This window comes from Daejeonella lutea (assembly GCF_900168015.1).
GTDB classification, from domain to species: domain Bacteria; phylum Bacteroidota; class Bacteroidia; order Sphingobacteriales; family Sphingobacteriaceae; genus Daejeonella; species Daejeonella lutea.
Genome location: NZ_FUYR01000002.1, coordinates 403,700 through 454,556, shown reverse-complemented (window position 1 = coordinate 454,556; position 50,857 = coordinate 403,700). Strand labels below are relative to the sequence as shown.

General features: G+C 40.6%; 52 protein-coding genes (1 of these 52 only partly in view). 44 read left to right on the top strand and 8 right to left on the bottom strand.

Annotated features, from left to right (window positions below):
* The first annotated feature begins 181 nt into the window (after positions 1-181).
* From B5X60_RS11045 to B5X60_RS10985, 13 genes are all read left to right on the top strand, one after another.
* On the top strand, positions 182-559 hold the full coding sequence (locus B5X60_RS11045; RefSeq protein WP_079702749.1) for a response regulator: 378 nt from the start codon (positions 182-184) through the stop codon (positions 557-559).
* Positions 560-608: 49 nt separating this feature from the next.
* Positions 609-1,619, top strand: coding sequence for an NHL repeat-containing protein (locus tag B5X60_RS11040; protein ID WP_079702748.1), 1,011 nt, complete (start codon positions 609-611; stop codon positions 1,617-1,619).
* A gap of 58 nt (positions 1,620-1,677) precedes the next feature.
* Positions 1,678-2,133, top strand: coding sequence for a cytochrome B (locus tag B5X60_RS11035; protein ID WP_079702747.1), 456 nt, complete (start codon positions 1,678-1,680; stop codon positions 2,131-2,133).
* 259 nt (positions 2,134-2,392) lie between these two features.
* Complete coding sequence (locus B5X60_RS11030) at positions 2,393-3,802, top strand: anthranilate synthase component I family protein (RefSeq protein ID WP_079702746.1); 1,410 nt, start codon at positions 2,393-2,395, stop codon at positions 3,800-3,802.
* A gap of 75 nt (positions 3,803-3,877) precedes the next feature.
* Positions 3,878-4,441 (top strand): anthranilate synthase component II, encoded by a 564-nt coding sequence (locus B5X60_RS11025; RefSeq protein ID WP_079702745.1) that lies wholly within the window; start codon positions 3,878-3,880, stop codon positions 4,439-4,441.
* 13 nt (positions 4,442-4,454) lie between these two features.
* Complete coding sequence (gene trpC / locus B5X60_RS11020; protein ID WP_079702744.1) at positions 4,455-5,273, top strand: indole-3-glycerol phosphate synthase TrpC; 819 nt, start codon at positions 4,455-4,457, stop codon at positions 5,271-5,273.
* A 101-nt stretch (positions 5,274-5,374) separates the two neighbouring features.
* Positions 5,375-6,562, top strand: a complete 1,188-nt coding sequence (gene hflX, locus B5X60_RS11015) for a GTPase HflX (protein ID WP_079702743.1) — start codon at positions 5,375-5,377, stop codon at positions 6,560-6,562.
* 18 nt (positions 6,563-6,580) lie between these two features.
* Complete coding sequence (rbfA, locus tag B5X60_RS11010) at positions 6,581-6,955, top strand: 30S ribosome-binding factor RbfA (RefSeq protein WP_079702742.1); 375 nt, start codon at positions 6,581-6,583, stop codon at positions 6,953-6,955.
* A gap of 2 nt (positions 6,956-6,957) precedes the next feature.
* On the top strand, positions 6,958-7,587 hold the full coding sequence (gene trhA / locus B5X60_RS11005) for a PAQR family membrane homeostasis protein TrhA (protein ID WP_079702741.1): 630 nt from the start codon (positions 6,958-6,960) through the stop codon (positions 7,585-7,587).
* Positions 7,584-8,288 carry a peptidoglycan DD-metalloendopeptidase family protein gene (locus B5X60_RS11000; RefSeq protein WP_079702740.1) on the top strand — a complete coding sequence of 235 codons (705 nt, stop codon included), beginning with the start codon at positions 7,584-7,586 and terminating at the stop codon, positions 8,286-8,288. Before trhA ends, B5X60_RS11000 begins: the two co-directional genes overlap by 4 nt.
* A 28-nt stretch (positions 8,289-8,316) precedes the next feature.
* Positions 8,317-9,006 carry an energy transducer TonB family protein gene (locus B5X60_RS10995; protein ID WP_079702739.1) on the top strand — a complete coding sequence of 230 codons (690 nt, stop codon included), beginning with the start codon at positions 8,317-8,319 and terminating at the stop codon, positions 9,004-9,006.
* 304 nt (positions 9,007-9,310) lie between these two features.
* On the top strand, positions 9,311-9,958 hold the full coding sequence (gene aat, locus B5X60_RS10990; protein ID WP_079702738.1) for a leucyl/phenylalanyl-tRNA--protein transferase: 648 nt from the start codon (positions 9,311-9,313) through the stop codon (positions 9,956-9,958).
* An 11-nt stretch (positions 9,959-9,969) separates the two neighbouring features.
* Positions 9,970-10,575 carry a trimeric intracellular cation channel family protein gene (locus B5X60_RS10985; protein ID WP_079702737.1) on the top strand — a complete coding sequence of 202 codons (606 nt, stop codon included), beginning with the start codon at positions 9,970-9,972 and terminating at the stop codon, positions 10,573-10,575.
* A gap of 80 nt (positions 10,576-10,655) precedes the next feature.
* On the opposite strand, the gene B5X60_RS10980 is transcribed toward B5X60_RS10985, so the two are convergent.
* Positions 10,656-13,553 (bottom strand): DEAD/DEAH box helicase, encoded by a 2,898-nt coding sequence (locus tag B5X60_RS10980; protein ID WP_079702736.1) that lies wholly within the window; start codon positions 13,551-13,553, stop codon positions 10,656-10,658.
* A gap of 813 nt (positions 13,554-14,366) precedes the next feature.
* On the opposite strand from B5X60_RS10980, the gene B5X60_RS10975 reads away from it, so the two are divergent.
* From B5X60_RS10975 to B5X60_RS10940, 7 genes are all read left to right on the top strand, one after another.
* Positions 14,367-15,872, top strand: coding sequence for a Do family serine endopeptidase (locus B5X60_RS10975; protein ID WP_079702735.1), 1,506 nt, complete (start codon positions 14,367-14,369; stop codon positions 15,870-15,872).
* A 64-nt stretch (positions 15,873-15,936) separates the two neighbouring features.
* Positions 15,937-16,596: a ligase-associated DNA damage response endonuclease PdeM gene (gene pdeM, locus B5X60_RS10970; RefSeq protein ID WP_079702734.1), complete on the top strand. Its 660-nt coding sequence runs from the start codon at positions 15,937-15,939 to the stop codon at positions 16,594-16,596.
* Between the two features lie 135 nt (positions 16,597-16,731).
* Entirely contained in the window at positions 16,732-17,517 is a 786-nt protein-coding gene (locus tag B5X60_RS10965) for a succinate dehydrogenase cytochrome b subunit (RefSeq protein WP_079702733.1), read from the top strand.
* A 43-nt stretch (positions 17,518-17,560) separates the two neighbouring features.
* Positions 17,561-19,495, top strand: coding sequence for a fumarate reductase/succinate dehydrogenase flavoprotein subunit (locus B5X60_RS10960; RefSeq protein WP_079702732.1), 1,935 nt, complete (start codon positions 17,561-17,563; stop codon positions 19,493-19,495).
* Between the two features lie 74 nt (positions 19,496-19,569).
* Positions 19,570-20,337, top strand: coding sequence for a succinate dehydrogenase/fumarate reductase iron-sulfur subunit (locus tag B5X60_RS10955; protein ID WP_079702731.1), 768 nt, complete (start codon positions 19,570-19,572; stop codon positions 20,335-20,337).
* A gap of 290 nt (positions 20,338-20,627) precedes the next feature.
* Complete coding sequence (locus B5X60_RS10945) at positions 20,628-21,164, top strand: hypothetical protein (protein WP_079702729.1); 537 nt, start codon at positions 20,628-20,630, stop codon at positions 21,162-21,164.
* A gap of 163 nt (positions 21,165-21,327) precedes the next feature.
* Complete coding sequence (locus B5X60_RS10940; protein WP_079702728.1) at positions 21,328-22,728, top strand: MBL fold metallo-hydrolase RNA specificity domain-containing protein; 1,401 nt, start codon at positions 21,328-21,330, stop codon at positions 22,726-22,728.
* Positions 22,729-22,765: 37 nt separating this feature from the next.
* Here the strand turns inward: B5X60_RS10940 and B5X60_RS10935 are convergent, their stop codons facing one another.
* Positions 22,766-24,340 carry a M28 family metallopeptidase gene (locus B5X60_RS10935; protein WP_079702727.1) on the bottom strand — a complete coding sequence of 525 codons (1,575 nt, stop codon included), beginning with the start codon at positions 24,338-24,340 and terminating at the stop codon, positions 22,766-22,768.
* 123 nt (positions 24,341-24,463) lie between these two features.
* On the opposite strand from B5X60_RS10935, the gene B5X60_RS10930 reads away from it, so the two are divergent.
* Positions 24,464-25,813 carry a M20/M25/M40 family metallo-hydrolase gene (locus tag B5X60_RS10930; protein ID WP_079702726.1) on the top strand — a complete coding sequence of 450 codons (1,350 nt, stop codon included), beginning with the start codon at positions 24,464-24,466 and terminating at the stop codon, positions 25,811-25,813.
* Here B5X60_RS10930 and B5X60_RS10925 read toward each other — a convergent pair whose 3' ends face one another.
* The 3 genes from B5X60_RS10925 to B5X60_RS18305 are packed head-to-tail and all read right to left on the bottom strand — an operon-like array spanning position 25,814 to position 27,694.
* Positions 25,814-26,614: an ABC transporter permease gene (locus tag B5X60_RS10925; RefSeq protein ID WP_245803509.1), complete on the bottom strand. Its 801-nt coding sequence runs from the start codon at positions 26,612-26,614 to the stop codon at positions 25,814-25,816.
* Complete coding sequence (locus B5X60_RS10920) at positions 26,611-27,516, bottom strand: ATP-binding cassette domain-containing protein (RefSeq protein WP_079702724.1); 906 nt, start codon at positions 27,514-27,516, stop codon at positions 26,611-26,613. The genes B5X60_RS10925 and B5X60_RS10920 overlap by 4 nt, the downstream gene beginning before the upstream one ends.
* Position 27,517: 1 nt before the next feature.
* Positions 27,518-27,694, bottom strand: a complete 177-nt coding sequence (locus B5X60_RS18305) for a hypothetical protein (RefSeq protein ID WP_170878433.1) — start codon at positions 27,692-27,694, stop codon at positions 27,518-27,520.
* A 213-nt stretch (positions 27,695-27,907) separates the two neighbouring features.
* On the opposite strand from B5X60_RS18305, the gene B5X60_RS10915 reads away from it, so the two are divergent.
* The gene (locus B5X60_RS10915; RefSeq protein ID WP_079702723.1) at positions 27,908-28,924 is read left to right on the top strand and encodes a sensor histidine kinase; all 1,017 of its coding nucleotides are present in this window, start codon (positions 27,908-27,910) and stop codon (positions 28,922-28,924) included.
* 1 nt (position 28,925) lies between these two features.
* A complete protein-coding gene (locus B5X60_RS10910; RefSeq protein WP_079702722.1) occupies positions 28,926-29,645 on the top strand; it encodes a LytR/AlgR family response regulator transcription factor in 720 nt (239 codons plus the stop codon).
* A 2-nt stretch (positions 29,646-29,647) separates the two neighbouring features.
* Here the strand turns inward: B5X60_RS10910 and B5X60_RS10905 are convergent, their stop codons facing one another.
* The 3 genes from B5X60_RS10905 to metK form a co-directional block, all read right to left on the bottom strand.
* Positions 29,648-30,391 carry a lysophospholipid acyltransferase family protein gene (locus B5X60_RS10905; protein ID WP_079702721.1) on the bottom strand — a complete coding sequence of 248 codons (744 nt, stop codon included), beginning with the start codon at positions 30,389-30,391 and terminating at the stop codon, positions 29,648-29,650.
* 25 nt (positions 30,392-30,416) lie between these two features.
* A complete protein-coding gene (locus tag B5X60_RS10900; RefSeq protein WP_079702720.1) occupies positions 30,417-30,968 on the bottom strand; it encodes an NUDIX domain-containing protein in 552 nt (183 codons plus the stop codon).
* Between the two features lie 67 nt (positions 30,969-31,035).
* The gene (metK, locus tag B5X60_RS10895; protein ID WP_079702719.1) at positions 31,036-32,292 is read right to left on the bottom strand and encodes a methionine adenosyltransferase; all 1,257 of its coding nucleotides are present in this window, start codon (positions 32,290-32,292) and stop codon (positions 31,036-31,038) included.
* Between the two features lie 209 nt (positions 32,293-32,501).
* Here metK and B5X60_RS10890 point away from each other — a divergent pair, with 209 nt between their 5' ends.
* The 21 genes from B5X60_RS10890 to B5X60_RS10785 form a co-directional block, all read left to right on the top strand.
* Positions 32,502-33,374 carry a diacylglycerol/lipid kinase family protein gene (locus B5X60_RS10890; RefSeq protein ID WP_079702718.1) on the top strand — a complete coding sequence of 291 codons (873 nt, stop codon included), beginning with the start codon at positions 32,502-32,504 and terminating at the stop codon, positions 33,372-33,374.
* 4 nt (positions 33,375-33,378) lie between these two features.
* A complete protein-coding gene (locus tag B5X60_RS10885; RefSeq protein ID WP_079702717.1) occupies positions 33,379-33,723 on the top strand; it encodes a translation initiation factor in 345 nt (114 codons plus the stop codon).
* Positions 33,724-34,203: 480 nt separating this feature from the next.
* Positions 34,204-35,031, top strand: a complete 828-nt coding sequence (locus B5X60_RS10880) for a MotA/TolQ/ExbB proton channel family protein (protein WP_079702716.1) — start codon at positions 34,204-34,206, stop codon at positions 35,029-35,031.
* A gap of 93 nt (positions 35,032-35,124) precedes the next feature.
* Positions 35,125-35,748, top strand: coding sequence for an ExbD/TolR family protein (locus tag B5X60_RS10875; protein ID WP_079702715.1), 624 nt, complete (start codon positions 35,125-35,127; stop codon positions 35,746-35,748).
* A gap of 30 nt (positions 35,749-35,778) precedes the next feature.
* Positions 35,779-36,330: an ExbD/TolR family protein gene (locus B5X60_RS10870; RefSeq protein WP_079702714.1), complete on the top strand. Its 552-nt coding sequence runs from the start codon at positions 35,779-35,781 to the stop codon at positions 36,328-36,330.
* Between the two features lie 35 nt (positions 36,331-36,365).
* The gene (locus B5X60_RS10865) at positions 36,366-37,190 is read left to right on the top strand and encodes an energy transducer TonB (protein ID WP_079702713.1); all 825 of its coding nucleotides are present in this window, start codon (positions 36,366-36,368) and stop codon (positions 37,188-37,190) included.
* 220 nt (positions 37,191-37,410) lie between these two features.
* Positions 37,411-38,319 (top strand): PstS family phosphate ABC transporter substrate-binding protein, encoded by a 909-nt coding sequence (locus tag B5X60_RS10855; RefSeq protein ID WP_079702711.1) that lies wholly within the window; start codon positions 37,411-37,413, stop codon positions 38,317-38,319.
* Positions 38,320-38,341: 22 nt separating this feature from the next.
* Entirely contained in the window at positions 38,342-40,030 is a 1,689-nt protein-coding gene (locus B5X60_RS10850) for a tetratricopeptide repeat protein (protein ID WP_079702710.1), read from the top strand.
* 86 nt (positions 40,031-40,116) lie between these two features.
* Positions 40,117-40,488 carry an NADH-quinone oxidoreductase subunit A gene (locus B5X60_RS10845; RefSeq protein WP_079702709.1) on the top strand — a complete coding sequence of 124 codons (372 nt, stop codon included), beginning with the start codon at positions 40,117-40,119 and terminating at the stop codon, positions 40,486-40,488.
* A 106-nt stretch (positions 40,489-40,594) separates the two neighbouring features.
* Positions 40,595-41,137, top strand: a complete 543-nt coding sequence (locus tag B5X60_RS10840) for an NADH-quinone oxidoreductase subunit B (RefSeq protein ID WP_079702708.1) — start codon at positions 40,595-40,597, stop codon at positions 41,135-41,137.
* A complete protein-coding gene (locus B5X60_RS10835) occupies positions 41,137-41,640 on the top strand; it encodes an NADH-quinone oxidoreductase subunit C (protein WP_079702707.1) in 504 nt (167 codons plus the stop codon). The genes B5X60_RS10840 and B5X60_RS10835 overlap by 1 nt, the downstream gene beginning before the upstream one ends.
* On the top strand, positions 41,637-42,848 hold the full coding sequence (locus tag B5X60_RS10830; RefSeq protein ID WP_079702706.1) for an NADH-quinone oxidoreductase subunit D: 1,212 nt from the start codon (positions 41,637-41,639) through the stop codon (positions 42,846-42,848). Before B5X60_RS10835 ends, B5X60_RS10830 begins: the two co-directional genes overlap by 4 nt.
* On the top strand, positions 42,841-43,356 hold the full coding sequence (locus tag B5X60_RS10825; RefSeq protein ID WP_079702705.1) for an NADH-quinone oxidoreductase subunit NuoE family protein: 516 nt from the start codon (positions 42,841-42,843) through the stop codon (positions 43,354-43,356). The genes B5X60_RS10830 and B5X60_RS10825 overlap by 8 nt, the downstream gene beginning before the upstream one ends.
* Before the next feature lie 90 nt (positions 43,357-43,446).
* Entirely contained in the window at positions 43,447-44,811 is a 1,365-nt protein-coding gene (gene nuoF / locus B5X60_RS10820; RefSeq protein WP_079702704.1) for an NADH-quinone oxidoreductase subunit NuoF, read from the top strand.
* Entirely contained in the window at positions 44,808-45,809 is a 1,002-nt protein-coding gene (locus B5X60_RS10815) for a 2Fe-2S iron-sulfur cluster-binding protein (protein WP_079702703.1), read from the top strand. The genes nuoF and B5X60_RS10815 overlap by 4 nt, the downstream gene beginning before the upstream one ends.
* The gene (nuoH, locus tag B5X60_RS10810; protein ID WP_079702702.1) at positions 45,809-46,846 is read left to right on the top strand and encodes an NADH-quinone oxidoreductase subunit NuoH; all 1,038 of its coding nucleotides are present in this window, start codon (positions 45,809-45,811) and stop codon (positions 46,844-46,846) included. Before B5X60_RS10815 ends, nuoH begins: the two co-directional genes overlap by 1 nt.
* Positions 46,847-46,908: 62 nt before the next feature.
* Positions 46,909-47,409 carry a NuoI/complex I 23 kDa subunit family protein gene (locus tag B5X60_RS10805; RefSeq protein WP_079702701.1) on the top strand — a complete coding sequence of 167 codons (501 nt, stop codon included), beginning with the start codon at positions 46,909-46,911 and terminating at the stop codon, positions 47,407-47,409.
* Between the two features lie 120 nt (positions 47,410-47,529).
* Positions 47,530-48,033: an NADH-quinone oxidoreductase subunit J family protein gene (locus tag B5X60_RS10800; protein WP_079702700.1), complete on the top strand. Its 504-nt coding sequence runs from the start codon at positions 47,530-47,532 to the stop codon at positions 48,031-48,033.
* Positions 48,033-48,362 (top strand): NADH-quinone oxidoreductase subunit NuoK, encoded by a 330-nt coding sequence (gene nuoK / locus B5X60_RS10795; protein ID WP_079702699.1) that lies wholly within the window; start codon positions 48,033-48,035, stop codon positions 48,360-48,362. The genes B5X60_RS10800 and nuoK overlap by 1 nt, the downstream gene beginning before the upstream one ends.
* A gap of 72 nt (positions 48,363-48,434) precedes the next feature.
* Positions 48,435-50,342 (top strand): NADH-quinone oxidoreductase subunit L, encoded by a 1,908-nt coding sequence (gene nuoL, locus B5X60_RS10790; RefSeq protein ID WP_079702698.1) that lies wholly within the window; start codon positions 48,435-48,437, stop codon positions 50,340-50,342.
* 20 nt (positions 50,343-50,362) lie between these two features.
* Positions 50,363-50,857: the 5' portion of a complex I subunit 4 family protein gene (locus tag B5X60_RS10785; protein ID WP_079702697.1), read on the top strand. Its footprint extends 966 nt past the window's final position; the window shows 495 of its 1,461 coding nt (coding positions 1-495); its start codon is at positions 50,363-50,365; its stop codon lies off the right edge, out of view.

Genomic DNA, 50,857 nt, shown 5'->3' with positions numbered 1-50,857 from the left:
GTTCGACTCCTTCCCCTACAGCAAACCTTATTCAACAGGTTTATAATTGGTTAGTTTAAATAAGCTCCTGCCCATCAGGAGCTTATTTTATTTTTGGCAATTCTGTTATCTTTATCGGTAAGTCTTAAAAAATAAAATAATGGCTTGAATGTTGTATACATGATTTAAAGTAACTTATAAGATGAGACGTGTACTAGTTTGCGATGATGATTTAACGATTTCCGAGGTGGTAGCTATAATCCTTGTGGACAGTAATATGGCTGAAGTCTACACAATTCCCGATTGTGACAACATTATCGAGAAAATAGAAGAGATGAAGCCGGCAATCATATTTATGGATAATAAAATACCAACACATGGTGGTGTTGTAGCTACTCAGACTATCAAAAGTCACCCTGTCCACAAATCTATACCCGTAGTGTACTTTACAGGAAGCCATGATATAGATACCCTTGCTGAAAATGCAGGCGCAGATTATACCTTGGCAAAGCCGTTTAGTATTAGCCAGCTTGAAGAAGTTGTAAACAAAGCCTTCAAATCGGGAGTCAACAGCGATTAGTCGCTTTCAAATTAGGTAATACATTCTTTAGTCTTACCTTTGAGTAAATATGAATCGTCATTTCCTAGCTGCGTTTGTAATTCTGACTGCTGCACTATTTTCGGGCTGCACTAAAGATGATAATGAGCCCTTACTCCAAAGTACGGTATCCAGATTGTACGTTTCTAATGCGGATACTGATGCGTCAGTAATGAGTACCATGGTCTTCGATCCGGCTGACGCTGCGACCCTAGATAGTCCTGATCGCTACGACACAAAATTGCCGGATGGAAATGGTATTTTCTTTGATCCTTATTCGGGAACAGTTTACCAGGTAAGCAGGCAGGCCAAAAACATACGTTCGTTTACGGTAAAACCAGATGGTTCGCTGACACAAAAAGGATCGTTTATCGATGATGCCCTGCCTAGTGCGAGGGAAATTGCTTTTGATCGGGTTCGGAAGACTTTATACATAGCTAGTAACAGCGATAGTTCCTTGTATGTATATGTCGGTATTGACACTATTGCAGGAACAGCCCGGGCAACAAAAAAACTTAAGCTCGATGGCCAGCCTTGGGGAATACATCTGGAAGACGATAATCTGTTTGTGGTCATGGACAAGAACCGGGTTGAAGTACAGTTGTTTGAAAAGGCTTCATCAATGCAGGTTGGTACAATAGTACCTACTAAAAAAATTACTATAGCGGGGGCCACAAGACTGCATGGAATTACATATTCTTCTACCCGTGATGCCTTAATTCTTACTGATATCGGTGAGCCTTCGGCACCAGGTTTTAAGACTGATGGAAAAATATTTATAATTGAAACCGTGCTAGCCAAGTTTGACCCTAAAGGAGCATTAATTACGCCAACGAGGGTTATTTCTGGTTTAGGGACCAGCCTTGGTAATCCTGTTGATGTGGCATGGGATTCAAGAGCAGGGAAAGACATTATTTACGTAGCGGAAAAAGCTAACCAGCAAATCCTCGTTTTTAAGTTCCAGGATAATGGAAATGCCTCGCCTCAACGCATTGCCACACTAACAAGTTTTCCTGAGGCCATTTATCTGGACGCACGGTAAATCCCGCTCTTGTCATTCATACTTTTTTCTTTACTTTGCTTCATAAACAAATAAGAATATGTACAATTTCATATTAGGACTCCATTCAGGACTACGCTATATAGTTCTATTACTTCTGGCCGTAGCGATCATTCTATCAATTACCGCACTGTTTGGGAAAAAGGATTACACGCAAACTAACAGGAAAATCAATTTCTTTGCCATGATTGCTACGCATACACAGTTGTTGGCAGGATTGATTTTATGTTTTGTTAGCCCTTTTGTTCAATACGGAAATATGGGTGATGCTATGAAGGATACCGTAGTTCGATATTGGACCGTGGAACATGCTGTATTAATGTTATTTGCGGTGGCCTTGATAACAATCGGGCATGCAAAGTCAAAACGTGGTGATATTGCGATAAATAAGCACCGCGCAATTGCTCTTTATTATGGCCTGGCTGTGCTGGTTATTGTCGTCGCAATTTATCAGAGCGGTCGCCCATTGTTGGGGATGTCTATTGGTAACTCTTAATGCAAACCGTATATCGGGCTAAGCTTTTTACAGATTTATATCTCAAAAAATTTGCAATGTCGAATTTCTTTATATTTTTGTGACCGATGAACATGACACAAAATACTGGAAATTGGTGGTACCCTCTAACACAGCGGCGCACGGGACAGGTATTTTGAGATAATATTAATCAACCAAAACCTAAACAATATGAACCCGACGCGTAAACCCGTCGGGTTTTTTTATGGCTTGAAGTATCCTCCGGGATTCAAAATCAGATATGAAGAATTATAAATTATACACATCACACAAAAAACTCCTTGCAGATACAACTACGCCTGTGAGCATTTACCTTCGATTAAGGGATGTTTTTCCAAATAGCATACTACTTGAAAGTTCCGATTATCATAGCCGTGAAAATAGCTTAAGTTACGTCTGCTGTGACCCAATTGCAGGAATAACGCTTACTGGTGATAAACTCGAAACATATTTTCCAGATGGCACTCGTGAGCAGTATCCACTTAACGAGGTAGATCTGAAAAAGCAAGTTTCCGAGTTCAGGAATCAGTTTGAATCTACGTCAGCGAATGATTTTAAATTCATATCAAATGGTCTTTTTGGATATTTTGCATATGAGACAATTGAGCACTTTGAGGATATTAAGTTGACTGCAACGCCGGCCGATGGAAGAAACATCCCTTTGATGCAATATCACGTTTACCGGTATATTATTGTGGTTGACCATTTCAAGAACGAATTATACCTGCTTGAGCATCGTACTGACAAAAAGAGCCCCGACAACCTGGAGAAGATTCAATACCTAATACAGAATAAGAATTTTCCTGAATATAAATTCAAGCTGAATGGTGAAGAGAAATCCAATTTTACCGATGAAGAGTTTATCACCACAGTAGAAGGGGTCAAGAAACATATCTTCCGTGGTGACGTATTCCAGATCGTGCCTTCACGTGCATTTTCTAAACCCTTTCTGGGTGACGAATTTAACGTATACAGGGCATTGCGATCTATTAACCCGTCGCCTTATCTCTTTTATTATGATTATGGGGATTTTAAACTTTTTGGTTCTTCACCTGAGGCCCAGCTTACAATAAAGAATAACGAAGCCACGATCTACCCAATAGCAGGCACATTTAAAAGGACGGGTGATGGAGCACTTGATGCTGAATTAGCTGAAAATTTAAAGCAGGATGTTAAAGAAAATGCCGAGCATGTCATGCTTGTGGATCTGGCACGCAACGACCTTAGCCGACATTGCGATAAAGTGGAAGTACGGTCATTTAAGGAAATCCAATATTATTCACACCTAATTCACATGGTATCAAAAGTGACAGGCCAGCTACAAGAAGCAGTCGATCCGTTTGACGTTGTGGGTGATACCTATCCCGCAGGGACACTCAGTGGGGCACCAAAATATATGGCTATGACGCTAATTGACAAGTTTGAAAGGCAAAAGCGTGGTTTTTATAGTGGAGCAATAGGATTTATGGGCTTTAATGGAGATTTTAATCATGCTATCATGATCCGTTCATTTCTCAGCCAGAATAACGTATTACATTACCAGGCAGGAGCAGGTATTGTTGCAGATTCTGACCCGCAAAGTGAATTAAATGAAGTGAACAATAAAATAATGGCCTTACGGAAGGCGCTGGAGATGGCGGAGGAACTTTAAAAAGTTAAGAGTTGACAGTGGACTTTTTAGCACAGCGTTTTGAATTATCACCTAACACCCAATACCCTATAAAAAATGAACATACTAGTAATAGACAATTACGACTCATTTACCTTCAATCTCGTACACCTTTTAAATGAAACAGGAAATGAAGCGACTGTTTGGCGTAATGATAAATTTAAACTTGCTGATGTAAATGCATTTGATAAAATCCTTTTATCTCCAGGGCCGGGGATACCTTCTGAGTCTGGCTTGCTATTGGATGTTATCCGCACATACTCGCCGACCAAAAGTATTCTGGGCATTTGCCTGGGGCTTCAGGCTATTGGAGAAGTTTTTGGCGGAGAGCTGTACAATCTTTCACGACCTGTTCACGGTCGCGCAACGGAAATAAAAGTGCTGGCTTCAGATGAAAAGTTATTTAATAATTGCCCTTCGGAATTTAAGGTCGGAAGGTATCATTCCTGGGCTGTTAAAAACGATAATGTTCCCGCAGAAATAGAAGTTACGGCTGTCGATGTAAACGGAGTGATCATGGCATTGCGCCATCGAACACTTGATGTAAGGGGGGTTCAGTTCCACCCTGAATCTGTTTTGACGGAACATGGAAAACTATTAATATCGAACTGGCTTAGCTGATTGTGAATTGAATATGAGCAATACTGAATCAAACACCGTAAATGGGCAGGCAACAATACTTGACAGAATTGTTGCCAAGAAAAAACAGGAGATAGAAGCTGACAGGCGAAGGACTCCAATTGTAAGATTGGAGGAATCTGACAATTTTTTCAGAGAATGTTATTCTTTTCGTGATTCTATTTTGGATCCGGCTCTAACAGGGATAATTGCTGAATTCAAGCGGCAATCGCCATCGAAGGGCATAATAAATAATAAAGTAAGTGTTAAGGAAGTAACCAATGGCTATGCTTCTGCTGGTGCATCTGCTCTGTCTGTTTTAACAGATCGAAGTTTTTTTGGAGGAAAAAAGGCAGATGTGATAGAAGCCAGGAAAAGAAATAAGATCCCGGTCCTTAGAAAAGAGTTTATGCTGGACGAATACCAGGTGGTTGAAGCAAAGGCGCTGGGTGCGGATGTAATCCTGTTAATTGCCGCGATCCTCAGGCCTGACGAAATTCAGAAACTTGCAAGACTTGCAAAAGGCTTGGGTATGAGCGTTTTGCTTGAAGTGCATAACCGCGAAGAACTCGACAGGAGCCTTTTTCCCGAACTCGACGCGGTGGGAGTAAATAATCGCAATTTGGCTGACTTTAACGTTTCCGTTCAACATTCTTATGATCTGGTTGAGCATATTCCCGCTGAGTTCTTAAAAATCTCCGAAAGCGGTTTAAGTGATCCGACGACTATTACAGAACTCAGATCAGCAGGATTTAACGGATTCCTGATTGGCGAAAATTTTATGAAACAACAAGACCCGGGAAGAGCAATGGCCGAGTTTGTGAAGCAGTTTTAAAACCATCGTTATCAACGATAGACTTGTGGTCGTTGCGCAATGTCTGCCCAGGCTGGTGGTAGTGGCCAAACTCTTATCTTTGACAATTGTTAACTAATTAAATGCCAAGACAGAAATTTTTTGATACAGCGATAAAGCCGGAAAAAGTGGTTTTAGTTGGGATAATAACTCCCGGGGAGACCGAAGAGCAAACGAGAGAATACTTGGATGAGTTAACTTTTTTGGTTGAAACGGCGGGCGGAGAAACACATAAAGCATTTACCCAAAGGATGCAGCGCCCAGACCGTGCTACTTTTGTAGGGACAGGCAAGCTCGAAGAGATCAATGCTTACGTGAAATCCGAAGAAATAGATATTGTCGTGTTTGACGATGAATTATCGCCATCGCAGCTTAGGAATATCGAGAATGAGCTTCAGGTGAAAATTCTGGACCGAAGCAATCTTATTTTGGACATCTTCGCCAAGCGGGCTCAATCATCACAGGCTAAAACTCAGGTTGAGCTTGCTCAATTACAATATTTATTACCACGGCTGACACGTTTATGGACTCACCTTGAGCGGCAGAAAGGGGGTATAGGTATGCGTGGACCCGGAGAGAGCCAAATAGAGACTGACCGTCGTTTAATTTTAAACAAGATCTCTCTGCTAAAAGAAAGACTGCGGGAAATCGATAAACAAAACGAAACCCAACGGAAGAATCGAAACCAGTTGGTACGAGTTTCCCTGGTTGGGTATACAAACGTTGGAAAATCGACCATCATGAACATGATTTCCAAATCGGAAGTTTTTGCTGAGAATAAGCTTTTTGCTACTTTGGACACTACGGTCAGGAAAGTTGTAATAGAGAATCTCCCTTTTCTCCTTTCGGACACCGTAGGTTTCATTAGGAAACTTCCACATCATCTCATAGAGTGCTTTAAATCAACTCTTGATGAGGTTCGCGAAGCTGATATATTGATCCATGTTGTTGATATTTCCCATCCTAACTTTGAAGATCAGATCAATACTGTTAATGAAACGTTAAAGGAAATGGGAGCAATCGATAAGGAAATTATCATGGTATTCAATAAAATTGATGCATATGTACCTGCAGACTTTGATCCGCAGGAAGAGCATCCGCCATTAACCTTGTCAGATTTTAAGAACAGCTGGATGAATAAAAATCGGGCCCCAGCGATATTTATCTCTGCGCTGAATAAGGAAAACGTTGATGAATTTAGATCGCTGTTGTATGAGAAAGTAAAAGCGATACATACTGCCCGTTACCCTTATGATAAACTTTTATACTAATCCCTAGCCGAATTAATTATGGAATCTAAACGTCAACAAAAGTTTGCAGGAGTAATCCAGAAAGACCTGGCTGAGATATTTCAACGTGAAGGATCAAATTTGCTTCCTAATATCATGGTTACTATAACTAAGGTAAGAGTTACCTCAGATCTGGCTATAGCGCGTATTTATCTGAGCTTTTTTAATAGCTCAAATAATTCCCTGGCTCTCAATACAATCAAGGCCCACGCTGGGGAGATCCGTTATAAACTTGGTAGCCGGATAAAAGATCAGGCAAGGATTGTTCCTCAGCTTGAGTTTTTCGTAGATGATACCAGCGAATACGTTGAGCGTATGGATAAGATTTTTGATAAGATTAGCAAGGAGCCTCGTCAGCCGGAGCAGGAAGAATAAAAATGAGGACAATCCGTGAGCCGATCAATTTTTATACACATGTAGTCCCGGCAATACTGGCAATTCCGGGTACAATTTTATTATTGATACGTGCCGATACTCAGGCAGAATTTACCGCTGCATGGATTTATGGAATTTGTACTATTGTACTTTTCGGGATAAGTTCCACCTATCACAGTTATCCTGTCACAGAAAAGGAGATCCGTTTTTGGCAGAAATTTGATCATTGCTGCATTTATCTCATGATCGCCGGATCATATACTCCTACAGCCCTACTGGTATTTGATGGCTATATTCGATGGTCACTTTTTATCATAATATGGACGATCGCCCTTGCAGGATGCCTGCTGAAGATCTTCAATCGTTTAAAAAACACCGTTCTATCATTAACCATTTACATCGCAATGGGTGCGCTAATTGTACCACTTCTCAACGAGATGGCCTTAAAACTTCCGTTCCGGGCTATTGTATGGATGTTGCTTGGTGGTTTGTTTTACGTCGCCGGAACATTTTTCTATTATAAAGACAAACCAATGGGAAAGATTTTGCATAGTCATGAGATCTGGCATCTTTTCGTGGTCGCCGGTGCTCTCTCCCACTATGTATACAACTACTTTTATTTATTCGCATGAGTGCTGAAAAATCAGCCAGGCTGAAACAATATCTTGAAGAAAATGCGGGCCAGATAGCATCCGTTGTTCCGTTTGATATTTCATCAGATAAATTATATCCTTTCGACTTTACTGCATCAAACACAGAATTGGATCCTGCTATACTCGGAGATACAAAAGTATTCTCGCAATGGGTTAGGCAGAAGCTAGAGAAGGAGGACTGCCGGTACGGTGTCGGTGGTTATAACGAGCATCGTACTATATACGCACGAAGTAATTTGTTCGATATGAATGAGGAACCTCGTCGTCTTCATCTGGGCATAGATATATGGGGGCCTGAAGGCACACCGGTGTTTTCACCTTTGGCAGGAAAGATTCACAGCTTTCGTTTTAATGATAATTTTGGAGATTACGGTGCAACGATAATTCTTGAACACCAGGTCGGAAATCTGAAGTTCCACACCCTTTTTGGTCACCTTGATCTTGCGAGTATTAAAGATCTCGAAAAAGGATCAGCAGTTATCCGGGGAGATAAAATTGCTGTATTTGGGGGTGAATCAGAAAATGGTCACTGGCCTCCCCATCTTCATTTCCAACTAATATTCGATCTTGATGGTTTTGAAGGCGATTATCCTGGAGTGTGCCGTTATTCCGAACGTGAGGTTTATCTTCACAACTGCCCTGACCCTGATATCATATTAAAGCATACGTTTGGATATTAGTTTCCTTTATTTTTCGTTAGATTAGAATATGTACCTGAACTTAATCCTCAGTTTCCTTTGCGGCTTCTTTCCGCTTGTTAATATCATATCGGATTTCAAATCAACGGATACGCAGCCAGTTTTTAAGGGTGGCCAGAAAAGCCTTGTCAGCTTTATCGACAACAATTTAATTTATCCGGAATTCTCGAAGGATAATTGTCTTCAGGGAACTATTCAGGTAAGCTTTAAGCTGAATAAACAGGGAAAGATTTTTGATTCTAAAATTCAAAAAGGTTTCGGCGTCGACCTGGATATCGAAGCCCTCAGGATTGTTCGCCTCACATCTGGAAAATGGATTATGCCTGCTGATCACGATACGCTGGTGTCATTGGTTTTGCCCGTAAATTTTACCCTTCGTGATTTCAAGTGCGAGCAACGTTCAAAAGATGAAATCAACGCAGCAATCAACACCTATCACGCAAGGCTTGGACTAAATAGCGCCATTTATAACTTTTACGATAAAAAAGCGCAAGGCTCATATGATCAAGCTGATGAGGCCAGAATAATAGGGCTGAAAGCACAGTTGGGCTACGACGATAAGTATGTAGAAAGGCTTTTGAAACAGGCGCAGCGAAAATTAAAACAAGGGGACAAAGAGGGAGCGTGTGAAGACGCACAGACTGTTCGTCGCCTGGGGAGCGGTATTAGCGAATCAATGATTCTGCAGAACTGCAAATAGCGGATGACTAGCGCATTTCGAAATTCAAGGGATAATAAAGTGCTGTTAGTATTTAGTGGACTTGTGTCGTTTTTTTGGCTTTTAAGCCAGACCGTAAATGTTTACTATTTCGCCTTTACAGGAGCGATTTTTGAGATACTAGCTTTACCAATGGTAGTTCTTCTTTTCGGGTTACCAATATATTCAGGTTTTGCATTTTCGAAAGATCATTTTCATCGCAGATCAATAGCACTTTATTCTGCTTTGCTGTTGATTTCAACCTTATTTTTATTGATATCTCGAGAATAAAACTTGCCCTCGTATAATGTTTTATCAATTATCTGAAACGGAGATCTGGTTTCCCAAACCTGAACTTGCTGAATCCGACGGATTACTCGCTGTGGGAGGTGATCTCTCCCCAGAACGACTGGTACTGGCTTATCATCAGGGGATATTCCCATGGTATTCTGAAGAAACCCCGATCCTTTGGTATTCGCCTCATGAACGTTTTGTACTATTTCCTGATAAGTTAAAGGTTTCCTCATCAATGAGTAAGGTGATGAAAAGCATTAAATTTAACATAACGTATGATGAATCATTTGATGATGTAATTGAAGCCTGTGCAAGCGTAAGGCGTCAGGGTGAGAAAGGAACCTGGATTACATCAGAAATGAAAACTGCATACAATAGTTTACACAAATTAGGCTACGCTCATTCTGTTGAAGTTTGGGAGAATGACACACTTGTAGGCGGTTTGTATGGGGTGGTCATAAATCATGTCTTTTGCGGGGAAAGTATGTTTAGTAAAGTTAGCAATGCTTCTAAAGCTGCACTAATTTGGCTGTGTCGTCATAAAGATTTTATGATGATCGATTGCCAGGTGCACACAGATCATCTCGAAAGTCTTGGTGCTGAACTCATCAGCCGGCAGAAGTATCATACATATTTGAATAAAATTTCTAAATTACCTTAAAGAACATCTAAGTGCAGTTACCTTATTATATAGATCTTTTAGGAACATTGGTTTTTGCGGTGTCAGGTGCCCTGGCAGCGTCAGATAAAAATATGTATAAGGATATTTTTGGGGTTACGTTCACAAGTTTTGTCACAGCAGTTGGTGGGGGTACACTGAGAGACATGATCCTGGGAGTGCGACCAACCTGGGTTGTTGATGGTAATTACCTGATCGCAATTACTATCGGCGTAGTATTCGCCATCACATTCAAATATTATATCATCAAGTATCGTCGGACATTTTTTTTGTTCGACACAATTGGGATTGCTCTTTATACCGTGGTTGGGGTGCAGAAATCACTTGAGCACGGTGTTGCACCCCTTGCCGCGATAATTATGGGTATGTTTTCTGCTGTAATGGGTGGAGTTATCCGGGATACGCTGATCAATGAAATACCTCTGATCTTTAAGAAAGAAATTTATGCAACCGCCTGTTTATCGGGGGCGGCAATATTTGTTGGGCTGAAGCTTTTGGGGGTCGACGATAATATTAACTCATTCGTGAGTGTTTTTGTAATAATCCTTATACGCGTGATATCCGTTAAATATCAATTGACACTGCCGAAGTCGAGGTAGTCAGGATGGAAATCAGTAAACAATAATCAGTTTTACTGGTGCACGTTTACCCGCGGGCCCTGACTGCTGATTCTCATATACTAGCTAAGGATATCTGCAATATCTTTCGGTGTAAGCGATTTAACAAAACTCTCCTCCGTGGTTATAAGGGATTCGGCAACTTTTCGCTTCCGGTTCTGCAGTGCAAGTATTTTTTCTTCGACGGTATCTTTTGTGATGAATTTATAGATGAAGACATTTTTGTTCTGTCCTATTCGGTGGGTTCTGTCAATAGCCTGTTGCTCAACTGCAGGGTTCCACCACGGATCGAGTATGAATACGTAATCCGCCTCAGTTAAATTCAATCCAACGCCGCCTGCTTTTATAGAGATCAGGAAGAGTTTTATATCCTTATTTGCCTGAAATTCTCTGACAACCTCACCCCTTTTTGATGTCGCACCATCCAAATACGCAAACGGAATATTCTGATCCTGGAAATATCTTCTGTAGATGTCAAGCTGTTTAACAAATTGCGAGAACACCAGAACTTTATGGCCGCGCGATAATACGTTTTGAAGTGTGTGGATTACATTCTCGAATTTGCCCGAATCACCTTCATACCCTTCATCGATCATAAGCGGGTGGTTCGCGATCTGCCTTAACTTGGTGAGACCCTGCAAAACCTGGATTTGTGATCTTTTGAATGAACCATCGTCCAGATTTGCAATCAGGGCATTCCTGTATTCAGATTTTATCTTCTCATAATATTCCTTTTGATCTTCACTCATCTGGCAGTAGAAGAGGTTTTCTGTCTTGGCTGGGAGCTCAGTTGCCACCTGTGCTTTTGTGCGTCTCAAAACAAAAGGCTTGATCAGGGCCTGCAGCTTTGCTGCTTTCTCTTCATCCTTTTTCTTCTCGATCGGTACCACAAAATCAGTGTAGAAAAAGTGCTGGTTGCCCAGCAAGCCGGGGTTAATGAATGACATCTGTGTCCAAAGATCGTTAACCGTGTTTTCAACAGGCGTGCCGCTCAGGATGAGCTTGTGTTTTGATTTAAGAGCCTTTACAGCTTTGAACGATTTAGAGGCTGGATTCTTTATGTTTTGACTTTCGTCCAGAATTATATAGTTAAAATATAATGTTTTCAAAAGTTCAACATCAACACGTGTTATCCCATAAGTAGTAATAACAACATCGTAGTTTGAAAACAACTCTACTTCTTTGTTGCGAAAACTTCCCGTATGGGGATGAATTTTCAACTTAGGCGCAAATTTCTTCGCCTCATTCAGCCAATTATAAACAAGTGAGGTAGGCATGATAATCAACGAAGTAGTGTGGACTCCTTCTTCCTGATTCTCTTCTTTTATCTTTTGTAGCAATGCGAGGGTTTGAACCGTTTTACCCAGACCCATGTCGTCAGCAAGGCAACCTCCAAAGTTATATTTGCGTAAAAAATGAAACCAGTTATAACCTGCTTTTTGGTAGGGTCGCAAAACACCGTTGAAAAATTTCGGAATGTCGGAATCTTCAATTTCCTCGAATTCTGTAAGCTTTTGCAGCTTCCTGTCCATGCTGACTGAAGCGAGTTCGCTATTCGCAAAGTCGTTCACCAATCCAACATGGTGTTTTTTCAGTTTAAGATTCTTGCTGCCTTCAGTGAATTGAAGAAGATTACTGTATTGAGCAAACCAATGCTCCGGAATTACGGCTATTTCACCAGAGGGGAGCTTAAATTCTCTGATTTTGTTTAATATATGATTCTTGAGATCGATGAACGGAATTTGATAGGGCCCAAAATGAACAACCGCATGGATATCAAACCAATCGTTATTCTCTCTGATTTCAAGGTCAATTTTACTTTTTCCAATTACAAAGCGTTTTCCGCCGTCGGTTTGCTCAAATGTAAAGCCTTTCGTTTCAAGCTCATCGTGATGTTCATTTAACCAGTTGATGATGCTGAATGGGGAATCTTCTTCTATGCTTCCCTGTTCTGTCGTGAATACGCTCAGGAACAAGGATCCGGTCGACTTTAGTCCAAGCTCCTGAAGAATATTGAGCTTGTTCTTTTCCCAGCTCAACGAACGTTTTATCCGATGAAAAATATAGTCGTTATCTTTTTTTTCAGTCCTTACGGATATACGTCTGTCACTACCAGCAGGAAAGATATAATCCCCATATCTAAAATAGAGTTGTAGTTGCGGTCTTTCACTGTCAGCATATAATAATTTAAGAACCGGTGTGGCATCGAATTTCTCAGTCCGTATCTCAAAACCCTCAGCATATACAGCGTGTTTTTCAATGAGGGGTGCAACAAACTTTTCAAAATATGTTTTCTCTGAGGACTTCGGAATGGAGATAAATCGTTTGTTCAAAAATGGTTGTAGTTTCTTTCCTTCAACTTCTTCTTCAAAATAATACAGAACATCGTCAAGTAATAGCCAGGCTGGTTGATTGCAAATTATTTGAGCATCCTTGAACATGAATTCGATACGCATACCCTGAAATTTTATGGTCGGGAAATATCGGGTTTCAGTCATTCCACGTCGAAAATGGAACAGTACGGATGCCGGCTCTGCAGCAATACTTATTTTGCGTTCTACTGGCCAGCCTTCTTTACTCATTAAGTAAAGTTCTTTGTCAATGAGAAGTTTAAATGCGTCGACAAGCCTCTTCTCGATCTTGGGCCTTATCGCTTCATAAATTTTATCGTTAAAAATGGTACTAAAATACTCGAGTGGCCGGATTGCTTTTTTATGGAAACGTTTGATGATATGTCCCTGTTCCGTTTCTTCGAGCAGCCTTATCAGCTTATGATCGGTATCTTGGAGTATTGAATCGAACTCGCTTGCTGTAGTACTAAAAATTCGCTGATATGTGAGAGAGAAACCACCGTCCGGATTTAATTGCACTATATGCGGCTCAATCAGAAATCCGAGGAAGTCATGCCTACATATGGAGTATACAATTTTACAAGGTTTAGTGCTGTCAACTCTTAACATAGGTATTCGGACAAATTTTAAGCAAGTTGAGCATTAAAAAATTCTAAATCTAAAGAGAATTTTGACCTTTTTCAAGTGAGTGATCCATAAATCTCCCATAATTGATTGAAAAGTTCGAATGTTACAGAAATGTGACGAATAATGTTCGAGCAATAGAAATTAATTAGTCGTTCTTGAGAATTCAGGCACTATTCGAATTTTACACACGCTTAAATTGCAGTCAAATCAAAATAAAATCTCAACATACACACCGGCATTAATTAATATCAATCGAATGAATGTGTAATGATTTAGTAACGTTGGAGTCCCTCTACACCTGCCCTTAAAATACTTCTACAACATAGAGAGGGCGAAACTGAAATTATGTCATATTTTTCTGAGTAACTGCCAGAAAGTTGCTTCACTATAAAAATATTTATGTCGCCATTTTGTTAACTTTTTGGCCCCTTCAAAACCTAGAAATTATTTACAAGTTGTGGGAGAAAACTTGGTGCAATTTATTCCGCACAAATCAGTCGGCAATAAGACCATTCATAAGAAGGCAACATTTAGCTTCATTAATAGCTGTTTTTGCTTACCTGTTTGAATCGATTACATGCTGGTTTATTTTGATCAGTTTGTTTTGATGAATATTTTTAATTTCGGAATGATAGGTGAAGGTATTGGAAGACTTGCGTAAACACCACTGTAACAATGGGATGATTTAACATATTTTAACACATTTTCGATACATTAAATGTTTGAACTCCGTTTAAGTGGTACTAATTTTGACCAAGCTAGTGTAAGGATATAAAGAACATAATAATTAAAAATATGAAGAAGATAGGTGTTACATTTTTGGCGGCATGTCTCGGGGGGGCAGTCGCTGTCGGCTCTTATAAGCTGATAGAGAACAAGTATCAGGACGGGATGTCATTTGAAGAAAAGCAGAAGGTCCATTTTACAAATAACCCCATACCAGCGATTAATTCTTCAACAGGAGATCTTGATTTTACACAGGCAGCAGCTGCGGTTACTCCGGCGGTAGTACATATAAAAACTACGTATAATAACCCGGGTGGTAGCGGTGGTCGTGATCAAATGCAGGATATGTTTGAAGATTTCTTTGGCGGGGGTGGTCGTCGCTCGAGAGGTCCTGCAATGGGTTCTGGTTCGGGCGTGATCATTTCGCCTGACGGATATATTGTTACTAATAATCACGTCGTTGAAAAGGCGGACAAAATCGATGTGATCTTACCCGATAAACGTTCGTTAGTTGCAAAGGTTATTGGACGTGATGCTAATACCGACCTTGCATTAATTAAAATTGAAGGTTCGGGCTACCCGATTGTAAAGTTGGGCAATTCTGATGACGTTCGTATTGGTGAATGGGTATTGGCTGTAGGTTATCCATTTGCTTTAAACACAACTGTAACTGCTGGAATCGTAAGTGCAAAAGGACGACAAATAGGTATTCTGGATAATACCGAACCATCTGAAAATGGGGAGCCTCAGGCCAGAACAGCGATTGAGTCGTTTATTCAGACCGATGCTGCAATTAACAGAGGTAACAGCGGAGGCGCACTTGTTAATACCAGAGGTGAATTGATCGGAGTGAACGCGGCTATCGCCTCGCAAAGTGGTAGTTACGAAGGTTATGGATTTGCAATCCCAATCAATCTGGCCAAAAAGGTTTTGGATGATTTTAAGTCATTTGGATCTGTTCGAAGAGGTTTCATAGGAGTTAACTTCACGGGCCTTGATGCTGAACAGGCAAAGCGCTTTGGAGTAAATGAAATTAATGGACTTTATGTAAATGGCGTGGTATCCGGCGGCGGTGCAGCTCAGGCTGGACTTCAGGAAGGGGATATTATCACGAAGGTTGAAGGCAAACAGATCTATGATCCGTCTGATCTTCAGGAGCGTATTGGCCGACTTGGCCCTGGTGACAAAGTAAATCTTACTTATTTGCGTGATGGCAGAGAATATTCAAAAAGCGTTACGTTAAAAGGCGAGGAGTCTATTAAAAATAATGATGCGAGATCAGCCAGCGTTGTTACGAAGAATCTCGGTGCTAGCTTTGCCCCTGTGAGTGATGTACTAAAGAAAAAATACAGAATTTCTTCTGGTGTTATCGTCACCAATGTCCAACAAGGTGGTTATTTTGACCAGATAGAGGTCCCACAGGGAACTGTTATAACGACAGTTAACGGACAGGCAGTCAATAAAAGTCAAGATATCGAAACTGCGATCACATCGAGCAAGAACAATATGGTTACCATCAATGGCTTTACACCAGACGGTAGCTCAATGAGATATCAATTCCCAATTCGGCGATAAGATTGGAGTAACTGAAATACGAAAGCCTTCCCAATTTTGGGGAGGCTTTTGTATTTTTGTGCTGATGATCTCCGAACCTCTTTCATTTAATTTTCTGGAACAAACTCTTCTTCTTCTTCCAGAAAAAGCCATTTTTTGGATAGAAGAAAAAACGCTGATTATAGCCGATATTCATTTAGGTAAGGTTGGTCATTTCCGGAAGGCGGGTATAGGTATCCCAAAGCAAATGGAACAGGATGATCTTGCACTTATTTCAGATCTTATTCACGAATATAAACCAGGGAAAATTATATTTCTTGGAGATCTTTTTCATAGCGATATGAATAATGACTGGGATTGGCTAGTCATGTGGCGGTCGTTGTTCAAAAAAATTGAAATGGTTTTAGTCTTAGGCAACCATGACATTTTGAACAAAAAATTTTATGCTGACCTGAATTTCGAACTGTATGAATCATTGCCTTTTGGACCATTTCTGTTTTCACATGAACCAATAAAGGCGAAGGACCTTGCAGGCATCGGTGCTTATGTAATTTGCGGCCACATCCATCCAGGCGTAACTCTAAAAGGGGGCGGCAGACAAATTCTTACTTTGCCGTGTTTTCATTTTGGAAAATATCAAGCAATCATTCCCGCATTTGGAAAATTCACGGGTAAGGTGTGTGTGAAGAATGTCAGAGGCGACAAAGTATTTGCAGTTGTTAGGAATAAAGTCATTAGCTTTTGATATTTAAGCCTTTACATCCTAAAATTTAGATCGATTCTAAATAGACAAATTTTGCTAGTATAACTTTGGTTGCAACGGGTTTTTTACCATATAATGATAAATTTGCTCCCAGAATAAAAAATATAATACAAGGTAATGAGCAATTTCGCAAAAACGTTCTCATCCTCATTGGGAAAAAAACTGATAATGGCCGCCACAGGCTTATTCCTCTGCACTTTCCTGATCGTACACTTAGTTGGGAATCTTCAGTTATTTAAAGATGATGCAGGCCAGGCATTTAATGCTTACGCATACTTTATGACACATTTCACGCCCATTAAAGTCGTATCTTATTTATTGTATGCTTCGATTATAATACATGCTGTTTATGCATTGGTAATTACAATGGGCAACAAGAAGGCACGACCAATTGGATATGCAGTTCAGGCTGGAAGTCAGAATAGTCCATGGACATCCCGCAATATGGGGATTCTGGGAACGGTTCTTCTCGTATTCATAGTGATCCACATGAGCAATTTCTGGTGGAAATATCATAATGCAGAATTGCCTTACGCTAAGTATGAAATTAGTCTGGATGACCCGAGTGATATAACGGTTTCAGAACTTCCGTGGGATGCAAAAAGACTCGTCCATTCCGATTATGTTGACACCCAGGCTGGAAAGCAGGTGATCGTATCAAAGGATCTTTATAAAGTAGTTGCGCATTCATTCAAAACAGGCTGGTATGTGCTGCTTTATGTTATTTCTATGGCTGCATTAGCTTTCCATTTGATCCACGGCTTTAGGAGTGCTTTTCAAACCGTTGGTTGGGATAATAGAAAGTATGTGCCCATTATACGATTTTTCGGCGTTTGGATTTTTGGAGTACTGATCCCAGTGCTGTTTGCGGCGATGCCAGTTTACTTTTACTTTTTTAAATAAGATTTACATTCTCTGAGCGATCAGATTAAAATAAATTTCTGAGATGAAATTAGATGCTAAAATTCCGGAAGGCCCATTGGCTCAAAAATGGTCAAAACATAAATTTAACCTCAAACTGGTTAATCCGGCGAACAAGCGTAAGTATACAGTAATTGTTGTTGGTACTGGACTAGCAGGTGCCTCTGCTGCGGCTTCACTCGCAGAACTTGGGTATAATGTAAAAGCATTTTGTTTTCAGGACAGCCCGAGGAGGGCACACTCAATAGCTGCGCAGGGTGGAATAAATGCTGCAAAGAATTACCAGAACGATGGTGATAGCGTTCATCGTCTATTTTACGATACAATTAAAGGTGGAGATTACCGTGCTCGTGAAGGCAATGTTTACAGGCTTGCTGAAGTTTCCGTAAATATAATTGATCAATGTGTAGCTCAAGGTGTTCCTTTCGCAAGAGAATACGGCGGCTTGCTTGATAACCGTTCATTTGGTGGCTCGCAGGTATCACGTACTTTCTATGCACGTGGCCAAACCGGGCAACAATTATTACTGGGTGCTTATTCAGCGCTTAACCGTCAAATCAATCTGGGTAAAGTGAAAATGTACACTCGTCATGAAATGATGGATGTAGTGACAGTTGACGGTGAAGCTAAAGGTATAGTAACCCGTGACCTGATAAACGGAGCAATTGAGACTCATGCCGCACATGCAGTATTATTATGTACTGGTGGATATGGGAATGTTTTCTACCTTTCTACCAACGCTATGGGCTGTAATGTTACGGCGGCATGGAAAGCACACAAACGTGGGGCTTATTTCGCAAACCCATGTTTCACCCAGATCCACCCAACTTGTATTCCTGTCACTGGTGATCATCAGTCGAAACTGACATTAATGTCTGAGTCATTACGGAATGACGGTAGGGTTTGGGCTCCAAAAACGGTCGAGCTTGCTCAGAAGCTTCGCAGGGGCGAGTTGAAAGTAACAGATCTAAAAGAAGAAGACAGAGATTACTTCCTGGAGCGTAAATATCCTGCATTTGGTAATCTTGTTCCGCGCGATGTAGCATCAAGGAACGCCAAAGAAATGGTTGATGAAGGTCGCGGTGTTGGAGCTTCTGGAATCGCCGTATATCTTGACTTCGCAGAGGCAATTGGCCGTTTAGGCGAGGATACCGTTCGCGCAAAATATGGTAACCTGTTTGATATGTATCAGCAGATCACCGACGAAAATCCATACAAACAACCTATGCGGATTTATCCGGCAGTTCACTATACAATGGGCGGCTTATGGGTCGATTATAACTTACAAACAACGGTTAAAGGTCTCTATTGTCTTGGCGAGGCTAACTTCTCTGATCACGGTGCTAACCGTTTAGGTGCTTCTGCGCTAATGCAGGGTCTCGCAGATGGTTATTTTGTGATTCCTTATACTTTAGGGGATTATCTGGCGAATATTGGTCCTAAAGCAGTTGACACCAGTCATCCGGCTTTTGAGGAAACCAAAAGAAGTGTTGTTGAACGAATTAATAAATTATTATCTCTGAAGGGTACCAAGACGGCAAACGAGTATCATCGTGAACTTGGACATATTATGTGGGAATATTGCGGTATGGCCAGAACTGAAGAGGGATTAATCAAAGCGAAAGGACTGATTCAGGCACTTCGGGCAGACTTCTGGCAAAATGCACGTGTTTCCGGCATTAACGAAGAGTTTAATCAAAACCTGGAGAATGCTGGCCGCATAGCCGACTTTTTGGAGTTGGGAGAGTTGATGGTCGATGATGCACTTGACCGCAAGGAATCATGTGGCGGCCACTTCCGACTGGAAAGCCAGACTGACGAGGGGGAAGCGTTACGTGACGACGATAACTATGCTTATGCTGCTGCATGGGAGTATAAAGGAGACAACCAGCCCGAGCAATTGCACAAAGAGGAGCTGGTTTTTGAAAATGTTAAATTATCACAACGGAGTTATAAATAATTAGAAACGAGAAGCGAGAAACGAGACTTTTTCCGATCTCGCTTCTTGTATTTCGCATCTCAAATCTCAAGAAAATGAGTGAAAATATGAATTTGACGTTAAAGGTTTGGCGTCAGAAAAATGCCGACACTAAAGGTAATTTCGTTACCTATAAAGCTGACCATGTGTCCCCGGATATGTCATTCCTCGAGATGCTGGATGTGGTTAATGAGGATCTAGTTAAAAAGGGTGATGATCCGATTCACTTTGACCATGATTGTCGTGAAGGTATTTGTGGATCTTGCTCCCTTCACATTAATGGTAGACCACACGGGCCTAAACAGGGTATAGCAACTTGCCAGCTTCATATGCGCAGTTTCAAAAACAACGATACAGTTGTGATTGAACCATGGCGTGCCGAAGCATTTCCTGTTATAAAGGATCTTGCCACCAACAGATCAGCTTTTGATCGGATTCAAGTTGCCGGAGGCTTTGTTTCCGTGAATACCGGAGGAGTACCTGATGCAAATGTTATTCCGATTCCGAAAGTAATCGCTGATGAGGCGTTTAACTCTGCAACATGTATTGGATGTGGTGCATGTGTAGCCGCTTGTAAAAATGCATCAGCTATGTTATTTGTGTCAGCGAAAGTATCCCAGATGGCATTACTGCCACAGGGCCAGCCGGAACGCTACCGCAGGGTACAGGCAATGGTTGCTCAGATGGATGCCGAAGGATTTGGTAGCTGCACCAACACGGGTGCTTGCGAGGCGGAGTGTCCAAAGGAAATTTCAATAACTAACATCGCAAGGATGAACAGAGATTATTTCACTGCGAAATTATTTAAAGAAGAAGAAGTCTGATTTTGCTTAAAAGTTTTGGAAAGCCCGGGTATTCAAAATGCCCGGGCTTTTTGTGTTTTACAAAAAAAGATTTGACGATGAAATCATGTACATAATATTCTTTAATGGAAAAGAGATCATTTCGTGGATAAATTTCCCCAAGCGGGGAAAGACATCCCGGCCTTGTAAAAACGAAGTTTCTCAAAAATTGTGTTTTAAGCAAGATGACGCTATTTACGGCTTTTGGACTTTGCTTTGTCTATATAAGTCCAAACAAGACTAATCTGAACTTAAATCACAATAACTATACTATGAAAAAGGTATTTCTTTTAATCGCATTCGTTACTATATCAATCATCAGCAACAAATCATTTGCTCAAACTGCAAATGCAAACATCACACTATCTGATGTATTATCATTCTCAGTTAGCCAGCCGGCAGCTCTTGATGTAAACTTCGATACCGAAGCAAAGTATAACAATGGTATCACATCTTTAGCAACCGACCACATCACGGTAATTTCATCAAGGGGTTATGTTGTTAAGGCAATTGCTGGAACAGTAACAGGTACGGCAGCATTGGCACCGGGTTCAGTAAAGTTAACTCCGGCTATCGGTGCAACTAACGCAGGAAACTCTGCAGGTATAACTTACGGATCAGCAGTTACATTACCTGCATCGGGTGGTACAGCTGCAACAGTGATAACTGCTACTAATACTTCATGGAGCGGTGCTAATTCAACAAACAAGTTCAACGTTTCATACCTGATCGGTGCTGGTGGTACGTACGCTGGTAAAGCAACAGGATTGAACGTTATTCCGGTCGTATATACGGTAACTCAACAATAAGGATTTAGATTAAATTAAACTCTCCAATTACGAAAGTCCCGTGAAAGCGGGACTTTTTTTGTTTCACCCATTTGGATTGCCCTTGCGGTTTTTACGGAATTTTGCTGCTTCTTGAGTTTCGGTCTAATTTGGCCGATATGTTGCTATATTCATAAAAAAAAATATGCGCATAAGTTTCCACGGAGCTGCCCGTAATGTTACCGGTAGCAAACATCTTCTTACTTTAGATAACGGAATTCAGATACTTCTTGACTGTGGAATGTTCCAGGGAATGGGTGAACAAACCGATGAATTGAACGAACATTTTGGCTTCGACCCTGCGAAAGTCAGCTATCTTGTACTGAGCCACGCGCACATTGATCATAGCGGCCTAATTCCCAGGTTGGTTTCACAAGGCTTTTCTGGTCCAATATTTTGCACACCGCCAACCATGGAGCTTACGAAAATATTATTGCTGGATTCGGCTAAAATTCAGGAACAGGACGCAGAATATAGTAACAAGAATCGCATTCGCAATGGCGAGCAGCTAGTCAAGCCACTTTATGATGAAGATGACGCGATTCGGGCTATAGGGCAGTTTAAGATCGTTGAATATAATACAGATCATCCGATCACTGATGGTGTAACTATTAATTTTACCGACGCTGGCCATATAATCGGGAGCGCGGCGGTTCATCTTAGTATCCAAGAGAATGGTAAAACTACAAGAATATCCTTTAGCGGGGATGTTGGTCGATATGATGACTTAATCTTGAAGGCTCCTCAACGATTTCCACAAGCTGACTATATCTTACTGGAATCTACATACGGGGATACGTTACACAAAGATGCAGAAGCAGCCGAAGGGCTTCTGAAAGATATTATCAACCAAACATGCGTTATTCGGAAAGGGAAAGTTGTTATCCCGGCATTCAGCGTAGGCCGCACACAAGAATTACTCTACTTGTTAAACGGTCTCGAAGAAAAAGGAATTCTACCCGATGTAAAATATTATGTCGATAGTCCCTTATCCGCAAAAGCTACTCATGTAGTGAAAAATCATTCAGATGAGTTAAACAGGGACGTGCATGAAATTATGAAGACCGATGAAGATCCCTTTCACTTTAAAAATTTAACTTTTATACAGGACTCTTTACAATCAAAAGCGCTCAATACAAATCCAGAGCCCTGCGTAATTATTTCCGCTTCAGGTATGGCTGAGGCTGGTCGCGTTAAACATCACGTTAGAAACAATGTAGGAAATGAAAAAAATACCATACTCATGGTTGGTTACTGTGAACCAGCATCATTAGCTGGCAAATTGCTTAACGGAAATAAGACAGTGCATATATTCGGAGAGGAATATGATGTGAGGGCGGATATAAGATCAATCCGGTCGATGAGTGCCCATGGGGATTACGAGGATCTTTTAAATTTTATTTCCTGTCAGGAAGCAAGTCAGGTGAAGAGAGTCTTTTTGATACATGGGGAATATGATGTACAGGAAGCTTTCCGAGAAAAAGTTATGAATAAAGGTTTTGAAAATGTAGAGATTCCTGATAGGCACCAGGAATTTATTCTTTAATAAAAAAGGGAAGCAAAAGCTTCCCCTTTTTTATTAATTAGTTAGTACCCTGTGCTTTCGGTAATTCTTTTCTTGGAATCTTCGCTTGCCGCTGAGCGGTATTATATACAAGTGCCGCAATGATAGTAGCAGATTGTTTAAGATCATCTGCAATCAGGCGATCGTAAGTGTCCATATTTGAATGATGTGTCCTGGTATTGTAATCAATTCCATCCTGGATAAATTGAAACCCTGGTATTCCAACCGCATCAAATGCCAGGTGATCTGTACCTCCGGTGTTGCGACTCGTGATGGTTGTTGCATCTAAATCTTTAAACGGAGACAACCATGTTTGAAAAATTGGTGCGGCGGCATTATTACCTTGTAAATAAATGCCCCGAATTTTACCTGTTCCGTTGTCAAGGTTATAGTAGGCAGAAACTTTTTCATGTTCGGGTTTTAGTTCCATTGTACGGGGATTGCCGAAATGATTGGCTACATAACCCCTTGAGCCAAATAAACCCTGTTCTTCAGACGACCAAAGGGCTATACGGATTGTTCTCTTTGGATTAAGGTTCTGAGCAGCTATGATTCTCACTGCTTCCATCATCACGGCACAACCAGCAGCATTATCAGTAGCTCCAGTTGCTGCATGCCACGAATCGAGGTGCCCGCCAAGCATGACCAATTCATCTTTTAGATCTTTATCGGTTCCAGGAATTTCAGCAATTACGTTATACCCTTGAAGATCATTATTAAAAAATTGAGTTTTAATATCAGCTTCAAGTTCCACTTTGATTCCTGCTTTTACAAGGCGGACTATACGAAGATAATCTTCGGGTGACATTTCTAGTTCCGGAAGCACTGGAGCCGCGTCTTCTGCGTACGATGCACCGTTGGTGGTAAACAGGGTTCCGTGTGCACCTCGTCCCATACTGAGGAGAAGTCCGGCACCTTCTGCTTTCAGGAATTCGCCAATTTGAGTTCTCATTGCCCGCACCCTGCGTAACTGGGCCATTTGGTTAGCATTTGCGCCTGCGCCGGCACCTTGCCTTGCTGGTTGAGCAGTTTGCGGTTCCGCAATCTTGGAAAGTTCATCTTCTGTGTAACGATTTGCATCGGCTCTAAATGTGGGAGCTAGTGATGCAGGAGAGTCAAATATTACAATCTTGCCTTTCAGTTTACCTTTAAATGGGTCCATTTTAAGGATCGTATCAATTTTAGTGATGTCGATTATGACAACATCAGACTTTACTGCACCATTCGTACCGGGTGTCCACGCTTTTGGTGTAGCGATAATTGCATGATAGTACGGGGCTATCATAGCTACGTAGTTTTTCTCAACCTGCCAACCTTTTCCAAACTTACCCCATGGTTCCAATTTAACATTTTTTAATCCGTATGATTTAAGTGTATTCACCGCCCAATCCTGTGCTCGCTTAAGTCCGGGAGAATTAGAAAGCCTGGGACCGGAAACGTCTGTCAGATAAAATGCCGTTTTCATAACCTGAGAATTGTTTAAACCTTCATTCCGGATTTTTTGCATTATTACAGGATCAACGTTATCCTGCTGCGCGAAGCCGGTGAGAGTTAAGGCTCCAAAAGCCACTAGAATTAGAAAATGTTTTTTCATATATAATTGGTTTTAATTTTTATTTTGAAGGTAACAAACTTAATGTATCATCCGAATTGTAATTATCCTTCAAATCATTAGGTTTGATATTATTTGGTTTTATCTCCAATTGACGAAATATTTATGAAATATTTACTTCTTGTTTTATTTTCTTTCTCAGGATTTTGTGGCTTTTCGCAGGCGATTATTGTCAGACAGGACGAAGTAATTAAAAAGATGGTTGACGAAGTTTCTGACAAGAATATAGAATCAAATGTCAGAAAACTGGTGACTTTTCAGACCCGGCACAGCCTGAGTGACACAACGAGCACAACGACAGGTATAGGAGCTGCAAGAAACTGGATCCGATCGGAAATGGCCCGTTACTCGCGAGAATCGGGAGGACGTCTGAAAGCAGAGTTTGATGTTTTTACGCAGCCTGCTGATGGCCGAAGAGTTCCGGTTCCAACAGTAATGAAAAATGTCCTTGGGATTTTGCCTGGTACCGATCAATTAGATGACCGGGTTTTTATAGTTTCTGGTCATTACGATTCCCGTGCATCTGATGTGAATGACTCTAAGATTTACGCCCCGGGCGCTAACGATGATGCGTCTGGGACTTCTGCTGTTATGGAGTTAGCTAGAGTAATGAGTAAATACAAATTTAACTGCACAATCATTTTTGTGGCTATGGTCGCCGAAGAGCAAGGCTTATACGGTGCAGTAAATCTTGCGAAACGAGCTAAAGAGTCCGGGTGGAATGTTGCTGGGATGATCACCAATGATATCGTTGGTAATACCTACGGAATGGAAACTGGTCTGAAAGATAATAACAGTGTGAGAATTTTTAGCGAAGGGGTTTCGGTGGTTGAAACTCCCGCAGAAGCTACAATACGTACCAGTACAGGGTCTGAAAATGATGGACGAGCCAGGCAGTTTGCTCGTTATATCAAAGAAGTGGGTGAACGATATGTTGACCAGCTTGAGGTGAAACTTATTTATCGTCGCGACAGGTACCTTCGCGGCGGGGACCATACACCCTTTTCACAAGCAGGTTATCCGGGTGTGCGGATCACCGAAATGAACGAGAATTTTGAACGTCAGCACCAGACTGTTCGCAAGGAAAATGGTATTGACTATGGCGACCTGCCAGATTTTGTTGACTATCCATATACCCAAAAAGTCACCCGAATGAACCTCGCATCGCTTGCTAACCTCGCTTTATCCCCTCGTGAGCCGGAAAATGTTGGTGTAATTACCAGCCAGCTAACCAATAAAACTATGTTGAAATGGGAGAAGCCAAACGGAGAGAGCCCTGCTGGATACTATGTCTTAATGAGAGAAACAAGCAGTCCGGTATGGGAACGGAAGTTTTTTACAACAAATACAAATCTGGAGCTGAATTACTCAAAGGATAATTATTTTTTTGGTGTACAATCTGTAGATGCCGAAGGCCATGAGAGCCTTGTAATTATTCCGAAAGCAGTGCGCTAGCTATTTTATATTTCTTTTATTTATTACGAAATACCCAATAACGAAAGTTATAACCGCTACTCCCAGGCTAATATAAATCTCCTTATCCATCAGGTCGAAGACGCGTTGCTTATCTTCACGACCCATTATTTGACCCATTATATTTTGCAAAGCCAGCATAGGGTGTGCAAATGGGATGGTATATGCATATTTCCAACCAAGGTTAGCCGTAATAATACCAAAAACCGTAAAAAGGAACCCGATCCCCATTGGTTTAAGAAAATCTGCCCATAGCAGGCTAAACAAGAATTGAATGGATAAAATGCCGGTAGAGGCAAGGAACAACTTCAGGTGCATTTTAAACAGGAGGCCTGAAATATCGTATTGATTGAATTTAAATTCTGGAACAAAGAAATTCATTATGTATCCGGAGGCGAATATGAATGACGCAAATAAGCTGATACACAAGGCATTTAGAAATAGAGCATAAAAATATTTTGCCGAATAAATGCTCCATTTTGAGATGGGAAGAGAAAATAAGCTTTTCCACATCTCCGACCTGTGCTCGATATTATTGATTGAAAAAGTTTGGAAAATAACCAGCATTGGTATCAACAGACTTCCCATAACACCCAGGAAAGCACCCACAAATCTGAACCATTGGGTTTCTGCCGGAAAGGGAATTATTTTTGCCGAATTATAGTAAAAACCGAATGAGATAAGACAGCATAAAACAAGGGGAAATAAAATAGCAGACCAGAACGCAAGAGTTTTACGTGTCTTATAAAACTCAGATTTTAGAGAAAGTATAAATCCTTTCATGATTGAGTGATAGATAAAAATAGATCTTCCAGATTCTCTCTGCTTTGACTGATGCTGTATACCTGATGTTTGTTACTGACGAGAAAAGCAGTGACATCTGCAACTTCACCGAGGGTTGTAAAGGGGATGCGGATCGTGTCGGAAATAACTTCTGCGTGGTAGCCGTTTCTTAATAATAGATTTGCACTCTCCACTAGATCTGCGGTGACAATGACTATTTGGCTTTTACTTACTCCATGAAGTTCCTCAATTGTTCCCTGAAATAGTAATTTCCCGTGGTTAATGATACCAACATGGGTTATCATTTTTTCTACTTCAGAAAGCAGGTGGCTGGATATAAATACAGTCTTACCCTGTTCCTTAACAAGTTTTTGAAGCAGGTGCCGAACTTCTATGATTCCGTTGGGATCAAGGCCGTTCGTGGGCTCATCCAGGATAAGAAGTGGCGGGTCGGGGAGCAAAGCAAGGCCAATGCCCAGCCGTTGTTTCATCCCAAGAGAGTATTTTCCAGCTTTTTTCTCTGCACTTTCTGTAAGTTCAACAAGATCAAGGATTTCATTTACTCTTGCAGAAGTCAGTTGTAGTAATCTTGCCCTGTTAACCAGGTTTTCACGTCCTGTAAGATGAAAATATATCGCTGGCTGTTCAATCAATGATCCAATCCGTGACAAGACATCGATCCGGTGATCGTTTAGTTCTTGTCCAAACAAGAAAACATTCTTCTCCTTCGAGTGGAGCAAATTAAGTAGTATCTTAATAGTGGTTGTTTTGCCTGCACCATTAGGCCCGAGAAATCCGTAGATAGTGCCTGGAGGAACCCTCAGCGAAATCTGGTCTAAAACTTTTTGATCCCCAAAAACATACGACAGGTCTCTTGTCTCAATTACAAATTCTGCCGGCATATTACTTTACAGCAGCCTGGATAAGAGTTTTGATAGTTGGAACTTGTAAGCCTATGCTAGCCTGCTGTTTTGCAACCGGAATTTCATTATTAACGTTCAATGCCAATATTCCGATTAGCAGAAACAGTGGAACCAATAACATTATAAATGGCGAAGTGATATTAGTAAGCTTTTTCATTGTTGTGAGGTTTGTGTTTGATTTAGTGAAACAAAGAAATACTTAATAAAATTGATCTTAAAAAGTATTAGACCAAGCACCCTTTTATACAGACGAACGGCATTTATAAGACAAAATCTTGCAGATAGCTTTTTAAGGCCAGTTCGCAGATTGATTTCGCCCGTTGGTCGAAACCATCAAGATGTTCATAGGTGGAAACAGTACTTTTAAATTATGAATAAGTTCCAGCAGATATTTCTTCATGTCGCGGTTTGGGCCTTTCTTATTGTACTGTTCATGTTTATGACGACAAGAGGAAGTATTAATCACACTACTATAATTGTTTTTATTTATTTCGGGATTATTAATATTTCCCTGTTCTATATAAATTTCCTCTTAATACTTCCCACATTTCTTGACCGAAAGAGATATTTGTGGTGCGGTCTGGCAATTGTCGTTGTTATACTTGTGTTTGCCTTTATAAAATGTGGCCTGGCATATTATTTCTATGATGTTATTCTAACCAGAGTCGAAGGCGATAAGAAGACTTACATAAATTTTTGGGAGTATTTCCTAATTACTGTTTTAGTTAGCGGTTTCTTCATATTTCTAAGCACCATTCTGAAATTTATTATAGACTGGTTTCGTAATGAGAAAATTAGAAGTAACCTTGAAAATGAAAAACTGATTTCTGAACTGGCTTTTCTAAAGTCCCAGATCAATCCACATTTTCTATTTAATTCCCTAAATAATATCTACTCGCTGGCTTATCAGAAATCCGAAAAAACTCCTGAAGCAGTTTTAAAACTGTCGGAAATTATGAGGTATATGCTTTACGAGAGCAATGAAAATCTGGTTAAACTGGATGACGAAATCAGGTACGTCGAGAATTATATTGAACTTCAAAAGCTGAGATTTAAGGAACAGGTGCATATCAGATTTGAAATTGATGGTGACACACACAGTAAAAAGATAACGCCTTTGGTGCTAATTTCTTTTGTAGAAAATGCCTTTAAACACGGTATTGCCACAGATAAGGATAACCCCTTAACTATCGTTTTGAATGTTAAATCAGATAAGTTATTCTTTCAGGTGATTAATAAAAAAAGCAATCTTAATAAGGATGATACAGGAGGAATCGGATTGCAGAACGTAAAAAGACGACTTGATCTTCTCTATAAGGGGCAGTACCGGCTGCATATTGAGGATAATGAAGCGGTATATAATTGTGAATTATATTTAAATTTATAAAATGATACGCTGCCTTGTTGTAGACGATGAGCCGCTTGCGCTTGATATTCTCGAAGACTATATTAGTAAAGTGCCTTTTTTAACGCTTGTTAAAACTACAACTAGCGCTATTGAAGGATTATCTCTTGTTCAGAGCGATGCCATCGATCTTGTCTTTTTGGATGTGCAAATGCCTGAATTAACAGGAATTCAGTTCTTGAAGATTATCAACGGGAAATGTGATGTCATTCTTACTACGGCATATTCTCAATATGCCCTAGATGGATATGAGCTTGATGTGGTAGATTATCTGCTAAAACCCATTGCTTTTGACAGATTTTATAAGGCCGCTCAAAAGGTGCTTCAAAATAATGGCAATAGTAATGTTGCTCCCCCAGAGCAAGCCCCGGCATCAACCAGTCACGATTTTATCTTTGTGAAAACTGAGCACAAAATTCAGAAGATATACCTGGATGACATTTTATATATCGAAGGACTAAAGGATTACATTTCAATATTCACAAAGACTGAACGGATAATTACCCTTCAAAACATGAAAAAGATGGAGGAATCTTTGCCAGGAAAGTCATTCATTCGCGTCCACAAATCATACATTATTGCCGTTGGAAAAATTGAAAGTATAGAACGTAGTCGAATCCAGATAGGCGATAAAATAATCCCAATCGGTGACACTTATCGGGAGTATTTCTTCAAACAGATTGAGGATAAAAATATTGGATAATATCAGATCAAAGTTTGTTCAACTTCATCCCGGATCTGTTTTTCCACTTTTAACATTAATTCTTCAAGCGGACCTCCTGTGTATTCTATGGGCTCAAGTACACTCCAGGTCATCTTTTCACCAAAGCTTAGAGGAAAGGTTCCATAACGGACAAATTTCCATGATCCCGTTATAGCAACCGGGACAATTAAGGCATTTGGACAGCGTTTTAAAAGAGTAGCCACACCCCCTACCGCGAACTGTTTTATCCTGCCATCACGTGAGCGTGTACCCTCAGGGAAGATAACCGCCGACCAGTTGTTTTGCTTCATCCGTTCTCCTAATTTCAGGATCTCGGCAATTGCCTGCTTACTATCTTTGCGGTCAATATTTGCACCACCGCCATATTTAAGGTTAAACGATATGCTGGGAATACCTTTTGTTAGCTCGATTTTCGAAATAAATTTAGCGTGATGTTTACGGAGGAACCAGATAAGTGGTGGTATATCGTACATGCTCTGGTGATTTGCAGTAAATATGATCGGACGGTTGCCCGGTAGATCAAACCTGTTAGTAAATTTGATGCTGCTGCCCAGAATATAATATGTTCCAAGCAGGAACAAATTCATGATATCTACAGACTTTTTGTGGGCTTCCAATCCGCCCGCCTTTAGCGAGATCCATTGTATTGGGTGGAAAATACAAAGTACCAATCCGAAAAATAAATAATGTATCGGAGTAAACAGGTAGCCGAGGAGCTTGTTCATAACTGCAAAAATATACCCTTATTTTTTATGGAACAATATTTAATACCTTCACCTTGAGAAATGCGGCAACACTCAAAGAATCAGTTATTTCGCCATTGATGACCAGGTTAAAGGCTTCCGTAAATGGCAGCTTTCGTAATGTTAATTGCTCGGATTCTTCAGGGTTGGCCTCACCGAAACTGAGATCTCTTGCCAGATAGATAATTGCCAATTCATCACTTACTGAATTAGACAGATGCATACGTTGAATTTCAGTCCAATTTGCAGCAGTAATGCCGGTCTCCTCCAGTAATTCCCGTTTAGCTGAAATTAGTGGATCTACATGAAGGGATCCCCCGCCTTCTGGTATTTCCCACGTAAAATGATCGGGCGCATATCGATACTGGCCCACGAGCCATGTATTATTCTGTTCATCCAAAACTATTATTCCAATAGCGAGATTCTTAAAATGGACCTTTCCATAAATGCCCTTACCACCCCCAGGATTTATTACCTGATATTCTGTAAGACTGATCCATGGATTGTCGTAGATGCTTTTCTCGGAAAGGGTTTTCCAGGGATTAATCATTTCGTTCATCGCACAATATTAAATAAAAAAGCCCTCCTTCGATTTTGAAAGAGGGCTTCCTTGCTTTTTGTATTACTTAGCTGATTTTGAAAGCTTCTTTTACTTTATCTACAAAATCCAGCTTTTCCCAGGTAAATAGTTCTACCTCAACAGTTTTTTTCTCGCCGTTTGATCCGGTAAAGCTTTTTGATACTGTTTCATTTTTACGACCCATGTGGCCATAAGCAGCTGTTTCAGAATATATCGGGTTTCTTAATTTTAAACGGGTTTCAATTCCATATGGAGTCATGTCGAATATGGCAGAAATCTTTTGCGCAATCTCCCCATCGTTAAAATCTACTTTAGCTGTGCCGTAAGTATCTACGAAAATGCCCATTGGGTCTTTAACCCCGATAGCATAAGAAACTTGTACAAGTATTTCGTCACAAACGCCTGCTGCAACAAGGTTTTTAGCAATATGGCGCGTTGCATATGCAGCTGAACGATCCACTTTCGAAGGATCTTTTCCAGAAAATGCACCACCTCCATGAGCTCCTTTGCCACCATAGGTATCTACAATGATCTTGCGACCAGTTAATCCGGTATCACCGTGGGGTCCACCAATTACAAACTTACCGGTTGGGTTTATATGATATTTGATGGCATCAGTAAATAGTGATTGAAGTTCTGGCTTTAATTGTGCTTTAACACGCGGAATTAATATTGCAATAATATCATCCTGGATTTTCTTCTGCATTGCAGATTCTGAATCGAAATCATCGTGTTGGGTCGAAACAACTATTGCATCGATACGGATTGGTCTGTGATCGTCGCTGTACTCGATAGTAACCTGTGATTTCGCGTCAGGGCGAAGATATTTTATAGAACTATTTTCACGACGAAGCGCAGCAAGTTCCGTTAAGATCTTGTGAGCTAAGTCAAGAGCAAGAGGCATATAATTCTCTGTTTCGCTTGTTGCGTAACCGAACATCATTCCTTGGTCTCCAGCACCCTGGTCTTGTTTTTTTACTCTGTCAACTCCCTGGTTGATATCAGCAGATTGCTCATGTATCGCAGAAATAACCCCACAAGAGTCAGCTTCGAACATATACTCTGATTTTGTATATCCGATTTTGCGAACTACTTCCCGCGCAATTTTTTGTACATCCAGATAGGTTTGTGATTTTACCTCACCGGCCAGAACGACAAGACCTGTCGTAACAAGGGTCTCACAAGCTACCTTTGAATCTGGATCCCAAGCGAGAAAGTTATCAATTAAAGCATCAGATATCTGGTCTGCAACCTTGTCCGGATGTCCTTCTGAAACAGATTCTGAGGTGAATAAATAAGGCATAAAATTTTTTGTTAAAATTCGTTAATATTTGATCCCGAAGAAAGACGAATTGATCGCAGAGAAGGTAAAAATCAGAGTATGTTTTAGCACTTTTTTTTACGTGGTTGCAATCAACGCAAATCGATCCACTTTTTTGCACTGCAAAAGTAGGATAAATTTTAAGTTCTAAAAAAATTAAAAGGTATTTTTGGCTTTTATTGAGACTTTCATTGAAAAAGAATATAACATTTCTTATTAACCCAATTTCAGGTGGTAAAACCAAATTAAATTTTCCGGATTTGGCTGCTAAATTTTTGAATTCTAACATTTTCAGCCCAACTTTTGTATTTACAGACGGACCGGGGCATGCAAATGAAATGGCTCGTGGAATGGTGAATGACCTCACAGATGTTGTGGTAGCTGTGGGTGGCGATGGAACAATCAATGAAGTCGCGTCTGGACTTCAGGATTCTGAAAAAATCATGGGGATTATACCCTGCGGATCGGGCAACGGATTAGCTCGCTCCCTGGGAATTCCTTTAAATGAGAGGAATGCCATTTTAAGGCTCAATAAATTGAATTGTAATAATATTGATTCGGCAGTATTCAATGAGAGAAGTTTTTTCAATATGGCGGGTATCGGGTTTGACGCTCATATCAGTGCTATTTTTGCCAAAAATGTCACCCGTGGATTTAAAGGATATGTGAAAACAGCCGTTAATGAGGTTTCAAACTATAAATGTCAGCATTATATAATTGAGATCGACGGGAAGCGGATTACCAGGGACGCCTTTATGATTAGTATTGCTAATTCTTCTCAGTTTGGAAATAATGCCCACATATCACCATTTGCATCACTGAAAGACGGGTTACTTGACGTTGTTATCACAAAGCCTTTTCCATTATATCAGTTTCCTGTATTAGGCTACCGGATGTTCAGCCGTAGTGCACACCGGTCTAAATACATTGAGATCATAAGAGGGAAAGAAATTAACATTATCAGAGATGGCGGTGGGGCTGTTCATCTCGACGGTGAGCCCTGTGATATGCCCGCTGAACTAAAAATTAACATAAAACCCCTATCATTAACAGTATTAGTTTAGATACATGTCAAAGAAAAACAAAGGATTATCCGGGGTGGTCTATTCCACAGATCCCGATTTTGAATATCAGGAAGAGTTTGCAGAGCTGCAGAACACTCCCACTCCGCGAGAGCAGGATCTTCGTATTCAGCTTGACAGGAAACAAAGAGGAGGGAAAGCCGTCACTCTCATTACTGGATTTAGGGGCACAGCGGATGACCTTGCCTCTCTCGGTAAGAAACTCAAGCAAAAGTGTGGTGTAGGGGGTTCAGCAAAAGATGGCGAAATAATAATCCAGGGCGATTTTAGAGACAAAGTTTTGCTACTGCTACAATCAGAGGGTTATAAAGTAAAAAAGGCCGGAGGCTAGTATTGATTCAAAATATTATTTGTTTTATGCTCAATACGTGATATGATCCATTAAAAACGCTTTAAAACGAATGTTTTGAATGTATCAAATTTTAAACATTACAAGAAAATATCTAAAAATCAACTACTTAAATATGAAGATGACAACTCAATCTTTGTATATTCGCTAAAATCAAAAGGTAAATTTGCATTTACAATAAAAAATAGTTTTCATTGTAAAACGATAGGCCTTAAGGCCTATCTTCTTTTAGAACAGCATATTCTTGCTTAATTCTAGGGATGGATTTAACAGGAACGAATTAATAGGATTAATAAATTCACAAATAATTTTTTATTAAGTCGAAAATTATATTTTTGTTATCCGTTATATCGGCGAACATAATATTGATATTTTATTTCAAAGCATTTAAAACTAATACCCAACACAAAATCAATTAACTCATACATTTAATCAACAACTAAAATCTAAAATTCTAAAAAAATGGCGAACGCACCAAAACCAACAACAGCGAAGAAAGAGAGCTCTGGTTCAAGCATTTTTGCAAGTCTATCTATTGTACTTTGTATTCTTGTAGGAATACTTTTATGGAAATTTGTAATGGGCGATGCGGCTAACTTTGAAGGCGGCGACCCAGAAAATGGCCACCCACTACCAGGTAATTATTTCGGAATGGTGTACAAAGGAGGATATATCGTACCAGTACTGATCGGCTTATTATTAATGGTAGTCGTATTTTCTATCGAGCGTTTCATCGTAATTAATAAAGCAACCGGGAAAGGTAATATAGACGCTTTTGTTAAAAAAATCCAGGGATTCATTGGTGCAGGAAATATCGATTCAGCTATCGCTGAGTGCGATAAACAAGAAGGATCTGTAGCTAACGTGATCAAATCCGGCTTGAAAAAGTACAAAGAAATGGAAACTGAAACTAAAATGGATACTGAGCAAAAATGTCTTGCCATCCAAAAAGATATTGAAGAAGCAACAGCTTTAGAGATGCCAATGCTGGAGCAAAATCTAACAGTTATCGCAACTTTAGTTTCTATCGGTACCTTGATGGGTCTATTAGGAACAGTAACTGGTATGATCAAGGCCTTCGCTGCATTATCAAGTGCAGGTTCTCCAGATCAGGCAGCTCTTGCGAATGGTATTTCTGAAGCTCTTATCAATACAGCAACAGGTATCGCTACATCAGCGTTAGCTATCGTTATGTACAACTTGTTTACATCAAAGATCGATAAGTTAACTTACGCAATCGATGAAGCAGGTTTCTCAATCGTTCAAACGTACGCCAGTACTCATAAATAATATATTTGAAAAAAAAGATTCCGGGTTTTATGGAAAACCCGGAATCTTTTCATCTATATACTAACAGGATCTTTTACAATTATAATATAAACTATGCCTAGAGCTAAAGTTGCCAGAAAAAGTACTGCTATCGATATGACAGCGATGTGCGATGTGGCGTTTTTGTTGCTTACGTTCTTTATCCTTACAGCAACTGCTCGTCAGCCAGAACCACTTCCTGTAGATACCCCGGCTTCAACGGTTAAGTTCAAATTGCCGGATGTCGATATTGCTACGTTAACAGTAGGTCAGAAAAAAGTATTCTTTGGAATTCCGGGTCAACCAATAAGGATACGTACTCTGGAAAAAATGGGAGAAAAGTATAACATGACTTTCACTGAAGATGAGAAATTAAGATTTTCACTTATTGAGAGTTTTGGGGTTCCAATTGGAAATCTTAAGCAAATTATTGCTTTAAAAGGTGATGAGAGAAATAAGGAAGGGTTGCAACCAGGAATTCCAACTGATTCTGTAGGGCAGAATCCCTCAGAACTCCACAACTGGATCCTTTCTGCTCGTTACGCAACCAAGGAACTTCACAATGTTGATATGCGTGTCAGTATTAAGGGCGATTCAAGAGAAGAATATCCTGCGATAAACAAAGTAACAAGTATCCTTCAGGATCAAAATATTAATAAGTTCAGTTTGATTACCTCACTGAGGGCAACTGAGAAATAGTATTCGTACAATTAATTTAATTAAAACGCGATGGCAGAATTAGATACCTCCGGCGGGGGTAAGAATAAAGGCGGGAAGGTTAGAAGTAAAAAGCAGTCCACACGTGTGGATCTAACAGCAATGGTGGATCTTGCTTTCCTTCTGATTACGTTCTTTATGCTTACCACTACATTGGCGAAACCACAAGCGATGGATGTCGCCAAGCCGGATAAGGATAAAACAGAAGAGCAACAATTAACTGTTGCTGACAACAGAACAATGACTATTCTTTTAGGCGCGAATAATCGCCTGGAGTGGTACATGGGATTGGTAGATAATCCACTTACTCCACCTCAGGTTGATAATTATGGCCGAAATGGAATCCGTAAAGCTTTAATCGAGAACTCAAAAAAGGTTATTGCTGCAACTGGAGATCCAAAAAAAGGATTAATCGTTCTTATTAAACCAAGTGATCAATCAAACTACCGTAATTTCGTTGATATTCTCGATGAAATGAAGGTGTCAAATATTACTCAGTACGCAATCGTTGATATTTCCGATCCAGATATCGGTTTGTTAAAGCGTGACGGTCTTTACAAATAATAACACAAATTAATAACCCTCTAAAGAATTAAATTATGTTAGGGTCAAAAATAGATTTATTCAACACGCAATGGCTTGATGTGGTATTCGCAGGTAGGAATAAATCCTATGGTGCGTATGAGTTGAGGAGAGATAACTCCAAGACAACAAGCCGTGCAGTGATTATAGGTTCGATAATATTTATCATATTAGTTTCGATGCCTTTGATCATTCGCTACATTTCCGGAATACTTCCGGAAGAAGAGAAAGAGAAAATTACTGAAGTGGTATTGCAGCCACCTCCTCCAATCAATAAAGAGGAGTTGCCACCTCCTCCTCCGGAACCACCTAAGCCAAAAATTGACCAGATCAAATTTCCACCGCCGGTAGTTGTTCCAGCTGAGGAAGTTAGGGATGAGGAGCCGCCTACAGTTGAAGAACTGAAAGAAGCTGATCCGGGTCAGAAGACTATCGAAGGTAATCCTGATGCAGAGATTGTAATTGACGAACCAGTTGGTGAGGCTCCAAAACAGGCAGAGGTAGTTGAGGATAATAGTATCAAGGATTTCGCAAGCGTTGAGGTTCTTCCTGAATTTGCCGGTGGTATGGCTGGTTGGGGTAAGTATCTTCAGAAGAATCTGAAATATCCACCGATGGCGCGTGAAAACAACATCACAGGTCGTGTAATCATGAGCTTTGTAGTTGAAAAAAACGGTAATCTTACAGATATTAAGGTTTTAAGAGGTATTGGTGGCGGTTGTGATGAAGAAGCAATTCGCGTACTGAAAGCTGCACCAGCATGGAAGCCAGGTATACAAAACGGTCGTCCGGTAAGGGTGGCTTACACGATGCCAATATTCTTCCAGTTATCGGGTCAATAATGGCTTTGGATAAAGAACAGGAAAAAGTACAGAAATCGCCCGCAAAGCGATTTCTGTTTATTTTAGGCCTGGGGATGTTCACCCTCTACTTCGTTTTGGGGGTTATAATTATGTTTTGGAAGGATTTTCCCATCGATATGTCACAAAACTATAGAATTGCTTTTGGCATACTGTTAATTGGATATTCGTTTTTAAGATTTGTGCGTTTGCTTCGCTCTCAATGATAAAGTTTATTAAATCAGGTTCTTTATTTCTTGCCGTTCTTTTTCTTTTGCTGGCTTCCTGCTCGCAGAACAAAACGGAAGTTCAGACTTACACAAGCGGTAATGAAAAGATCCTGGTAGACGAGTCCCTGGCTCCAATTATTGAAGATCAGACTTACGTCTTCGAAAGCTCTTATCCAGATGCCAAGCTTGAGTTAATCAGAAAATCAGAGAATGAATTAATTAATTCATTCCTGGATGATAGCTCACAGATTGCGATCTTGTCGCGTGATTTGACTGCTGCCGAGAGAAAGCATTTTGAAAGTAGAAATATAAAAATCAGAGTTAACCGCTTTGCTATCGATGGCATTGCGCTAATTGCTCATAATTCGGTTAATGATTCTACTGTAACAGTTGAGGATATAATTAAGGTACTTAGGGGTGAAAAGTCTTCCTTAGGTAATTTAATTTTTGATAATGCAAATTCGAGTACAGTAAGATACTTTAAGGAACTTGCATCCGTTAAAGTACTTCCAGCGCAGGGCGTTTATGCTCTTAAGACGAACGCAGAGGTTATTAAATACGTTTTTGATAATCCCGGAACAATAGGAGTGGTTGGAGTTAACTGGATAGTTCAACCACCAGAAGATTTGGAAGAAGAAGTTAGTTCATTGAAAATATTGGGTGTTAAGAACGTAGCAGGTAAGCCTGGTTCTGACGCCTTTTACAAGCCTTTTCAGAACGATATTGCTCTTGAGCAATATCCACTGTTAAGATCATTGTATATAATAAATTGTGAAGGCGGCCCGGGTTTGGGCACAGGTTTTGCATCATTTATAGCAGGAGAACGTGGGCAAAGGATTGTACTAAAATCGGGACTTTTACCTGACAGCATTCCGTCCCGGGAAATAAATATTATTAAGTAAGTAAATTAAATTAAAATCAAACATGATGAACAAGGCAGTTAAGATAACCCTGGGGTTGATGTTAGTAGGTTCAGCAGTTTTTGCACAGAGTTTAGCTGATGCGCGTAAAGCGATTGACGCTGAACAATACCAAAAAGGTAAAGCAATTTTAAAGTCGTTAACGACCTCTCAACCCACAAATGCAGAGAATTTTTTCGTGTTAGGTAACCTTTATCTAACCACTAGTCCGATAAATCAGAGACCTGATTATATTGATTCAGCGAAAGCTGCATTCGATAAAGGTGCTGCAGCAAATGCAGAATATCCCTTAAACTTTGTTGGTCTTGGAGCTGTAGATCTGGCAAAAAAAGGAAACCCTAAAGCAAACTTTGATAAAGCTATTGCTTTGACTAAAAAGAAAGATCATACTACTGATCTTTATATTGGTAAGGCATACACATATGCTCCAGTTCCAAAAATTCCTGAAGCATTAACACACCTTGAGAAAGCTAAAGCTTTGAACGAGAAGGATGCTCAGGTGTACCTGGCTTTAGGTGATGCTTATCGCTCTCAAATGAAGAACAGTGAAGCTTTCAGCGCATACAGAACAGCTTATGACCTTGATAAAACGATGTTAAGATCCAAAGTTGAACTTGGCAAAATCAATAAGCTATCGAAGGCATATCCTGAGGCTATTGAAGAATATAATAAGGTTATAGCATTGGATGCGAATTATGGACCGGCTTATCGCGAATTAGCTGAAGCATATCTGCCATGGGCATTGACCTCTCAGAAAGAATATGATGGCCGCCTAAAACAGGGTTTGACTTTCTATGAGAAATATATGGATCTTACAGATAGGTCTTTGGACTCACGTCTTCGCCATGCGGACTTTTTAATGTGGGCGAAAGATTACAAGGCCCTGGAAGTTGAAGCAAATGAGATGGCAAAATTAGATAAAGTTAACCCAAGGGTACTTCGTTATCTCGCTTACTCTGCTTTTGAGAACGGAAATTATGCTGCAAGTTCACAGGCGTTGAAAGATTTCATGGCAAAAGTTGAGCCTACCCGTATTATTTCACAGGATTACCTTTACCTGGGTAGAGCCCAAATGAAGGATACTACCCAGTTTGCTGAGGGAATGAAGAATATCACGAAAGCAGTGTCAATGGATTCGACAAACGCTGGAGTGATGGCCGAGATTGGGTCAGCATTATTCAAAGCCAAGAAATATGACGAAGCGGCTAAAGCTTACGAGATCGCGGTTAAAAATCCTGAACGCGAGTTGCTTGACTACTTCTATCTGGGATCATCATATTACTTTGATTACGCTGGTAAGAAAAATGCTAATCTGAATCCCCCTAATGATTTGTTAGTAAAAGCTGATAGTGCATTTAGTTATCTGGTTCAGCGCGCTCCAACAACCTTCCAGGGTTGGCAGTATAGGGCTCGTATCAACAGATTGCTTGATGGGGCGGAGGATGCGAAAGGACTAGCAGTTCCATATTTTGAGAAATACGTTAATATTTTAACTGTCGAAAAACCGGAAGAAGCTGCGAAACCAGCTGGGGTAAGAGGTTTGGTTGAGGCATATACTTATCTTGGATCAGTTGCCGCAAGACGTGATGGGGATAATGTGAAGGCAAAGACATACTTCGATAAAGTATTGGCACTAGACCCGAATAATACTACCGCACAGCAGGCCAAGAAGGCAATCGATGGCAGTAAGTAAAAATTTAAATAGATAAATATTGAGGAGCCTCTGAACATTGTTTAGAGGCTCTTTTTTTTTATCTTTGCCCCCACAATTACAGGAATATGGAAGCTCAAAGCACCGCAGTAAACTACCTCCCGATTATTTTTCAAATGTTGGTAGCACTTGGGTTTGTGGTACTGACTATGACGATAACTCATTTGGTTGGACCAAAACGCAAGACTTCAGACAAATTAGTTGCGTTTGAATCAGGTATTAAATCTGTTGGAAATGCAAGACAACCATTTTCAATTAAATATTTTCTGGTTGCAATTTTGTTTGTGTTGTTCGACATCGAAGTAATATTCATGTATCCATGGGCTGTTAACTTTCGAGATTTTGGTGTTAATGGACTAATTGAGATGTTCATTTTTATGGGAACTCTATTGCTGGGATTCATATATATTATTAAGAAAAAGGCTCTCGATTGGGAATAAGCATAGACTGTTTCTAAATAAGGACCCAGGAAATAATAGGCGCTAAAATTCTTAAATTTGCGGCTCAACTCCGAACCTGTCTGAATTAATTTTTGTAGTAGAGATTATGAGTGAAGTAAAAATAGTCGAAGCGCCGCCGGGTATTGAAGGATCTGGATTCTTCGCGACGTCTATGGATAAAGTCGTAGGTCTGGCACGTTCCCATTCTTTGTGGCCATTGCCATTCGCGACGTCTTGTTGCGGTATCGAGTTTATGGCCACGATGGGCTCACACTATGACTTCGCAAGGTTTGGATCTGAGCGACCTAGTTTCTCACCCCGCCAGGCAGATTTGTTAATGGTAATGGGTACGATCGCAAAAAAAATGGGGCCAGTTTTGAAACAGGTTTATCTGCAGATGGCCGAGCCTCGCTGGGTGATTGCAGTTGGAGCTTGTGCTAGCAGTGGCGGAATTTTTGATACCTATTCAGTTATGCAGGGCATCGACGAGATAATACCAGTAGACGTGTATGTCCCAGGATGTCCACCCCGGCCCGAAGCAATTATTGATGGTTTTAATAAGATACAGGAGCTGGTCAAAAATGAATCTCTCCGACGTAGAGAATCTCCAGAATACAAAGAATTATTAAGTAGATACGGAATCCAGTAATGGGTAAAATAAACAACCAGCAGGTAATACAAAGTTTAACCTCCAAATTTGGGGATAGGATAACTGTACCAACTGAACCTTTTGGATTATTGACCTTCGGAACGTCGGCTGATAATATATTGGATGTACTTCGGTTTCTAAAAGAGGACGGAGAGCTTAAATTCAACTATCTTACAGATATCACTGCAATTCATTTCCCTGAACTCGAACTTTCCATCGGAGTAATTTACCACATCCATAGCTTGACTAATAATATTCGGGTTAGAGTTAAGGTTTTTATAGATGGGAATGACCCAAGAATACCAACTGCTACCTCCTTATGGGAGGGTGCAAATTGGATGGAACGCGAAACATATGATTTCTTTGGAGTCAATTTCGAGGGCCATCCCAATCTCGTAAGAATTTTGAATGTTGATGAAATGACGGTTTTCCCAATGAGACGAGAATATCCTCTCGAAGATCCAAACCGTGTTGATAAAAAGGATTATTTCTTCGGAAGATGATAAACCACCCAGTACTCTCAGATAACGATCCTCAAAAGGAGACAATTACCTTAAATCTGGGTCCTACCCACCCGGCAACCCACGGCGTTTTTCAGAATATCCTGGAAATGGATGGTGAGCGCATTGTAAGTGGTGTTTCCACAATAGGTTATATCCACCGGGCATTTGAAAAAATTGCAGAACACCGGCCATTCTATCAGATTACTCCTTTAACCGATCGTATGAATTATTGTTCATCCCCGATAAACAATATGGGATGGCACATGACGGTTGAAAAACTTTTGAATATCAAGACGCCAAAACGTGTCGATTATCTTCGGGTAATCGTTATGGAACTGGCAAGAATCTCTGATCATCTTATTTGTAATGGGATTCTTGGTGTAGATACTGGCGCTTTCTCAGGATTTTTATACCTGATGGAAGAAAGAGAGCATATTTATGAAATTTACGAAGAAATCTGCGGTGCGCGTTTAACAACAAATATTGGGAGAATAGGCGGCTTCGAACGCGATTTCAACGATATCGCATTTGCCAAGATCAAAAAATTCCTTGTAAAATTCCCACCTATATTGAAGGAATTTGAAACGCTTTTTAACCGAAACAGAATTTTCATCGAACGCACTTCAGGTGTTGCAGCGGTAGATCCAGAAGTTGCATTGAATTATAGCTGGAGCGGACCAATTCTGCGTGCTACGGGAGTAGATTATGACGTAAGAGTAAATGAACCGTATTCCTCTTATGAGGATTTCGATTTTGATATCCCGGTAGGAACAACAGGCGATGTTTACGACAGGTATATCGTCCGTAACGAGGAAATGTGGCAGAGTTTGAGAATTATCCAGCAAGCTCTCGACAAAATTGAAAAAGAGCCTAAGGGTGTTTTTCATGCCGACGTACCTGAATTTTATTTGCCTCCAAAGGAGGAAGTATACAATAATATGGAGGCACTGATCTACCATTTTAAAATCGTGATGGGTGAAATAGATACTCCTAAAACTGAAGTTTATCACGCTGTAGAAGGTGGTAATGGCGAATTGGGATTCTATCTGGTAAATGATGGCGGGAGATCACCATATCGTCTTCATTTCCGTCGCCCGAGCTTCATCAATTATCAGATGTATGCGCCTATGAGTGCCGGCATGTTATTGTCAGATGCCATTATTAATATGAGTAGCTTGAACGTAATCGCAGGAGAATTAGATGCTTAGCGTAACTGAACATAAAGACATTAACTTTTCATCAGATCTGGTAAAACAGTTTGATGATATCGTAACCCGTTATCCTGAAGGAAAACAGAAGGCGGGACTTCTTCCCATTCTTCACCTCGTACAGGCTGAATATGGTTGGGTTAGTCCGGAAGCAATGGATAAAGTAGCAGCGTATTTAAACATACAGCCAATAGAGGTGTATGAAGTCGCTACTTTTTACACGATGTTCTTCCTGCGCCCCCAGGGAAAATTTGTACTGGAGGTATGTCGCACCGGACCTTGCTGCCTGGTGGGTGCAGAAAAGATTATGACTCATATCGAGAAGTCGTTAGGAGTTAAGGAGGGTGAAGTGACTTCAGATGGTAAGTTTAGCTGGAGGGGTGTTGAGTGTCTTGCAGCTTGCGGAATGGCTCCGGTATTGCAGATCGGCCCTGAATATACATTTTATGAAAAGCTGACTGAGCAAAGTGTTGATCAGCTAATAGAAGATTTAAAGAATAAGATATGAGAACTGAGACCTGAGATCTGAGCCTGAATTTTTCTCATATCTGCCTGCCGGCAGGCAGGTCTCAAATCTCGCATCTCAAATCAAATTAAAATGGCGCGTAAATTATTATTAGAGCATATTAATGTCCCTGGTATTAACACATTTGATGTTTATCGTCAGAATGGTGGGTACCGGTCTGTGGAGAAAGCTTTAAAAACGATGTCGCCAGATGCGATCGTCGAAGAGGTTAAAACTTCAGGCTTACGCGGAAGAGGTGGTGCTGGTTTTCCTACGGGTATGAAATGGAGTTTCCTTGCTAAACCGGAAGGAAAGGAGCGATATCTTGTTTGTAATGCCGATGAATCTGAGCCTGGAACATTCAAAGACCGTTATTTAATGACTTACATTCCTCATCTGCTAATTGAGGGAATGATTGTTTCAAGTTTCGCACTTGGCGCTAAAACGTCATATATATATGTACGTGGCGAAATGATGCCACAGATCAGAATTTTGGAACGCGCGATCGCGGAAGCTAAAAATGCAGGCTTTCTCGGAAAAAATATTTTAGGATCAGGATATGACCTTGAGTTATATGTTCAGCCGGGAGGTGGTGCTTATATTTGTGGAGAGGAAACAGCATTAATCGAATCACTTGAAGGTAAACGGGGAAATCCAAGGATCAAACCGCCATTTCCTGCCATTTCAGGAGTTTGGGCATGTCCTACAGTGGTCAATAATGTGGAGACGATTGCTGCAGTAGTTCCCATTATCAACGATGGCGGCGAAGAATATGCTAAAATTGGCATAGGAAGAAGTACCGGCACGAAGCTAATTTCTGCCTCAGGAAACCTGAATAAGCCGGGAGTATATGAAATAGACCTGGGAGTACCTGTTGAGGAATTTTTGTATTCCGACGAGTATTGCGGAGGTATTGCCAATGGCAAGCGATTAAAAGCGGTAGTTGCCGGAGGATCATCAGTTCCAATTCTGCCAGCTAATTTGATTCTTAAGACAGTAAATAACGAAGCTCGTTTGATGAGTTATGAATCTCTTTCGGATGGAGGCTTCCAGTCAGGCTCGATGCTTGGTTCTGGAGGTTTGATTGCTTTTGATGAGGATCAATGTATAGTTCGAAATACCTGGAACTTTGCCCGTTTTTATCACCATGAAAGTTGCGGACAATGTTCACCATGTCGCGAGGGTACCGGCTGGATGGAGAAAGTTCTGCACAGATTGGAATACGGTCATGGAAAAATGAGTGATATCGATCTTTTGGTTGATGTGGCTAAAAAAATTGAGGGCAATACCATTTGTCCATTGGGTGATGCTGCTGCCTGGCCAGTTGCCAGTGCAATCAGGCACTTCAGGGATGAATTTGAATGGCATGTAACAAATCCTAAGGAAGCAATGGAGCGGAATTATGGTTTAGCAAAATACGCTGATCCACTGCCTAAGTTAGAGGAGGTAAGTCAATGAGCGAAAAAGTTAAAGTAACAATAGACGGAATAACAGTTGATGTAGAACCAGGTACTAGCATTCTGAATGCTGCGCGCCAGATTGGTGGCGACATTGTTCCACCCGCTATGTGTTACTATTCAAAACTAGAAGGAAGTGGTGGAAAGTGTCGTACCTGCCTTGTTAAGGTAAGCAAAGGTTCTGAAAAAGATCCTCGTCCTATGCCGAAGCTGGTAGCTTCCTGCCGCACAGGCGTTATGGATGGTATGGAGGTTCAGAACATAACTTCTCCAGAAGTAATTGAGGCCCGGAAGGGTGTCGTCGAAATACTTTTAATAAATCACCCCTTAGACTGCCCGGTTTGCGATCAGGCTGGTGAGTGTCATTTGCAGGATCTTTCGTACGAGCACGGCGTTGCCAATACCCGGTACGAATTTGAACGGCGCACTTTTGACAGAATAGATATTGGCGATAAGATCCAGCTTCATATGACCCGCTGTATTTTATGTTACAGATGTGTTTACGTCGCTGATCAACTTACAGACAGCCGCCAACATGGAATTTTGGGTCGCGGAGATGCGTCTGAGATCTCAACATACATAGAAAAGGCGATCGACAATGATTTCTCTGGAAATGTTATCGACGTGTGCCCGGTTGGTGCATTAACCGATCGTACCTTCCGTTTTAAGAATCGTGTTTGGTTTTCTAAACCTGTAGACGCTCATCGTCACTGTCCTACATGTAAGGGAAAAGTAACCCTGTGGTATAAGGGAGAAGAGGTGTTGCGCGTTACTGGTCGTAAAGATGAGTTCGGTGAAGTTGAAGATTTTATCTGTAACACGTGCAGATTTGAAACAAAGAACACCAAAGATTGGGTGATTGAAGGCCCACGTCAGATCTCACATAAATCTGTGATCTCTTCGAATCATTATGAAATGGTACCATTGCCGGTTATTAAGCAGAATCCAGCTTTGATGGAAGCAAATAAAATAGAATTTGACAGAGCAAGCAAGATCTGATGGAATTAGCATTTATAATAGAGAAGTTTATTTTAATCACTGTAATTTTCTCAGTCAGTTTGGGAGTAGCCGCGTATTCAACATTAGCCGAGCGCAAAATTGCCGGTTATCTTCAGGATCGTGTAGGCCCTAGCCGTGCCGGATGGGGAGGAATGTTCCAGCCGCTAGCCGACGGATTGAAAATGTTCTTTAAAGAAGAAATCATTCCGGCGGAGTCTTCTAAAGCGCTTTTTATATTAGGTCCCTCACTGGCTTTACTAACGGCGTGTATAGGAAGTGCTGTTATTCCATGGGGACAGGATGTTCTTATCGCCGATCGGCTGGTGAGTCTTCAAGTAACAGACATAAATGTGGGGATACTTTATATTTTCGGTGTAGTTTCCTTAGGAGTTTACGGAATTATGATTGGCGGCTGGGCATCGAATAACAAGTTCTCATTAATGGGAGCGGTTCGTGCAGCATCTCAAAGCATAAGCTATGAGATCCCAATGGGATTATCAATCATAGCTTTGCTGCTTGCTACCAATACGCTCAGTATGAAAGAGATTGCTGAACAACAGCATGGAGCGAACTGGAATATACTTTATCAGCCTTTAGGCTTTCTTATCTTTTTGGTGTGTTCATTTGCCGAAACCAATCGTACTCCATTCGATCTTCCGGAATGTGAGACGGAGCTTGTGGGAGGATATCATACAGAATATTCAGGATTTAAAATGGGTGCTTTCATGTTCGCTGAATATTTAAACATGTTCCTCGCGTCGGCAGTTATGTCAACCTTATATTTTGGAGGTTATAACTATCCTGGAATGGATTGGGTCAATGAAATGACTGGGCCTACCATTGGACCTTTAATTGGCATGGGAGTTCTCTTTCTAAAAATATTCGTATTCATCTTCTTTTTTATGTGGGTGAGGTGGACAGTTCCTCGTTTCCGTTATGATCAATTGATGAATTTGGGATGGAAGATATTGATCCCGTTAGCGATAGCTAACATCGTAATTACCGGAGTGGTGATCACGTTTGTTGACAAACTATAATTGCCAGCAGCCTGCTGAGGGTGATAAATTAATTTAACTCTGTTTGATAGGATTTAGGGTTTATGGAACCATTAAGTAACAGAAAGAAAGTACTAGAGCAGAAGCCGATGAATTTCTGGGAGAGATTATACCTTCCGGCAATTTTTCAGGGCATGGGCATTACATTCATGCACATGTTTAAAAAGAAGGAGACTATTTTTTATCCTGAAGTTGAGCGTGAGTTTTCCGAAAACTGGCGGGGTTTGCATTCTTTGAAGCGTGATGAGAATGGTGCTGAACGCTGTACAGCCTGCGGACTTTGCGCCCTTTCCTGCCCTGCTGAAGCAATCACAATGATTGCTGGCGAAAGACAAAAAGGGGAAGAACATTTATATCGTGAAGAGAAGTACGCTGCTGTGTACGAAATCAATATGCTTCGCTGTATTTTTTGCGGTTTGTGTGAAGAAGCTTGTCCGAAAGAAGCGATTTATCTTGATGGTCCGATCGTTCCTGCTGACTACTTAAGAAAAGATTTTATTTACGGAAAAGACAAATTGGTTGAAGAGCCAATCGGTTCATTATAAAAATAGCAAAGAGGTTTTTAAGGAACCCGGGATGCTGAAATATTACTAGTTAAACTGCCGTATTTCGGTAGAAATTATACCTTTGCCCCAAAATAGAGCGAAGTTTTAAAGATATTTTTGATGAGTATATCTCTTTTTTATTTTGTTGCCTTTCTGTCGATCTTTTTCGCCTTGCTGGTGATCTTCGCAAAGAATCCAGTGCATAGCGTTCTGTATCTGATCGTAACATTTTTCACCTTTACCATCCATTATATTTTATTGAATGCGCAGTTCCTCGCAATTGTAAATTTCATTGTTTATATGGGTGCTATCATGGTATTATTCCTTTTTGTACTGATGCTCCTTAACTTAAATGAAAGTCAAGGAACTTCAAAATCAGCAATTGTTAAAATGATTGGTGTAATTGCCGGAATGTGCTTGGTTATTACATTAGTTGGATCATTAAAAGCACTTCATGTATCCGATCCATTGGTTTTACAAACACAGGATCTTGGGCTGGTGAAAAATTTAGGTAAAGTTCTCTTTAGTAAATTCCTTTTACCATTTGAGGTTTCGTCCCTTTTACTTTTATCGGCAATGGTCGGGGCAGTTTTATTGGCAAAAAAAGATATTAAACAGGCGTAATGGAAAATGTAACACAAGCACTTCAGGGCGTACCATTAAATCATTATATCCTGCTTAGTGCGATCATATTTGCAATTGGTGTAATAGGTGTGCTCATCCGCAGAAATGCGATCGTCATTTTCATGTCGATAGAGTTAATGCTGAACGCCGTAAACCTATTGCTTACTGCCTTCTCAGTTCATCATAATGACGCTTCCGGACAGATTTTCGTCTTTTTTATTATGGCCCTTGCAGCTGCAGAGGTAGCAGTAGGATTGGCAATAATTGTAATGATCTTCCGGAATACCAACTCGACGGATGTTAATATCTTGAATAAATTAAAGTGGTAAAAAGGAAGACTTACGAAGTCTACAACAAAGCAGAAGTAAACTTCGTAAGTCTGTTCAATATATAAAACAAGAATGATAAATTTAGTTTGGTTAGTTCCATTATTTCCTCTGATAGGTTTTCTTATCAATGGATTAGGCCGTAATACACTCTCAAAAAGCGTTATTGGATTAACAGGTTGTTTAGCTGTTCTTGCATCGTTTATAGTCAGCCTGGGGATATTTATTGAGCTTAACGCCTCAAACACCAAATCGTTTATTGTACCGCTTTTTGACTGGATTAGTGCCGGAACTGTTAAGATACCCTTTTCATTCATGGTAGATCCGCTGAGCGCTTTGATGCTCCTCATCGTAACAGGGATAGGATTTCTTATCCACCTTTATTCCACAGGGTATATGTCGCATGACGCTGGTTTTGGAAAGTTCTTTTCTTACCTGAATCTCTTTATATTTTTCATGCTTCTCTTAGTCCTCGGATCCAATTATGTGATCATGTTTATTGGCTGGGAAGGAGTGGGTTTATGTTCGTATTTGCTGATCGGATTCTGGTACACGAACTCATCGTATGCAAGTGCAGCAAAAAAGGCATTTATAATGAACCGTATTGGCGATCTGGGTTTCCTTATCGCTGTGTTCCTGATCTTCACAACGTTCAATAGTGTTGAGTTCGCCGTAATTTTTCCTCAGGCAGCAAGTATGCTGGCTGGCGACCGTGCATTAATTATAATTACATCTCTACTATTTGTCGGGGCAATTGGTAAATCAGCACAATTACCGCTTTTTACATGGTTGCCTGATGCAATGGCGGGTCCAACTCCGGTTTCGGCTCTGATTCATGCCGCAACCATGGTCACTGCTGGTATTTACATGATCGCCAGATCCAATATCTTATTTACGCTTGCTCCGCAGACTTTGCACGTGATCGCTATAGTTGGGTTAGCAACACTATTACTCGCTGCGACAATTGCCGTAACACAGAACGATATCAAAAAGGTACTCGCTTATTCAACCGTTTCACAGCTCGGCTACATGTTTTTAGGTTTAGGGGTCGGTGCTTACACTGGTGCTTTTTTCCATGTGATTACTCATGCATTCTTCAAAGCTTTATTATTCCTGGGAGCGGGTTCTGTTATTCATGCTATGAGCAATGAACAGGATATGCGAAACATGGGTGGGCTGAAGAAGAAATTACCGGTAACCTTTCTTACGATGATGATTGGAACGATTGCCATTGCTGGATTACCACCTTTTTCCGGATTTTTCTCTAAAGATGAGATACTTGCTCATGTGTATGAACACAACCAGCTGTTTTGGGTACTAGGAGTGATCGGTGCGGTATTCACTTCATTTTATATGTTCAGGATGATGTTTTTAACATTTAACGGATCTTTCCGCGGGACCACTGCACAGGAACACCATTTACATGAATCTCCTTCGTCGATGACCATCCCATTGATCGTGTTGGCAGTATTATCGGTAATTGGTGGATTTATCGGCATACCGGAAATATTTGGTGGTGGTCACTGGCTTCAAAACTTTTTGTCACCTGTTTTTGCCGTGTCAGCAGGCAAAATGCCTCATTTGACTCTTGATCATTCTACAGAATTTATTTTAATGGCGGTTTCGGTTGCTGGGGCATTAGGTGCTATGCTATTTGCCTACCAGAAATATGTAAAGAAAGGTGAAGTTCCCGCTGAGGATAGGATCGAAAGAGGCACACTTGCACGGCTTTCTTATAATAAATATTACATCGATGAAATTTATGCATCCCTCATAACCAGGCCTCTTGATTCCCTCTCAGGCTTCTTTCATAAAGTGGTTGACAAAAAAGGGATTGATGGTCTAGTGAATGGATTTGGAAAAGGTGCTATTGAGGCAAGCAAGAGTTTTAGATTGCTTCAGTCAGGGATGGTAGGCTTCTATATTTTTATGATGGTGTTTGGCATTGTCGCGCTATTGGTTTATAGTATGTACAAAATTTAACAGAGAGTAGAACTAGATAAATGGAAATTTTACTGTTGCAAATTTTTATTCCGCTTATTGCTGCTGCTGTAATGCTTATTGCTGGTAAATCAGCCAGGTCATTAGCAGGTGTGCTGTCATTGTTACCATTGGCCGTTACCGCATACATGTATGTGAATTTCGTACCGGATGCATCAATTCAATATCTTGTTAATTTACCCTGGGTTCCCCAGTTCGGTATAAATTTTAAAGCTGGAGTTGATGGGATAAGCATGATTTTACTTATTCTGACGAATCTCCTGATCCCTATTATTATTCTGTCTAGCTTCAAGCACGAAATAAAGAACCAAAGCGCTTTTTACGCTCTGATCTTTTTCATGCAAAGCGGCTTACTTCTGGTGTTCACTGCGCTGGATGGATTCCTGTTTTATGTGGGATGGGAAATTGCTTTAATTCCGATTTACTTTATTTGTGCGCTTTGGGGTGGACAGAACAGAATTCAAGTCAATTTAAAATTCTTTATCTATACAATAGCG

Coding starts and splice junctions, on each gene's coding strand:
- B5X60_RS11045 (WP_079702749.1), top strand. CDS start 182: ATGAGACGTGTACTAGTTTGCGATGATGATTTAACGATTTCCGAGGTG.
- B5X60_RS11040 (WP_079702748.1), top strand. CDS start 609: ATGAATCGTCATTTCCTAGCTGCGTTTGTAATTCTGACTGCTGCACTA.
- B5X60_RS11035 (WP_079702747.1), top strand. CDS start 1,678: ATGTACAATTTCATATTAGGACTCCATTCAGGACTACGCTATATAGTT.
- B5X60_RS11030 (WP_079702746.1), top strand. CDS start 2,393: ATGAAGAATTATAAATTATACACATCACACAAAAAACTCCTTGCAGAT.
- B5X60_RS11025 (WP_079702745.1), top strand. CDS start 3,878: ATGAACATACTAGTAATAGACAATTACGACTCATTTACCTTCAATCTC.
- trpC (WP_079702744.1), top strand. CDS start 4,455: ATGAGCAATACTGAATCAAACACCGTAAATGGGCAGGCAACAATACTT.
- hflX (WP_079702743.1), top strand. CDS start 5,375: ATGCCAAGACAGAAATTTTTTGATACAGCGATAAAGCCGGAAAAAGTG.
- rbfA (WP_079702742.1), top strand. CDS start 6,581: ATGGAATCTAAACGTCAACAAAAGTTTGCAGGAGTAATCCAGAAAGAC.
- trhA (WP_079702741.1), top strand. CDS start 6,958: ATGAGGACAATCCGTGAGCCGATCAATTTTTATACACATGTAGTCCCG.
- B5X60_RS11000 (WP_079702740.1), top strand. CDS start 7,584: ATGAGTGCTGAAAAATCAGCCAGGCTGAAACAATATCTTGAAGAAAAT.
- B5X60_RS10995 (WP_079702739.1), top strand. CDS start 8,317: ATGTACCTGAACTTAATCCTCAGTTTCCTTTGCGGCTTCTTTCCGCTT.
- aat (WP_079702738.1), top strand. CDS start 9,311: ATGTTTTATCAATTATCTGAAACGGAGATCTGGTTTCCCAAACCTGAA.
- B5X60_RS10980 (WP_079702736.1), bottom strand. CDS start 13,553: ATGTTAAGAGTTGACAGCACTAAACCTTGTAAAATTGTATACTCCATA.
- B5X60_RS10975 (WP_079702735.1), top strand. CDS start 14,367: ATGAAGAAGATAGGTGTTACATTTTTGGCGGCATGTCTCGGGGGGGCA.
- pdeM (WP_079702734.1), top strand. CDS start 15,937: ATGATCTCCGAACCTCTTTCATTTAATTTTCTGGAACAAACTCTTCTT.
- B5X60_RS10965 (WP_079702733.1), top strand. CDS start 16,732: ATGAGCAATTTCGCAAAAACGTTCTCATCCTCATTGGGAAAAAAACTG.
- B5X60_RS10960 (WP_079702732.1), top strand. CDS start 17,561: ATGAAATTAGATGCTAAAATTCCGGAAGGCCCATTGGCTCAAAAATGG.
- B5X60_RS10955 (WP_079702731.1), top strand. CDS start 19,570: ATGAGTGAAAATATGAATTTGACGTTAAAGGTTTGGCGTCAGAAAAAT.
- B5X60_RS10945 (WP_079702729.1), top strand. CDS start 20,628: ATGAAAAAGGTATTTCTTTTAATCGCATTCGTTACTATATCAATCATC.
- B5X60_RS10940 (WP_079702728.1), top strand. CDS start 21,328: ATGCGCATAAGTTTCCACGGAGCTGCCCGTAATGTTACCGGTAGCAAA.
- B5X60_RS10935 (WP_079702727.1), bottom strand. CDS start 24,340: ATGAAAAAACATTTTCTAATTCTAGTGGCTTTTGGAGCCTTAACTCTC.
- B5X60_RS10930 (WP_079702726.1), top strand. CDS start 24,464: ATGAAATATTTACTTCTTGTTTTATTTTCTTTCTCAGGATTTTGTGGC.
- B5X60_RS10925 (WP_245803509.1), bottom strand. CDS start 26,614: ATGAAAGGATTTATACTTTCTCTAAAATCTGAGTTTTATAAGACACGT.
- B5X60_RS10920 (WP_079702724.1), bottom strand. CDS start 27,516: ATGCCGGCAGAATTTGTAATTGAGACAAGAGACCTGTCGTATGTTTTT.
- B5X60_RS18305 (WP_170878433.1), bottom strand. CDS start 27,694: ATGAAAAAGCTTACTAATATCACTTCGCCATTTATAATGTTATTGGTT.
- B5X60_RS10915 (WP_079702723.1), top strand. CDS start 27,908: ATGAATAAGTTCCAGCAGATATTTCTTCATGTCGCGGTTTGGGCCTTT.
- B5X60_RS10910 (WP_079702722.1), top strand. CDS start 28,926: ATGATACGCTGCCTTGTTGTAGACGATGAGCCGCTTGCGCTTGATATT.
- B5X60_RS10905 (WP_079702721.1), bottom strand. CDS start 30,391: ATGAACAAGCTCCTCGGCTACCTGTTTACTCCGATACATTATTTATTT.
- B5X60_RS10900 (WP_079702720.1), bottom strand. CDS start 30,968: ATGAACGAAATGATTAATCCCTGGAAAACCCTTTCCGAGAAAAGCATC.
- metK (WP_079702719.1), bottom strand. CDS start 32,292: ATGCCTTATTTATTCACCTCAGAATCTGTTTCAGAAGGACATCCGGAC.
- B5X60_RS10885 (WP_079702717.1), top strand. CDS start 33,379: ATGTCAAAGAAAAACAAAGGATTATCCGGGGTGGTCTATTCCACAGAT.
- B5X60_RS10880 (WP_079702716.1), top strand. CDS start 34,204: ATGGCGAACGCACCAAAACCAACAACAGCGAAGAAAGAGAGCTCTGGT.
- B5X60_RS10875 (WP_079702715.1), top strand. CDS start 35,125: ATGCCTAGAGCTAAAGTTGCCAGAAAAAGTACTGCTATCGATATGACA.
- B5X60_RS10870 (WP_079702714.1), top strand. CDS start 35,779: ATGGCAGAATTAGATACCTCCGGCGGGGGTAAGAATAAAGGCGGGAAG.
- B5X60_RS10865 (WP_079702713.1), top strand. CDS start 36,366: ATGTTAGGGTCAAAAATAGATTTATTCAACACGCAATGGCTTGATGTG.
- B5X60_RS10855 (WP_079702711.1), top strand. CDS start 37,411: ATGATAAAGTTTATTAAATCAGGTTCTTTATTTCTTGCCGTTCTTTTT.
- B5X60_RS10850 (WP_079702710.1), top strand. CDS start 38,342: ATGATGAACAAGGCAGTTAAGATAACCCTGGGGTTGATGTTAGTAGGT.
- B5X60_RS10845 (WP_079702709.1), top strand. CDS start 40,117: ATGGAAGCTCAAAGCACCGCAGTAAACTACCTCCCGATTATTTTTCAA.
- B5X60_RS10840 (WP_079702708.1), top strand. CDS start 40,595: ATGAGTGAAGTAAAAATAGTCGAAGCGCCGCCGGGTATTGAAGGATCT.
- B5X60_RS10835 (WP_079702707.1), top strand. CDS start 41,137: ATGGGTAAAATAAACAACCAGCAGGTAATACAAAGTTTAACCTCCAAA.
- B5X60_RS10830 (WP_079702706.1), top strand. CDS start 41,637: ATGATAAACCACCCAGTACTCTCAGATAACGATCCTCAAAAGGAGACA.
- B5X60_RS10825 (WP_079702705.1), top strand. CDS start 42,841: ATGCTTAGCGTAACTGAACATAAAGACATTAACTTTTCATCAGATCTG.
- nuoF (WP_079702704.1), top strand. CDS start 43,447: ATGGCGCGTAAATTATTATTAGAGCATATTAATGTCCCTGGTATTAAC.
- B5X60_RS10815 (WP_079702703.1), top strand. CDS start 44,808: ATGAGCGAAAAAGTTAAAGTAACAATAGACGGAATAACAGTTGATGTA.
- nuoH (WP_079702702.1), top strand. CDS start 45,809: ATGGAATTAGCATTTATAATAGAGAAGTTTATTTTAATCACTGTAATT.
- B5X60_RS10805 (WP_079702701.1), top strand. CDS start 46,909: ATGGAACCATTAAGTAACAGAAAGAAAGTACTAGAGCAGAAGCCGATG.
- B5X60_RS10800 (WP_079702700.1), top strand. CDS start 47,530: ATGAGTATATCTCTTTTTTATTTTGTTGCCTTTCTGTCGATCTTTTTC.
- nuoK (WP_079702699.1), top strand. CDS start 48,033: ATGGAAAATGTAACACAAGCACTTCAGGGCGTACCATTAAATCATTAT.
- nuoL (WP_079702698.1), top strand. CDS start 48,435: ATGATAAATTTAGTTTGGTTAGTTCCATTATTTCCTCTGATAGGTTTT.